The following is a 42,724-nucleotide window of genomic DNA, read 5'->3' on the forward strand; positions in this document are numbered from 1 at the left end:
CTTTGAAGGCACGAATGAGGCCGTAAAGCGCGGGGGTTCCCTGGGCCGTGGTGGTGCCACGATGGTTAAGGTTTCCAAACCTAACCAAGATATGCGTTTTGACGTGCCCGTGATCGGGCCTGACACCATCCGCAATGCGGCTGCTGCCGGGGTGGATCTCATTGCCATCGAGGCCCTAAAGACCCTGGTCCTCGGCAATGACGAGCTTCAGAAGGAATGTGCCGCCAAAAAAGTAAGTGTGATCGCCCTCGCATAACCGATAGGTTGTCTGTGGCGTTTTTTTCTGAAAAGTGAGGTTAAGCCTTGATTTGGCAGAACAATTTCAGAAAAAATGAGCGCTTCCCGTCACGGCGGGTCTTACCGTGTCCAATACCTCCAACCCCATATGCTACTGACCGCACTTAAAGTAAAACTCGCCGCCCTCGTTGCCGTTGCCGGCGTCGACACCGCCGAGCTCCAGAACCCAAGCGCCGACCTCGTCTCCGCGCTGCAAAAGCTGGCGGATGACCAGGCTGCTGCTCAAAAGGCCGTCCAGGACAAAACTACGGGGCCGGACGTGAACAAGTCTTTCAACGACGCTCTCGGCAAGGTGAACGATCTGGCCGCCAAGGGTGACAAGGACGCCCAGTATGTCCTGGCTCATTGGGGAGTGCTGACCAACAGCAACATCAACAGCATCATTGATCTCTATCGCAAGGCCGCCGCCCAGGGGCATATCCTCGCCAAGGTCGAGCTCGCCCAGGTGCTGCTCCAGGCTTTCCCGCAGGATCTCGACCGCGCCAAGGAAGCCGTCCAGCTCATCAAGGACGGCGAAGCCGCTGACAACAAGCTGGCCCGCCGCCTCCTCGCCAACCTTCACCTCTCCGGTGCCGCCAATGTCGGCGTCGAGCAGAGCGTGGACAAGGCCAAGGCCCTCCTGGAAAAAGGCAGCGCTGCCGGTGACGGTGAAGCCACCCTCGGCCTGAGCCAGCTTTACGCCGCAGGCGTTCCCGGCGTGGCCCAGGACAACCAGAAATCCCTCGACTACCTCATCAAGGCTGCCGAGCAGAAGAACGCTGTGGCTCTCAGCACCTATGCGGCCCGCCTCTTTGACGGCGACCCAACCACTGGTGACGCCAAGCCCCTCGTGACCAAGGATCCGGCCAAGGCCATGAAGCTCTTCGAAGACGCTGCCAACAGCGGTTTCGCTGCTGCCAATCGTCTCCTCGGCGCCATCTATGAAAACGGCCTCGGTGGCAACACCCGCGACCTCAAGAAGGCCGTGGAATACTACACCAAGGCTGGTAACGGCAACGACGGTCAGGCCCTCTTCCGCCTCGGCAACTACTTCGAAGCCGGTCTGAAGAACGGCACCGACGAGAAAGCCGAGCCGCTGGTCCAGCAGAACGCCAAGAGCGCGCTCGACCTCTATCGCCTCGCCGCTCAAAACGGTTCCGCTGAAGCCTTCTACAACGTGGGCGTCTACTACGAAACCGGCACTGTCGTCGACAAGGACCCAACCAAGGCTTTCGCCTTCCTCCTGAAGGCTTCCACCTCCGGCGTCGCCCAGGCTCAGTTCCGCCTCGCCAACCTGTATCAGCAGGGCACCGGCACCACTCAGGACCCGATCGCCGCTCTCGCTTGGTTCCAGCGCTCCGCTGCTGCGAACTTCGCACCTGCCCAGATCGCTCTTGGCCAGCTGCTTGAAAGCGGCGCCGGCATCGGCAACCCGAACTTCGAAGCTGCTGCCATGCAGTATGAATCCGCTGCCGAGCAGGGCGTGCCTCTCGCCATGCTTCGTCTGGCCAGCCTTAACGAGCGCGGCCTGACTAACATCAAGGATAACAAAGCCAACCCGAACCTTCCTCGCGCGCTTGCTTACGCTGACCTCGCTGTCGAAGCCTCCAACAACGCTGAGATCGCCGTGCAGTATCGCGACGAGCTCAAGAAGAAGATGAAGGCTGACGAGATCGCCGAAGCCAAGAAAATCTACGACAGCAAGAAGAAGCCAGCCGCTGGTGCCGCAGCCACTCCTGCAGCCCCCGCACCTACCGCTCCCTCCACGAAAAGCGGCAGCAAAAAGTCCGGCTCCAAATAATCGCTGAAATGATGTAAAAACGGCTTGTCAAAACTGCCAACGCCGCTAGTCTCCGGCTCCCCTCAACCAGGGGAGCCGGTTTTTTATTTTCCGGGGCATTAGCTCAGTTGGTAGAGCGCCTGCATGGCATGCAGGAGGTCAGCGGTTCGAACCCGCTATGCTCCACCAAACGACACTCCAACAAGTCGTTTCGGTGGTTCGCTTGAGAGACACTTCTCATCAGCGGTTTTAGTCTTCAAAAGACTTCTCTCTGAAGCATCATGTCGTCACATTCACAGACCTCATCTTCAGTTCACCATGCGATAACGATGCGCATTGATGAGGTGATGAAGCAGCCAAGCGTGAATGCTTGAACCTATGCGGCAAACTCACCAACAGATCTTCCTTCATCAGCCGCGAACATCGAACGACGATGTCTCATCGGAACATCAACTGCGCCTCTGGCGGACGCTCCTCATCAAAGATCGCAGGCAGACGAATCGCACGGTCCAGCAGGTCCAGATAATCACGACACGGAATCTCATGCCCTCCAAACATCGCCAGATGCGGTGTGGTCCACTGAGTGTCATGAAGAATGAAGCCACGCTGCTTCAACCTCTCCTGCAACGAAGCCAATGCCACCTTCGAAGCCTGCGTCTCGCGGCTGAACATGCTTTCGCCAAAAAACGCTCCGCCAATGGCCACGCCATAGACTCCGCCGACTAGTTTTCCTGCACGCCAGACTTCCGCGCTATGCGCGAAACCAATCTCATGCAGCGCCTGGTAACTATCCAGAATGGAGTCATTGATCCAGGTGTCTTCCCGGTCCGCGCAACCGCGCATTACATCACCAAAGGCCGTGTTCCAGCGCACCTCAAAGGGATGCTGCCTCAGATACTGCGCAAACCGCCGCGGCACATGAAACTCCTGCACCGGCAGGATGCCACGATGCGGCGGGCGAAACCATGACAATGATCCATCCTCATGCCCCATCGGGAAGGCACCTTCACAGTAGGCGCTGAGGAGCTGGAGGGGATCAAGCATTGCTGAAAAACAGATTCCCAGACAGAGGATTACAGAGGCATGCCTGCCGCCTTGGCACGACGCTGTGCGCGCCAGCCCTGGAGGAGATACTTGCCCAGAATAAACAGCTTTCGGAAGGAGTGCAGGCGCACACGCTTTTCAAACACCGGATAGCGCTGGGCATGCAGCTTCTCCAGAATCTCAAAGTAGATCTGCCCCATCATCTGAGAGGCCACGAGACTATCCTTGTCTTCCTTCGGCAGCAGCTTCTCCGCCTCACGGTAGTAGCTGATGGCGCGGTTGTATTGAAAGTCCATGAGCTGGATGAAGCGCTGATTGTGCCGCTCCAGCATGATCTCCTGCTCCGTTACTCCGAAGCGCTTCAAATCCTCCAGAGGCAGATAAATACGCCCATAGCTGCGGGCATCCTCGCCCACATCGCGGATGATGTTGGTCAGTTGCAGCGCATAGCCCAGCGCGATGGCATACTCACGCGCCTGCGGCTGCGTGTGCCCGAAAATGTGCACGCTGCAAAGTCCCACCACTGAAGCCACCTTGTAGCAATAACCGCGCAGTTCTTCAAAAGTCTCATAGCGCAGCTTCGTGATGTCCGAGGCCACGCCATCCAGGATCTCAGCGAGCCATGCGCGCGGAAAGCCATACTTGCCGGGCAGCTCGATCACTTCGTCCAAAACGGAATGGCCTGGAGCCTCGGCGCTGAGCACGCATTTCTTCCAGCGGGCCAGTTCCTGCTCCTTCTCCTCCTCGCTCATCGAGGCGGACTCAGCGATGTCATCCGCCACGCGGCAGAAGGCATAAAAGCTGATCATGTCGCGCTTCCGCTCCGGGGGCAGACATGCGAGAGCGAGCGCCAGATTTGACTTCGCCTGCTTGGCGATCTGCGCTGTGGAAGAGGTGCTGCCGGGGGAGGGATCAGACATGCCAGGAGCGCAGGTCAGGAGACAGCCCGTCCTCGTCGGGAGGAAGGGATCAAACCATGATGGAGAAGGGTGAGCACGAGGGCTAGAAACACCCAGTTCCGCACCGTGGCAAGCACCAAACCATGCACCGGCAGAAGCAGCAATGTCCGCCACGTTCCCTCCCCCGTGACCTCCAGCATGGTCACGCTGGCATAACGCACGATGGCCAGGATAAAAACCCCGCTTAAAAGCACGCCGAGAATGCTCGCCCAGGCACGCTTCCAGGCCAGTAGGGCGGCCATTCCCTGCCCAAGCCAGGTGCCTGGCACACGGGCCACCGCCACCGGAAACAACAGGAAGAGCACCATCACTTCCATGAGCACCCAGAACAGCAGCCCCCGCCCTGAAGTGACCGTGCCTTGCAGCAGCAAAATCAGCAGATCCAGCACCGCCAGCCCGGCCACACCGCGCCAGCGCGCAAACGTGTGCTCAATCGCCAGACCGAGATCCTTTTGATCATCCGGCTGCTCAGGCTCCATCCAGGCGATCACCAGCCTCGCCAGCACCACCTGGGTAAAAGCCATGGTCACAGCCTGAAAAATGACCCGCATGGCCACTCGCAGGCCTTCCAGCCATTCAGGCATGACCTTGTGCCCCAGCGTCAGCATCTCCAAAACCAGCCAAGCCCAGGAAATGACCATGCCACCGGCCAGCAGCCACTTCTCAGCAGGCCGCTGCTGCCTCGGCCCGTAGCGATACGGATATCGGATCACCCGCCAGCTCAGCAGTGCCAGCACCACCGGTAAAAACAGGGCCCAAGGCCACGCTGGCAGCAAAGAGTGCTGGAGCGACACATTCTCCATCAACGAGCCCAGGAACAAAGGCCCCGCGATGTCCAGCCACGTTCCCAGATCAAACGCCTGCATGCTCCCCGTGATCCAGGGCGCTCCCATCAACTGTCCCGCGACCAGCAGCATCCCGTGCAGCACGGTCAGCCAAGGCAGCCCCGTCACCAGATCCCAGCTCTCCGAAAACTCCTGCCGCCGTGGATGCCAGCGCAGATGCAGCCACAATGCTCCCGCCGCGACCGCGATCGCCGCTGTAGTATGGAGCCAGAGAGTGGTGGAGTTCACGGTGCCTGATAAACACCAGCCAGCTCGCGCAGCAAGCTTTCCACCTCGGTATAGTAGCGCGGCTCTTCCATCTCCGAGCGCTTGGCCTTCAGCGCCTCCAGCTTGCGTTCCAGCTCATCACGCTTGGACCGCTGGGCATCCGTGAGCATCTGCTCCTCAGGACTGAGCACAAGCGCCACCTGAGCCGCGCGCGCACCATCCTTCTTCCCCTTCACGTCCGCATTCGCGATGATCTCAGCGCGTGTGCCCACCCCGTCGCCATTATCTTCGATCAGCGCATGCTCGGTGGAGATACGCTCTTCTTTCTCATAAAACTCCGTCGCGAGTCGGCTCGCATGGCGGAAGGCCTCCAGCACAGACACCTGCTTGTCCTGGTCCAGATCCGCCGTCAGATCTCCGGCGATGGCAGGCGCGAAGAACTCACCAAAGCGCGTGTAGTAGATCTCATCCGCACTCTTGGTGCCGGTGACGATGACTCTCCCCTTCCCTGCCAAGGGCTGAAGAAATCCTGCGCTGGATGAACCACCATCAATCACCACCAGCTCCCGTTGAATCGGCTGGCACCAGGCCGCGAGCTGCTTGGCCGTCACATCGGGCCCGCGCAGATTAAACTTCACCTCACGATTGTCGAAGGTGCCATGCCCGATCATCACCAGCCACATCTGGCCCGCTGTCTTCGTCGCCGCCTGCTTCAAAGCCGCCTCCAGAGCCTCGGCATCATGATCATCCTTGCCGATCACCGTCACCGGAATCCCAGCCTTGTCACAAGCCTCTTTCCAGGTCGTCACCTGCTTCTCAAACCGCTTCCCATACTCCTCATCACCCGGCGCTCCGGTGACAATGAGCACATCCACATCACGCTTTGGAGCCTCTGCAAAGCTAACAGACGCCATGAGAATGACCAAGGAGCACCTCAACACCCAACTAATGATTGGATTAAACCATTCGTCATTCGGATTTCGGATTTCGTCATTCATCATGCCATCCCTCCTCTCCTTCTCAAGAACCACTCCGTACCCAGCAGCGCCAGCACCACGGCAAACACCCACGGCGCATGCCAGAAAGGTGTGGTGATCGTCTCTTCCACGGGCACGCGAATGTCCTTCAAGATCTCCGGCAACCTCGGCAGATCATCCAGGCTCAACACACGTCCGCCTGACTCCTTGGCCACACGCTCGGCCCATTCATGCCCAGGCTTCAGCGAGGCAAACTCAGCCGCCGTGGGATCATGAACCCATCCCGTGGCCTGCGTGAGAGGCATCGCCTCCTCGCCATTGCCAGCTGGCTTCGTCACAGAGGCCACGGCGCGATACGCTCCCGTCTCACGGGGATAGTATTCAGCTTCAAACAGCCCCGCTTCCTGCAGGCTCGGCTCGGCAAAGAGCTCTGACTTCTTCCCGCCTGGCCCCGTGACCTCAATCTTCACGATGGCATCATCCTGCGCGCGAAAAGCACCATCGCGCACGCGCACTTCCAGCTTCATGCGCTCAGCATCGGGAGCCGCGGCAAACTGAATGCGGTCCGGCACGTCCACGACGAGCCAGCGCATGATCTGCCGCCAGGCCTTCTCCAGATCCTTCCGCGCTTCTTCATCCCGCATACCCCAGCGCCAGAGATCGCCGATCATCACAGAGGCTACACGACCTTCACCGAAGCGTTGTGCGGCGAGGGCTGGATACGAACCCGCCTCTTCACCACCTGCCTTGATCATCGCCAGCACACTGGCACCCGGCTTGATGGAAAAGGTCTGGTTCACCGCAAAGAAGCCCGGCATCTCCGCCAGACGCTTCTCATCCTCTTCACGACCCGCACGCACGCGTGTCCAGGGCTCCAGCCAGCCTTCACGAGTGAGATCAAAGCGGCCATTCTCAATCGCTGGCGCGGACGACACGCGATCCAGATACACCGGCAGCATCCGGCCCACTGGCGTGTGATCATAGCCGCCTAACTGAAAGCTCTCCTGCCCACCCAGCATGAGCAAGGCACCGCCGCGCTCGCTGACAAAACGCTCCATGAGGTTCATCTGCTCCTGCGTGAAGAAACTCGCTTCGATGTCATCTAGAATGATGGCGCGATACTCGCCCAGCAGGTCCTCGGCAGTCTTGGGGAAACCTGCGCTTAGTTCCTTCGCATCCTTCGTGCCCAGACGAGTCAGCACTGGCTGGTCATAGCGCTGAGCCACCCCTTGATCACCAAAGCCACGGAAGAGCGGGTTGCTCGTTTCACCGGTGCGACCACGCCATTCAAACTTCGGTTCGCGCTTCGCGATGCGGATCAAGGACGGAATTTGCACCTCCGTGTCTCCGGCGAGTGCACGGCGCATGAATTTATACTCCCAGTTAGGCCTGCCCGACACATACAGCACGCGATAAGGCCCCGCGCCACGATCCACGGCAATATGCCGCTCATTGTTCGCCAGCGTCGCTTCTTTCGCCGCCGTCTTCCAGGCATCCTTCTCGATCTGCTTCTCCAGTTCAGAATCCATCACCGTCAAGCGGTAGAAAGACAGCCCCGGCTTCACTGCAGGCACCTTCAACCTCACGGTCTGGCCTTCACCATCCTTGGACAGCTTCAGCTTCTCGATCGCGATGGCCTTGCCAGCCTCATCCAGCACCACAGCCGAGACTTGCTTGCCCACAAATCCGTGCCCCGCGATGCGCGCCGTGATGGTCACCGGCGTGTCTTCAAAAGAAGTCTGCGTGACAGAGTGCTCCACGATGCGCAGATCTGGCGCAGGCTCATCCTTGCCCACAATCACTGGAAACACGGGTGCCAGCGTGACACCTTCACTCTGCTTGGCTGGATCGTTGGAGGCATTCGTAGCTAGGTCAGTCCCAGCCCCATCTGTCACCAGCACCACCGCTGCCGTGCGGCTGCCCGCTCCACCAGCACGCAGCGTCTTCAAGGCCCGTCCGAGCTCAGACTTCGTGCCGCTGAAATCGAGCTTGGAGAAATCCGTCACGCTTTGCAGGCGCTCGTCCACGGTCTGCGTCTTCACCCGAAACATGCGACCGAGTTCATCCATCCATGAAGGCGGAGCTTTCCCATCCTTGCCGAGAGCAGCATGCATGGACTCCGCTCTCGTCGTGCCACCCGGAGCTTCAGGCACCTTCAGAGAAGCGCTGTTATCAGCTACGATGACGACTTCATTCTCGCCGGTCTTCGGCTGCTTGCGCGACCACACTGGGTCTGTCACACACATCGCCAGCAGGCTCCACGCCGCGAGCTTGCAAAACATGGCCGCGAGCTTCGTGCCACCGCGCAGAGGCGACTTCCTGTAACTCCACAGCAACACCCCCAAGACCACCGCGATCAAAATCGCCGCGATCCACAAGCGCTCAGGATGCTGAAGAGTGAGGGTCATGCGAAGATGATCCGCACAGTCCTCTGTGCTAATTGATTAATTCCCATTCCCAAGCTCCTGATAATAGCGTTTCACCAGCTCGCGGAAGGCGGGCGGCACGGGGTCACGATCGACAGGCACCATGGGGTTCTTCGCATCGCGCTTGGCCAGTTCCTCGGCCACACGGTCACGCAGTTCCACGAGAGGATTCACAATGCGCATCTGCAGATGATCCACCTGCGGAGCCGCATCATTGCGCTCATGGTCGATCCGCATCTCGCGGGCATTGTCGAGCACCTTCGCAGCTTCATTGCGCAGTTCAGGCTGCTCCAAAAGTTCCTCCACATTGCGCAGGCGATTCGACCAGCGATCATAACCATCGCCGGTGAAAGGACGATCATTCACCGCCTCGGCCCCTTGGTCGAAGAAAAACGCGCCACCATCACCACCGCCTCCGCTGGCGCCACCGGCTGAGTTCTCCCTACCACCACCATTTTGGTTAGGCGAACGATTGGCCGCCGTCTGCTGACCACGCTGCTGAGACTCCGAAGGAGAGCCCTGTGACTGTCCTGAAGACTGCCCCCCCTGACCGGGTGACTGCCCAGCCTGCTGCCCCTGTCCCTGACCTTGCGCCATCTGACCGGGCTGACTTCCGGGCTGTTGTCCCTGACCTTGCTGACCACCTTGCCCTTGCTGTCCTGGTTGCTGACCTTGGCCTTCCTTGGGGCTGCCGCCAGCCTGAGCCTGTTGTTGGCCCTGACCGGGTTGCTCACCGGGCTTCTGTCCCTGCCCTTGCGCGTTCGCTTGCTGCTGGCCGGGCTGGTCGCCGGGTTGCTTGCCTTCATCAGGAGTCTGGCCGGGTTGTTCGCCCTTCTGTTGTCCGGGTTGCTGGACCTGGCCTTGAGCCATCTGTCCAGGCTGCTGCCCGTCTTGACCTTTTTGGCCGGGCTGCTGACCTTCTCCAGGCTGCTTTCCTGCCTGCTGACCATCCTTGGCTTCCTCACCGGGCTTACGACCCGCGACTTCAGACTGTCCAGGCTTCTTGCCTTCTTCGCCCGCTTTCTCGCCAGCCTGCGCCGTTGCCTTATCGCCCTTGGTTTCACCAGCTTGACCCTTCTGACCTTCCTGGCTGGCTTCTTGAATCAGCTTGTCGAGTTCCGTGCGTGCCATGCGCAGGGCTTCAGTCTCGCTGCCGAGCACACTTTCCGCAGCCTTCTCCACGCCTTGCTGGAGTTGATCCACCAGAGTGTTGGCTTTGCGCTCGGCATCTTGAGCTTCAGCACGCTGGCCATAGCGAGACTGCGTGCGAGCCTCATCCAGATGTTCTTCAAGCCCGCCGGTCTTGGCCTCGCGCACGGCTTCATAGAGACGACGATGCAGCAGCGGGTTGTTGCCCTCAGCCTGCTCACTCACGCGCTTCATGTCCTCGAGCAAGTTCGCTACTTTCTCCTGCTGATCCTGGATCTGGCGTGAGACATCACCGCCTTGCAGCATCTTCTCCAAAGAAGCGCTGGTGTCCTTCTGGCCGCCTTCAGGTGTCTTTTGATTCTCGAGAGCTTCGGCAATCTGCTTCTGTTTTTCCACGGCCTCGCGAGCTTGCTGGCGCATCTGCCTCACTTCATCCGTGAAACGCTTCGCGGTCTTCTCTTTGAAGTCCTCCTGCATCTTCTCGAGTTCGCGCTGGGCACGCGTGGCGGCATTGGCAGCATCGGCGATCTTCTGCTCCTTCAGTTTCTCTGCCGCTTCATTCACCTGCTCGCGAGTTTGCTCGAGCTGCTGTTTCGCTTCGGCCATGTTCGCGCTGTTCTCCGGCTTCTCCATGCGCTCCTGGAGATCATCCACGTCACGAAGAAGCTGCTCCTGCTCTTGCTCCAGGCGCTTGAGCTGGTTTTGCAGTTCCTGCCTCTCCTGCTCGGTCTTCGCCTTGTCGAGCTGCTTCTGCAGTTCCTTCATCTTCTCGGCCAGAGCTTCCTGACGGCGGGCAAGCTCCTTCAGGCGGTTCAGCACCTGCAGGTTCTCCTGCTGCTCAGCGGTCTGCTCTTCCGTGGCCTGCTTCTCCTCTTCATAGCGCTGCTCTTCCTGCTTCAGCTCCAGGTTCATGAGCTGGTTCTGCATCTGCTTCTGCTTGCCGCTGCTTTTGCTCTTGGACTTTGACCGCGTGATCATGTGCTCACGACTCTGCGCCTGATGCAGCCACTCAAGCGCGCTCTGCTCAAAGGTCAGTGCTTGGTTCAAAGACGCCCGCTTCTTTTGTTCGGCTGCCTGCTCCAGTGGATCCAAAGCATCCTTCATGCTCTTCCAGGCTTCCGTCAGCGCATTCTTGATCTGCGCATCTTCGACCTTCTCCATGACTTCCTTCGTCTGCTCCAGAGCCATTCCCTGGGATTCATGCACCACACCGGCATCCGCCGCAGCGACCTCCATGGTCTTGCCTGCATTCGTGTCACGCACGATGCGCCAGGTCGCGTTCACGATCTGCTTTTGCAGTTCCACCAGTTTGTCGGCCTCGCCCTTCTTCGGCTCTTTGCTCTCTTCACCGGGCTGAGACTGACCTTCACGGAAGATATCCTCAAAGTGCCGCACCTCGGCGAAGAACATGTCGCTCATCGCACGGCGCACCTCGCCCTGCGGGCCCGTGTCCTCGGCCCAGAAGTGATAGCTCACCAGCTGCCTTGGCTGCGTGCTTTCGTTCTCCAAAGCCAGCAACTCTTTGACCTCCTGCTTCTTCGCAGGTTCGGTGGTGCCGTGCTTGAAGGTCACTTCCTTCGTCTTGCCAGCGATACTGAAGCTCGCGCCACTCTTCATCACCCCGAGGTCATCCCAGACGCGAGCTTCAACGGGCAGCTCTTCAATCTGTGAAACCTGCACATCACGCTTCGGAAACACCACCTCGATCTTCGCCAGCTGGTTCTGCGTCACGGTGACACTGATCCACGGTGGATTCTTGTTCGCGCGGTCCTTGTCATCCACCAGATGCACGCGCCACTTCTGCGTCTTCTCGGCCTTCATTGTGGCCACGAGCAAGGTCGGATCTTGCGGCGATGGCGTGAGCTTCAGCGCTGTCTTGTCCTCACCAAACAGCTCCGCCTCCTTGAGCGCCTTGTTGACCTTCAAAGTGAAGTCGATGAAGCTTCCCTCCATCGCGGTGACCTTCATGGTGTTCTTGATCTCCTTCGATGGCAGCTTCGTGTAAGCTGGCGGAGTGATCTTCACATCCACACGTTCCAGCGCCGGATAAACAAAGGTCGTGATCGTGTGCTGCTTGGATTTGCCTTCGCCAAACTCGACCTGATAGCGCGCATCCTTGTCCACCCTGGCGATCATGCCGCCAAAGACTTTCTCATCCACCGTCAGCTTCATGGGGATGCGGTCACGCTCCTTGCCATCGAGCTCGCTAACCACAAGTGTGGCATCCTCAGGCACGTCCTTGGCAAAGGTTGCCTCGACGATGAGTCGTGACCCGCGTTCGACTTCGGTATCGCCAGGGGTGATGGTGGCTGAGAAATCGAGGGCGGTCGTTTTTGGCTCCTCAATCTTCACTTCGGTCACAGCTCGAAAGTCCTTCTTTTTCCAAAGAGCACGATTGGCCAGAAAGACACTGGTGATGAGCACCACCGTGGCCACGATGAGACTTGTCGATCCCCACACGGCACCACGCCAGCCGATGAGCAGCTTGCGCCAGTCCTGCGTGGCGGCTTGATCCGTGAACTGTGAGATAACACGACGATCCAAGAACGTCGGTTCGGGCTTCTGAAGCAGTTCAGCAGCCGTCACAGCCAGACCATTGAGCTTTGGATCCTTGATCTCCAGACGGCGCGCAAGATCCAGTTCTGAAACTCTCCGGCGATACAGCACCGCGGAGAGAAGCGCGCCGAGAGCCACCAAGGCGGCGACACCTTGAATCAAACGCACCTTCCAAGCCTTGCTGGGCACCCATTCGGGATGATTGCTCAGGACCAGCAAAAGCGCACCGAGGCCAAGAAACAGCAGAATGACCAAGCGCTGACGCTTGAGCTTGCGCATCGCGTCACTGACGACCTGAAACTTTTCGCGGAGGATATCAGCTTCGATCATAAGAGGACTCCTTTCATGCAGAGGTAAACGCCGGTTGCGGCGCGGACTGTCGGATTCTTCCCGCCAGCCAGGTTTCCCAGCCCAGGATGACCAGAAGGGCACCCAGCAGCCAGATCCAGGCGCGCTGGCGGCCTTCCTGCTCGGTGATGGCCAGACGCTCTTTTTCTTCGGCCAGGGTAGATGTCGTGCCCTTCAGCCCGCCGTCTTCGACACGGACACCGAGTTCGCGGAGCTTGGCCACATCCATGGGAGTGATACGTCCCTCCTCCGGAGGCAGGTTCACGGCGCGCAGTTCTTTACCCACCTTGTAGATCCCCGGCATCTCAGCGCGCGGGGCTGCCCCGGGCTTCAGCGTCAGAGTCTGGCCGTCAGGTGTCATGATCGTCGTGGCTCCGTCCAGGGGAAGCACATCTCCCACCAACAATGAAACGGCCTGTTCGTTGCGAAATCCCGCCGCCTCCAGCCAGCCATAAAGCAGAGGCACAAACTTCGTGCTCAGGGCCAGCTGGCTGTCTGCCGGATGCCAGCCGCTGGTCAGCAGGATGAGGTGACCTTTGCCGAGGATGGCCGGATCGCCATTGTCAAAGCGGGCCAGGACCTCCAGCGGGCTTTCCTTCGGCAAGGCAACCTTTCGATGATGCCAGAAGCGCAGCTTGGTGAAGTCCCGCAGACGCTCGTCCGCAAACGGTCGTAGCAGCGGGTGTGCTGTCTGCACATCCGCAAGCATGGAGTAGGACTCTGAACCCTCTTCTTTGCTCGCGCTCAGGCCCCAATCCTTGGCCGCAATGCCCGTGAGAGTTTCGAGATCCTGCGGCGAAGTTGGTTCGGCAATCACACTGACCACCAATCCGTCCTTCTCGGCCAAAGCGCGCACACTTTGGGCCAGTGTGGCATTGAGCCGGGCACCGGAGACAAACACTAACTGCGTGTCTGGTGGCAGTGCCGTGGCATTCGCCGCAATCACGGAGAGTTCGGGCTTCAGACTCGGGGTTGGCTGCAAGGCACGGCTCAGGTAGAAAAGCGGGCTGGCGGCTTCATCACGGGTCTTCTCATCACCGATATAGACGATCTTCACGGTCTTCGGCTGGGCTGGCGCGATGTAGACACGGTTGTCGAAGTCCCAGGCATCGCCCGTGAGGGTGATTGTGGAGCCTTCCGGCTGCGTCAGTGCGGGCACGGTGATGACACGACTCGAACCCGGTGCGATGTATCCCGAGGTCGCAGGCGTGGAATCGAGACTGAAGTCGGAGAGCTTGGAGTCACGAGCATTGGAGATGCGCACGCGAGTGACCGCTTCCGTGGGCTTCTGAGCTTCCTTATCCTTCGTTGTAGGTTCCTCTGGGCTGCTTGCTGCGAGCGAGAGGGTAAAATTGTCCGCGTTCGGCACTTCAACACGCACGACCTCCACCTGGATGTTCTCCGGCCAGACGAGACTGCGCAGCGCCTCCAGCTTTGCACCTTCTTGAAGGTCCGAGACAAGCAGGATGCGCTTCTGAAGACCGCTCAGCCCTTGCGCGCTGCCAAACCAGCCTGCGGCATCCACGAGAGCTTGCCCAAGATCCGTCGACTCCCAGCTTGGCTTCAGCGCGTTTAACTGCGGCTTCAAGGTCGCCATGCGTGTGCTAGCGGCACCACGGTCTTGATCAAAGGACCAGAGCAGCTGTGTCTGCCTATCCAACGTTGCAACCGCAAGACGATCCGTCACCGCGACCTTTTGCAGACGTTCGGAAGCGGCATCGACCGCCTGCGTCCAGAGATCGCCCCGACGCATGGAGGCGCTGCGGTCCAGCAAGATGATGGTGGCTGTCTGCTGGGAGAGTGGTGCTTCATTCTCCACGCGCCACAAGGGCCGTGCGAACATGAGTGCCAGCAGCAAGAGGGCGAGACAGCGCAGCAAGAGCAGCAGCCAATGCTCAAGCTTCCGCTTGCTCACTGGCATGGGCGTCTGCGCATCCAGGAACATGAGCGAACTGAACTCCACCCGGTCCTGCGGCGGCCGGCGACGCAGATGCATCAGGATCGGCCCGATGATCGCAGCCGCTCCGAGCAGGTAGAGTGGGAAGAGCCAGGTCATAAGATGGAATGACGAAATCCGAAATCCGAATGACGAACCTGAGGAAACACGAGACTATTCATACTCGGCCGCCTCCCTTTTTGCGCTGGCGTTGGGAGAGGAAGTCGAAGAGGACTCGCTCGAGAGGTGTGTCGGTGGGGGTCCAGTGGTATTCGATGCCTTGGCGCTCGCAGGCGCGGCGGATAAAGTCGCGATGGACCTTGAGACGGTTCAGGTAGGTCTCACGAGCCATGTTGGGATCAACGAAACGCTCGGTGCCGGTTTCGACATCGCGGAAGTGCGCGGACTTGTCGAAGCTGAAGTCTATCTCAGCACGGTCCATGACATGAAACAGCACCACGTCATGCCCCATGGCACCGAGCAGGCCGAGTTGGCGCTCTAGTTTCTCAACGGGTGCGAGCAGATCAGAGACGAGGCAAATGAGGCCGCGTTTGCGCACCAGATCAGCAAGCTGGCTCACGCTGAGATCCAGCGCGGTGGTGCCAGCAGGTGCAGGCTTCTCGAGTTCGAGCATGAGCCTGCGCAGATGACCGGGACGGTTTCTGGCCGGGATGTGTTCCTGCAAGGTCTGGCCAAAGGTGGTGACGCCCACGGCATCCCCCTGCTGCATCAAAAACAGTGCGAGTGTGGCGGCGAGCGTGGCGGCGTAGTCCGCTTTGTTGAACGGTCCAGAGCCAAAGCTCATGGAGCGGCTGTGATCCACCACGAGCTGGCAACGCAGGTTCGTTTCATCCTCAAACTTCTTGATGAAGGTGCGGTCACTGCGCGCCAGCACCTTCCAGTCGATGTAGCGCGGATCATCGCCCTGAACGTAAGCGCGGTATTCGGAGAACTCGACCGAGAAGCCATGATACGGACTGCGATGCATCCCCTTCCAAAGCCCCTCGACGATGACCTTGGCCCGCAGCTCAAGTGAGCGAATGCGGGCGAGGGCCGTTGAATCAAGGGTGGTGGGCATTTCAGGAGAGGAATGACGAATGAGTAAGCACGAATGACGAAATAATGACGAAGGCCGAAGCTCTAAAGGTTAACTATTCACTGCGACTTCGGTGGATAGCGGCAAATATGAGATGGAGTTCCTTGGCTTCCTGCCAGAGCGGCTTGGCCTTCTCTCGCATTTCTGGAGCAGCACGAACAATCATTCGGCACCAGTGCTTGGTTTCACGGGCTTCCTTTTTGCAGGTGGCGATCTTGTTCCGAAATTCTTTGTTCGAGACAGCATCATCGGCCTCCACATAGTTGGCACCGACACTGGTTCCCGAACGAACGATCTGACTGATGAGCGGTTTGGTTACCTCGTTTTTGGGTATCTCCTTGGCGAAGTCGATGACCTGTTCTCCAAAGACAGCCGTCCGCTCTTCCAAATCGAAGGGCTTGTCACTATTGGCGCTCATTGGAGTCAGCTTAGTCATTCGACATTCTTTCGTCATTCGACATTCTTTCGTCATTCGGGCTTACTCATTCGTCATTATCTCCGTGCTAACTTTTTAGATTCTCGATCAACTTCCCAATCACTTTCTCCACCGTGATGCCTTCGGCTTCGGCGCGGTAGTTGACGAGGATACGGTGGCGGAGGACGGGGAGGGCGAGGGCGCGGATGTCGTCCTTGGTGACGTGGGAGCGGTTTTGGATGAGAGCCCGGGTCTTGGCGCCAAGGACAAGGTTCTGGCTGGCACGGGTGCCTGCGCCCCAACTGACCCATTCATTGACGAAATCGAGGGATCCCTCGCGTTTCGGACGTGAGGAAGCGGCGAGCTTCACAGCGTAACGCGCGACGTCTTCGGCAATGGGGACTTTCTTCACGATCTTCTGGAAGGCTTCGAGTTCCTGGCCAGTGAAGAGGTGCCTCACAGCTTCCTTTTTGCCACTCGTGGTGCGGGTGACCACGGCGACCTCTTCGTCCTCGCTGAGATAATCGATGACGATGTTCAGCATGAAGCGATCAAGCTGGGCTTCCGGCAGAGGGTAGGTTCCTTCCATCTCGATCGGGTTCTGCGTGGCGAGCACAAAAAAGGGCTCGGGGAGATGCATGGTATTACCGGCGACGGTCACCTGATGCTCCTGCATGGCTTCGAGCAGGGATGCCTGGGTCTTCGGCGGTGTACGGTTGATTTCATCCGCCAGGATCATGTGGGCGAAGACGGGGCCTTTGTTGAAGACCATCTTTCGGCCTTGATCGGTGTCCTCCAGGATCTCCGTGCCGGTGATGTCCGAGGGCATGAGGTCCGGCGTGAACTGGATGCGGTTGAAGCTGAGATCGAAGACATCCGCCACGGTTTTGACGAGCAGGGTCTTCGCGAGACCTGGAGCGCCCGTGATGAGGCAGTGGCCGCCTGCGAGCAGCGCGATGAGCATCTGGTCCACTACTTCATGCTGGCCGACGATGACCTTGCCGACCTCGGCAAAGATGCGTTCACGAGCACCAGCGAGCCTTTCGACGGCCTCCTGGTCTGACATGATCTCGGCGGAGGACGTGGAGGCTTGGGAGTCGGTCATAGGCGCGTATGCCTATCAAAACAGCGCGAGATGTGCCAAGCTATCATCACTTGGCATTCACGCTGAAGGAAGGCTGCGCTTTAAACTCCGATCCTCGGATCAGGTCTCAAAGTAAGTGTAGCCGCGGAGGCCGGCCTCGTAGGCGCCCATGATCTCTTTGCGCTCGGAGGGGGTGATGCGCTTGGAGACAACGGCGCTTTCGGCGAGGACGCGGAAGCGGTCGGCAAGTTCTTTGGGGTTGTACTCGCAGTAGCTGAGCACTTCAGCCACGCTGTCGCCTTCCTGTTCACGGCGGTACTTGAGCTTGCCGTTCTCGATGGAAACGGAAACCACATTGGTATCGCCGAGGAGGTTATGAAGGTCGCCAAGAGTCTCCTGATACGCGCCGACAAGGAAGATGCCGAGCATGTAGTCCTCACCGCTGCCGATCTCAGGATCGTGGAGCGGCAGGGAATCGCAGATGGCGTTGCTATGGGCAAAGCGGGCGATCTTGCCATCGCTGTCACAGGTAATGTCGGAGAGCACGGCATTGCGCGTGGGCTTCTCCTTCAGGCGATGGATGGGCATGACCGGGAAAATCTGGTCGATGGCCCAAAGGTCAGGCAGGCTCTGGAAGACGGAGAAATTGCCGTAGTAGTAGTCCGTGAGCACGGAAGAGAGGCGCTCCATCTGCGAACCATCATGCCCCACGGACTCGAGCTTCGTGGAGATCCAGTTCATGATGTCCCAATACACTTCTTCGCCCTTGGAGCGGTCGCGGAGGCAGACCTTGCCGTAGTTGAACTCAGTGCGCAGTTTGTCGCGGTAGTAGACGGCGTCATTGTAGATCTCCTGAACACGCTCACGGGAGAGCTTGCCATCTTTGCGCCGCTCTTCTTGCAGTTCGGCGAGATTGAGCAGCAGCGGCGGGGCATCCTTACCAAGTTCCACTTTGCCCTGAGCAGGCTCAAAGCGGTTGACGTCGAGAATGTTGATCACCAGCACGCTGTAGTAGGCCACGACCGCACGACCGGACTCGGTGATGATGTCCGGATGCGGTACGCCTGCCTCAGCTGTCACTTCGGAGATGGCTTCGATGACGTCCGCGCAGTACTCCTTGGTTCCATAGTTACTGGAGGCCGAGGTGGCACCTTTGAAGCCATCATAGCTGATGGCCAGACCACCGCCAAGGTCGAGGATGCCCATGCGGGCACCTTCCTGCACAAGGCCGCAATACACGCGAGTGGCCTCTGTCACTGCCTGACGGATGGCACGGATATTCGGGATCTGGCTGCCTTGATGATAGTGGAGCATGCGCAGACAATCGAGCATGCCTTGGTCACGCAGGTGGTCGACCACGCGCATGAGCTGGGAAATGTTCAGACCGAAGACGCTGGCATCACCACCGGAACCGCTCCAGTAACCAGCGCTCTCCGTGCTCAGACGGAAGCGCACACCGAGCGTGGGGCGCACACCCATTTTCTTGGAACGATCCAGGATGAGCTCAAGCTCGCTGGGCATCTCGAGCACAAGGATGACCTGGATGCCCATCTTCTGGGCATTCAGCGCGAGGTCGATGAACTCCTCATCCTTGTAGCCATTGCAGACGATGTAGGCCTCCGGGTCATGCATGTAGGCCAGCGCGGCGATGAGCTCAGGCTTGGAACCAGCTTCGAGACCGTAGTGATACTTGCGACCATAGCGGGTGATCTCGTCGATCACTTCCTGCTGCTGGTTCACCTTGATGGGATACACACCACGATAGGCGCCCTGATACTTGCCTTCGCGGATGGCATTGTGAAAACCTTCGTTCAGTTCATCGATGCGCCAGCGCAGCAGATCACCGAAACGGATGAGCAGTGGAAGCTGGGTGCCACGATCACGCGCGCCTTTGACGATTTGGGCGAGCGAGACCGGCTTGGTCTTCTTGCCATCCTTGAGGTTCACCACGACCTCGCCCTTGGCAGAGATGTCAAAATAGGTGTGACCCCATTCGCGGATGCCGTAGAGTTCGGCACTGTCTTCGATGGACCAGGAGGTAGATTTAGAGCGGCGTTCCATGTAGGTAGCTGAGGGGCGCGATTATGGGGGCATTCGCCCGGATGAAAAGTGAAGATTACGCCCATGGCGAAGTCATTGGGGTCATGACCTACTTCCTGAAACTCCCCAAATAAAAACCCCAGACCGCTTTCGCGATCTGGGGTGATGTGATTCTGGGGCTTTGACTCCTCAACAAATCAGGGCTTCCAGCCTTCGCGGTAGGCGGGGCGGGAGACGTACTTGTTCGGGGCTTCAGCGTTGGAGACCTTCATGCCTTGCTTGTCCCACTGCACGCTCTGCTGGGCGCGGACAGCGAGGTTGCCGAGGAGCACGAATTCGGTCAGCGGGCAGCTGTAGTCGAAGTTTGAGCTTGGCAGGCCGCCGTTGACGACGTGGTGAGCCCACTCGCCCTGCGGATTGTTCGGCATCACGGAGCGGGTTTCGGTCTTCTTGATCTTGCCAGCCTTCGTGTCGATACGCACCTGGGTGTAGCGCTCTTCATTGTAGATGACCGGGCTGCCGCAATAAGCCTCGCCTTCGAAGACGGTGCCTTCGGTGCCGATGAACATCATGCCGCTGGAGGCCTTCTCGAAAGCCTTCTTGGCGAGCTCGCTCGTCATGTGCGGGGAGATCTCTGGCTTGTTCGGCTTGCCGTCCTTGGAGCCGTCGTTCCAAGAAACCTTCAGCGCGCCGTGCTTGCCGGCAGGCATGTGGTACACCAGGTCGCTCCAGACCGGGGCGCAGGTGTCGGAGATCGGGCTGGAGGTGGCGTCGATCTTCTCAGGGATGATCTGGCCGAGGATGGAGAAGGTGGCGTCCATGATGTGGCAGCCCATGTCGCCCAGGGCGCCAGAGCCGAACTGCCACCAACCACGCCAGTTGAAGGGGTGCACGCTGTTGCCGCGCTTGCCGTTCACACCGGCGGGGATTTCAAACTCAAAGTAAGGCTCGCTGGCCTCGCTGGAGAGCCAGAGGTCCCAGTCCAGCTCGGCTGGGCACTCAGCGGCCTTCTTCACCAGGGGGCCCTGGGGCCAGATCGGACGGTTGGTCCAGAGGCGGATCTCCTTCAGTGTGCCGATGGCACCCTGCTCGATCCACTCCTTGGCCAGGCGCTGGCCTTCCATGGTGCGGCCCTGGTTACCCATCTGGGTGGTCAGTTTCGCTTCCTTGGCAGCGCGATGAAGGTCACGCACTTCGGCGATGTAGTTACAGAGGGGCTTCTGCACGCACACGTGCTTGCCGTGCTTGATGGCATGCATCGCTGCCACGTAGTGGGTATGGTCTGGAGTGGAGACGATGACGCCGTCGATCTCGTTGGCCATCTCGTCGAACATCTTGCGGAAGTCCTGATAGAGCTTCGGAGCGTTTGGAGCTTCCTTGCCAGAGTCCAAGTGGTGCTTCTCACGCTTCTTGGCAGCTTCGTCGAGGCGCTTCTTGTCCACGTCCACGAGGGCGACGATGGTGTGGTCAAGGGTCACGCCCTGAGTGTCAGACTGGCCCTTGCCGTTGGCACCGATGACAGCGAGGCGGAGCTTCTTGCCTGCCGCATTCTGCCCCTTCAAAAGGAGATTCGGACCGGCGAAAGTTCCGGCGGCGAGGCCTGCCGTACGGCCCAGGAAATGACGGCGAGAGATGATGTTAAGACCCATGGGGGTGCGTTGGTTCGTTGGTTGTGGTTTTTTTGTGGGGGTCGAGTCAAACGCGGCGCCTGCCTCGAAATTACGGCGGGATGCTAGGTGGTGAATGAAAACTGGCAAGAGTAGAGAACACGAGCCACCTTCATTCTCCGAAGGCTCAGCGGATGGGGGAGAAGTCCACAGGGCGCATGTAGATGCTCTTCACGCCGTCAGGCTGGACGGTCAGAGAACCGTCTTTTTCGGACTCAGCCTTGGCGGCGACCCACTCTGGATCCGCGCGGAAGGCGGTGAAGGAGGCCTTGCCCGCTTCCTGGCTGGCGTGGGAGAGAATGTAAATCAGCTTCGTGCCGGCACCTTTGTCAGCATCCACCGGCGTCCAGTAGGCGACGTGGCTTATGCCATGCTTGGTGAAGAGACCGATGGTGTGATTCTTGAAGCGGGAGTGCAGAGCGTCCAGCTTGCCCGCCGGGGTCGTGTACACGCGGAGTTCAAAAGTGCGCTCCTTGTCTCCCGCGCTGATTTTGACAGGCGGGGAGTATTCAGTGGTGTCCATGAAGACGGAGTCAGGAGCCTTGGCCAGGATCTTCCCACCCTCCTCGCTGGCCTTGCGGGCCGCCTGCCACTCAGGATCGGCACCAAAAGCTTTCCAGTTCTCCTTCGCCGCCTCACGGCTGGCATGGGAAACCACATAAATGAGGGTGTTGTCTGCCCCGTCTGCCTTCTCCAGCGGCACCCAGTAGCCGATGTTCGTGATGCCGTGCTTCTCAAACAGCTTGCAGGTATGATCGCGGAAACGCTTCAGCAGGGCATCCAGTTTGCCCTCATTGGTCACATAGGTGCGCAGTTCATAGATTTTACCATCTCCAGCCTGGGCTGAGGCTGGCAGCAGGCTCAGGGCAAAGGTGGAAAGGGCGGCAAGGCAAAGGGTGCGGCGTTTGTTCATGAAAAGTGGAGGCTGGTGGCTTGGCGGGCAGATCTTCACGTCCGGCCCCTGATAGGTATTTCAGGGAATCTCGCCTGATAAAGAGGTTCATGACAAGTCCGCCAAGGTGTGTATTTTCAACGTCTCCCCAAACTCATGTCCGAACGTCCCCCTCCCTCAGCCGCCAGCATGACGTGGCGATTGAGTGAAGCCGCACCGCTGGTGCCGGCAGCTGATGTGATCCTGCGCCAGCGGCTCGCGGCGCTGAGCTCCATCGGCTTCGTGCTGGGCTTCTACTGCATGCATAACCAATGGGTGCAGGTGGGCTGGGTAGGCCTGATGACCCTGGCTTGGTTCTGGGAAGGCGGCTTCCAGGACTTCATCGACAGCCTGCGCCTGGACCGCTGGCTCGTCGGCGTGGCCGCCCTGTTTTTGGTGATGCTGGCCCGCTCCTCGATGCTCGACTCTCCAGGGATCACGGTGAAGGCTTTCTGGCAGGGCTGGTTCGGCACGGGATTACTCATGCTGGTGCTGATGACGCTTTGGAGCGTGGCGCGCCAGCCGCGTGCCCCGATCTGGTTAGGCGTGCCGCTGGTAGGAGTGGCAGCTCTCGCCGCCGCAGGAAGCATGCTGGTGTTTTATGTCCTGGATCCGAAAGCCTTGTTTGGCCAGCGGCTGCAAAATTGGTTCATCTATGGCGGCTGGAATACCGTCTGCACCGGCATGACCTTTGGTTTCGCAGCCGTCTGGGCCTCCTGGAACTGGCATCATTCCAGCGAACGCCGGGAGCGCCTGCTCTACCTCCTGGCCGCCGTGGCGCTCATGTTTGCCACCTGCTTGACCATGAGCCGCGGAGCTTTGCTGGCTCTCGGAGTCGCCCATGGTGCATGGCTGCTGGCGCGAGGCTGGCGCAGGGTTCTCAAGCCACTGTTCCTCATGCTCGGCTGCGTGTTTGTCTTCCAGGCCAGCGCCCCGGTCATCGCCCACATCGGTGCGAGCGAGCTTTCGGATCGCATGGGAGTTTCTGCATCCGAACTCACTCCTGAAATGGTGGCAGACGGCCTGGTGGCAGCCAACCCCGCGGCACGCATGCTTGAGCGGTCGGACAACGGACGGATCATCATTTACAGTGCCGGCATCCAGAGCCTCACGACCTGGCAGGACTGGCTGCTTGGGAAAGGGCTGTGGGCTGACAATGACTGCTGGTCCTGCTCTCTTCCCTGGTATCCGGAGCACCTGCACAGCATCTTCATGAATGCGCTGGTGCGCGGCGGAGTGCCTGGCCTTGCAGGTCTGCTGGTCTTGATCGGGTGGGGACTCCAGCGGGCATGGCGTCTGGCCCGTGAAGGTGAAGGTCTCTGGCTTGTGCTGGCCGCTTTTGGCATCACCGGACTGCTCTTTGATGGGGACAGCGCCTTCTCCATGCTGACCCTTCCTCGGTTCGAGGCGCTCATCCTGTGGGTTCCGCTGGTCATCGCTTCTGCCAGACATGTTGCGGCCAATGACTTTGCCAAGACCCGGTTCGAGCGTTAGCTTTCCACTGTGTCAGGCCACCAGTCCACGTCCCTCCGACAACTCATTCACTCCCTGTTTTGGCAGGGCAGGACTTGGCTGCGGGAAATGCTGGCCAGCAACACGCTGGATCCCCTGCCCTTCCGTCGCTGGCTGAAAGGCTACGGACCGCGCCGGCTGAAGGCAGACGCCCGGGCCGCCGCCTCCGTGACTTTGCTCGACCTTCCGCAAGGCATGGCCTATGCGGCCATCGCGGGGCTGCCGCTACAGTTTGGCACCATGTGCAGCGCCATCGCGGCCATCACAGGCTCTCTCTTCAGCAGTTCACGCTACACTGTCCTGGGCCCCACGAACTCGACGGCCTTCATGATCTTCTCCTACTTCGCGGCGAATCCAGACATGGACCGTATCGCGATGATGCCCCTGCTGGTCTTCATGGTGGGCACTCTGCTGCTCTTTGGAGCCTTTCTGCGGGTGGCGGAGCTGGTCCAGTACATCAGCCGCACAGTGGTGGTGGCCTATGTCACTGGCGCGTCCCTGCTCATCATCACAAACCAGCTCGCCAACCTCCTGGGCATCGTGATGACGACAACTCTGGAAGATGGCAGCACTCTTCATAGGCGCACCTTGCCGGGAATCCTGATTCATCTGACCACACATCTCCGGGAGGCGCATTGGCAGAGCCTGGCCATCGCCGCAGGCACGGCGCTGATCTACGTGATCGTCCGCCGGCTCCGGCCTGCCTGGCCTGCGCTGGCACTCAGCCTCATCCTGGCCTCGGCGATCGCCGCGGGATTGAGCGGGTTTGGAATCGCCATCGACACGTACGCGAATGCCCGCTTCGGCATTCTCGATCTCCTGCCGCCCTTTCCAGATTTCGTCTCGCCGCGCTTCTTCTCGGACTTTAGTCACATGTTTGGTTTGGCCATCGCCGTGGCCTTCCTCGCCACGCTGGAAAGCTCCTCGATGGCCAAGACGCTCGCCAGTGTCAGCGGCCAGCGGGTGGATGGAAACCAGGACATGTTCAGCCTCGGCATGGCCAATCTGAGCTGCGCGTATCTCAGCGGCATGCCTTGCTCAGGCTCGCTCACGCGCAGCGCGCTCAATTTCCAAAGCGGTGCGCGCACTCCTGTCGCGGCCATGCTCAACGGCATCTTCTGCCTGATCGGCGCGCTGACCCTGGGCCACCTTGTCGGCTACATCCCGCGTGCCTCCCTGGCCGTGCTCATCATCTGCGTGGCCATCTCGCTGATCAATCAACGCAACATCCGCATCTGTCTCAGCGCCACGGGATCCGATGCGCTGGTGTTTTTGGTAACCCTCGCGGCCACGCTGCTGGTGCCGCTGCATGTGGCCATCTTCACGGGTGTGGGCGTTTCGGTGATGCTTTATCTGCGGAAGGCCAGCCAGCCAGTGCTGGTGGAGTATGAGTTCAACCAGGAAGGCAATCTGGCCGAGGCAGCCCAGCATGGAAAGCGGCAGAACCCGGCCGTCTCCATCATCCATGCGGAGGGCGAGCTCTTCTTCGGCTCGGCGGACCTCTTCCGCACCCAGATCCAGCGCACCTGCGCGGATCCGAACCTGCGCATCATCATCCTGCGCCTCAAGAATGCCCGCCATCTGGATGCCACCTGCGTCATTGCCATCGAGGAACTGGTGCGTCTTCTCCGGAAGGACGGAAGGGAACTCCTCATCAGTGGCGTGATGAAGGACGTGTACCGCGTGCTGCGTGACTCAGGCCTCATCGACACCATCGGCAAGGACAACATCTTCCCGGCCAGCCCGAGCAACCCAAACCTCGCCACGCGCAATGCGCTGAAGCGTGCCCAGCAGATCCTCGGCACCACGGAGGCGGACGTGAAGATCTTCTTTGATCCCACCAAGAAGCCCGCATGATCTCCAGGTCTTCATCTCCCATGGGAGTTCTTCACCTTCTGGTTTTTCTCGGACTCGCGGCGGGTGCAGTTTGGGGGCAGGCGCTGCCCCCCGCGCCTGCAGACGGCATTTATGACGACACGCGCGCCCTGAGTGAGGACTCACATCAGCAGCTGGCCAGGGAGGTCGCCACCTTCCGCACGAGCAATGGCATCGATGCCTGGTTTGCCGCCACTACCTACATCCGTGAAGGCCAGAACATGCGCAGCGAGGCACGCCTGATGCGCCAGGCCTGGAGCGGCGACCGCCCCGCTGTGCTGCTTCTCTATGATCGCTCCAAAAAGCAGGAGATGGTCACCTTCGCCCCCATCCTCTGGAGCGTGCTGCCCACCGCGGAGCTGTTTCGTGTACGCGAGGCCGTCCATGACAAGATGGCGGACGACACCAAACCGCCCGAGCAGAACCTGCGCGAGTCGATGCTCGATCTCATGCACAAGATCAACGCCCTCCAGATCAAGGAGAAGCGGACTAACGAACTATTTACTCAAGGCTACCAGCGCATGCTGTGCTGGTTTGGCATCGCGCTCGGCGCGGGAGCCGTGGCAGCGGGCATCGCCGGTGTCTTCGCGCGCCGCCGGGATCTCAGCGCCGCACGCGTCTGCTTCATGCCAGCCATCCAGGTGCCGCCACGTCTCGGCGCCGCACATGGAGGCGGCACGTGCGTGGCGTGGTCTGACAAAAGCTAAGATTTCTGAGGGCCAACGTGCCCGCTCAATACAAGCCTGGGCCAACGGCCCAAGAGTGGTCGGCGCATTCTTTTCCTGGGGCTCATCACCCCAGGCTGGTATAGGTCGCGCCTTTGGCGCTACGGAGAAGGTCCTCGACGAGTGGCTCAACCCAGCTTCGCGAGCACCTTCTCGACGGTGTTTTCCACCGTGAGACCGTGCTTCTTGCGCAGACCGCCGACGCTGCCGTGCTCGACGAACTCGTCAGGCCAGCCAATGCGGACCACGGGGGTCTTGACGCCAGCATCGTTAAGATGCTCGATGACACCACAACCAAAGCCGTTCATCAAAACGTGGTCTTCCAGCGTGCAGACGACCTTCACTTTTTTGGCGATGGAGTCGATCAGCGCACCATCCAGAGGTTTGATCCAGCGCGGGTTGATCAGGGCCACAGAAAGGCCCTTCTCTTCCAGCACCTTCTTCGCCTGCTGGGCGATCGGGACCATCTCACCGAGACCGATCAGCGCCACATCACTGCCATCAGCGATGAGTTCACCCTTGCCGATCTCGAGCAACTGCGGCTTCTGCTTCGGCGTGACGCCAGGTCCGTTGCCACGTGGATAGCGGATGGCGATCGGGCCTTTGTCATAGTTCGCCATGGTCCAGAGCATGTCCACAAACTCGTCCTCGTCCTTCGGCTGCATGTGCACCAGCCCGGGGATGCCGCGCAGATAGGAAATGTCAAAGAGACCGTGATGCGTAGGGCCGTCATCTCCGCTGAGACCGCCGCGGTCCATGCAGAGACGCACCGGCAGGTTCTGGATGGCCATGTCATGAATGATCATGTCAATGGCACGCTGCATGAAGGTCGAATAAATGGTTAGGAAAGGACGCAGCCCCTGAACCGCGAGACCGCAGGCGAAAAGCGCCGCGTGCTCCTCGGCAATGCCGACGTCAAAGTAGCGCTCGGGAATCTCCTTCTTGAAAACGATGAGGCCGGTGCCGCCAGGCATGGCGCCGGTGATGGCGACGATGCTCTTGTCCTCCTTCGCGAAGTCCGTGACGCTGCGGCCATAGATCTGCGAGTAGGTGGGCTTGTCAGAGGCGGCTACTTCACCGGTCTCGACATTGTATTTGCCCAGGCCGTGGAACTTCAGCGGATCTTCAAGCGCAGGCTTGTAGCCGCGGCCCTTCTCCGTGAGCACGTGGAGGATGACGGGCTCGTTCTGGTTCTTCAGGAAATCAAAGGTCTGGATCAGCAGCGGCAGGTTGTGACCATCGATCGGGCCGTAATAACGGATGCCGAACTCATCAAACATGGTGCTGCGATTATGCGCACCTTCGCTCTGTGGAAGCAGCAGGCCTTTGGCGGTCTTCTCCACACGCTCGGCGAGCTTGCGCACACCACCGCCGAGCATGAACTCGACGAACTTGGCAGCCTTCTCATGCAGGTTGGCAAAGCCTGGGTTCGTGGCGATGGCGTTGAAGTAACCCGCGATGGCGCCCACGTTCTTGTCGATGCTCCACTCATTGTCATTGAGCACGATGATGAGGCGCTTCGTGTGCGCGGCCACATTGTTCAGGGCCTCAAACACAGGTCCGCAGGTGAAGGCGGCATCACCAGCCACGCAGATGACGTGGTCGTCCGAACCTTTGAGATCGCGTCCCGTCGCCATGCCAAGAGCTGCACCCACGGAGGTGCCCGCATGTCCGGCACCATAGCAGTCGTGCTCGCTCTCGCTGCGGAGGAGGAAACCATTCAGACCATGGAACTGGCGGATGGTATGGATCTTGTCCCAACGACCGGTGATCATCTTGTGGACATACCCCTGGTGCGCCACGTCGAAGACAAACTTGTCCTTCGGTGTGTCGAACACGCGATGCATCGCCAGGGTGAGCTCCACCACACCGAGATTCGGCCCCAGGTGGCCGCCAGTTTCAGCGAGTGTGGCGATGAGTGTCTGACGGATCTGTTCAGCAAGCTCAGGCAGCTTCTCCAGCGGCAGGGCTTTGAGATCGGCAGGACAGGAGATGGGGGGCTGGGAGGTATCCACGTTGGTCGGAGTCAAAAGAGTCGGATTTCATCGTCCTCACCACCAGTCTCAGGCTTCGGTGCAGGAGCAGGGGCGGAGCGGCGGCGGGCAGCAGGAGCGCTGGCGCGGGGCTTGTCTTCGGCAAGGTCTTCCTTGCCCGGGTCAAAGGAGGCTGTCTCGGCTTTGCCGTCGGCCTTGATATTGATGATCTCGATGCGCTGGCGGGCCTGCTCGATGCGCTGGCGGCACACCTGGAGGAGCTTCATGCCTTCCTCGTAGGAGCCGACCATCTCATCCAGAGGCATGCGATCGGACTCCATGCTGCCCACGATCTCTTCCAGGCGCTCCATGGCCTGTTCAAAAGAGATGTCGGAAGGGTTGGCTGCGCTCATGGGTGGTGGGCGAGAAATCGGGCGCGCATTATCAGGAGTGCGGCGGGGGTGGCAAGCGCTAAAACCACGCTAAACCTGACCGCGCAAACAGCAAAGAGCGTCGTATCAAAGAAATCATCGTGCCCGGCTCCCACTTTGAGTCTATCCCAGAACCCATGACAGAGGACTATCTTCAGCGATTCGGAGGCATCGGGCGGCTTTACGGCAGCGCGGCCCTGCCCCGCCTCCACGCCTCCAGAGTGGCCGTGATCGGTGTGGGCGGAGTCGGCTCCTGGGTGGTGGAGGCTCTGGCGCGCAGCGGAGTCGGCTCACTGACCCTGATCGATATGGACGATGTCTGCATCACGAACGTCAACCGCCAGCTCCCTGCCCTGGATGGCATGATCGGCAAGCCCAAGGTCGAGGTCCTGGCCGACCGCGTGCGCCAGATCGCCCCGGAATGCCGCTGCACCGCCGTGACGGAGTTTTTTCTCGAATCCAATGCCGACAGGCTCCTTTCCGCAGGCTTTGACGGCATCGTGGATGCCGTGGACGTCACAGACATCAAGGCGCTGATCATCGCCAAAGCCCGGGCTCTGGGCATCCCCATGATCATTTCCGGCAGCGCCGGAGGACGCAGGGACCCCACGCAGGTCAAGGTGGCCGATCTCGGCTATGCGGGCGGTGACCCGCTGGTCCAGCAGGTGCGCCGCCGGCTTCGGGACGAGCATGGCTTCCCGAAAAGCCCGGCTGGCAAGTCCGTCCACTGGGGCATCCCCTGTGTCTTCTCCACGGAAAAGGCGGTGTATCCCCAGCCTGATGGCACCTGCGCGGCCACCCGGACGGACGCCACGGAGACCGGACTGCGGCTGGACTGCTCCGCAGGTTTCGGGGCGGCGACCTTTGTCACCGGCACCTTCGGTTTCGCCCTGGCGGCGGAAATGCTCCGCCTCCTGACTGGCGGCTCAGAGGCTCCGATGGCCTCTGCTGTGTCTTGACGTCCCCCTGCCCTGCCCACATCTTCCGGGCACTCCCCCTAGGTCATCCTACTTTGTCCACGCCCATGTCTTCTCGCTTTTGGCGAAGCCTCCCCCTCTTCCTCTCCGCAGCCGTGCTCGCCCAGGCGCAGGAGGCTCCGAAAGCACAGCCAGTGAGTGGCGCTGAAAGCGCCCCTGAACTGGATGGCAGCAAAAAGAAAAAGGATCTGGCTGCCACGCTCAGCACACAAAAGGAAGCACGCACCATGCGCCTCAGCATCCCGGCACCGCGAGGAGTCATCGTGGATCGCAACGGCATCGCGATGGCCCAGAACCGTGTGGTCTTTTTCCTGGCGCTGAACTTCCCCTTCATGAGTGATGCCACTCCGGCGAAGATCCTGGCCTTCGCGAAGGATAAGATGGATGCCGCGAACCAAATCCTCGGCAAAAAGTGGAGCCTGCCGGATGACAAGCTGCTGAGCCACTATGAGAACCGCCGCTGGCTGCCGCTGGTCTTCTCCATCGAAGACGGCATCAATGTGGAGCTCTCCAATGAGGATCAGCAGAAGCTGAAGCCGCTGCTGGAGACTGGTGCGCTGCTGCTGCAGCCTGCCTACATCCGCTTTTATCCGAAGGAAGACACCGCCTGCCACATGCTGGGCTGGACCGGCAAGACGCGCCGCCTACCTGAAGGACCGATCATGGATGGTGACCCGCTCTTTGAAGAGATGGAAGGCCGCCAGGGCCTGGAGCTGAGCTTTGATGCCGCGCTCAAAGGCACACCGGGTGAGATCAATCTGCTCTTCGATGCGGATGGACATCTTCTGGCTGATGAAGTGCTGCGCCGCCCGACTCCCGGACGCACCGTGGTGACCACACTGGACTACAATCTCCAGCGCCATGCGGAGAACGCGCTGAAGAAGCATGCGCGCAATGGCGGGGCGATGGTCATCATGGACATCCGCAATGGCCACATCCTGGCCATGGCTTCCAATCCAGGCTTCAATCCGAACGAGTTCGTCTTCGGCATTCGTGAAGCACGCTGGGCCGAGCTAAACCAGGATCTGCGAGCTCCGCTTTTGGGTCGCGCTTTCAGCAGCGAGTATCCGCCAGCCTCCACCTTCAAGCTCGTCACAGCGCTTGGGGCGATGGAAAGCGGCAAGGTCACCCCGCAAACCAGCTACTACTGCGGCACTTCACTGCTCGTCGGTGACCGCTACTTCCACAACCACACGAAGAACGATGAGGGTGAGATGAATGTCATCACCGCCATCAAGCGCTCCTGCAACACGTGGTTCTACCAGGCTGCTCTTGATACTGGCGCGGACCCGATCACCAATATGGCGCTGCGCCTCGGCTTTTCCGAACGTGTCGGCCTGCCGATCAAAGGTGAAGGCAAAGGCTATGTGCCCACCAATGCGGACCACCGGATCCTTGGCGGTGAGATCGCGAACATCTCCATCGGCCAGGGCATGGTGCTCGCGACACCGCTGCAGGTCTGCCAGTGCATGGCGGCCATTGGCGATGGCGTGGTGATGCGCCAGCCTCTGCTGGTGAAGCAGGTTCAGACCATCGGTGAAGTCATCGTCGACGCTTATGAGCCGAAAATCCGCCGTCAGGTGAACCTGAACCCCATCGCCCGCGAAGCGGTGGTGAAGGGCATGGTGGCCGTGGTTTCCGGTGATGGTGGCACGGGCCGTGCCGCTGGCATCAAGCAGGCACAGATCGCCGGCAAGACTGGCACCGCGCAGTGGAAGCCCGCGAAAGAGCAGAACCTCGCCTGGTTCACTGGCTTCCTCCCGGCCAGCCAGCCCGTGCTCGCCTATTCAGTGGTCTATGAAGGTCGTCCGGGTGAGCGGGTCAGCGGTGGCGGCATCGCTGCGCCGATCGTGAATGAAGTCTTCACCAAGTATTATGAAGGCGCGCCTGCGGATGATCCGCTGCTCGCCGCCATGAAGGACATCCCGCAGGCGGTGGCACTGGATGGTGAGGATGAACTGGATGGTGGCGCTTCGAGGCCCTCGACGGAAACCCGCAAGGCCCAGGCTCGCCCAGAGCCGCCGCCACCTGAGAAGAAAACCCTCGGTAATTTCTTCCGGAAGCTTTTCCGTCGCAACTGAGGAGCCCGCGCTCAGCGTTCTACTCTCGGCTGAAGCTTTTTTCCTCTCTCCCGAACTGCCGCAAACACTGCGGATGCTCTCTTTCTCCCATGACCGTTCAAATCGCCACCCTGTGTGACTCGGCCTCTGACTACAATGGCAAGCTGTGCATGCTCGGCGCCTTTGACATGCTCTGCGCGCGGCACTTTCCCGTGACTCACCCCGCCTGCGCGCTCGTCATCCGCATGATGTTCACGCCCGAGGACAATGGCCGTCACAGCTTCACCGTGCGCTGCCTGGACAGCAACGGCAACGAGGTGCTGAAACCACTGCCGCTGGATCCTGCCGTCGACGTTGTTTTTCCAAGCCCCTTCGTGCCGTTTGTGACGAGGAACATCATCCTCAATCTCCAGAACATCCGCTTTGAGCGCCCGGGCTTGATCAGCTGGCAGCTCGAGAAGGATGGAAAGATCGTGACGACCATTCCGCTGCGCGTGACGTTGTTTGATGAGAGCCGTTCTGCCACAGGTCCTGCGGGATAGTTTGCAAGAACGCTTCCGATGAAGCACATTTAAGTTATGCCAGAAGAGAAATCCGCCCCACAAGCCACGTCCACCAGCCGTCCGGAAGGCACGGCCATCCGGCAGCTGTCCGTCTTCCTGCAAAACCGGGTGGGATCCCTGATGGCGCTGACCAAGCTGCTGCATGACAACAGCATCGAGGTGCTCGGCCTCTCCATGCAGGACACCACGGAGATGACGCTCGTCCGCCTGATCCTCAGTGATCCTGAAAGCGCTGGCATGCTCTTCATCGAGCGCGGCATCCCCTACGCGGAGTGCCGTATCGTCGTGGTGGAGCTCAGCGAATCCCGCCATCGTCTCTCAGACTGCCTTTCCAGCCTGCTCGCGGCCGAGCTCAACATCGAGTTCTGCTACTCGCTGCTGGTGCGCCCGAACCAGCTTCCGCTGCTCGCCATCCATTGCGATGACATCGAGATCGCGGCCGACGTGCTGGGCCGTGCCGGATTCCGTGTGATGTGCCAGGGTGATCTCTCGCGCTAAAAAACCCTCACCGTGCTTTCGGCCGGGAGCGATACTTTTCCGCGAGGCGCGTATGACGTGACTCGAGCGACTGCTCGACTCCACTGATCCACAGATACTTCACCTCGCTGCGGATATCCAGAATGTCTCCGGTCGCGACGAAAAGGGAGGCATCCTTGCCCACCTCGATGGAGCCCACCCGGTCCCCTGCCCCATGCAACTGCGCTGGAACCAGGGTGATGGCCGCCAAGGTAGCGTCTGCCGGCAAACCAAAGGCCATCGCTTGTGCTGCGATGTAAGGCAGATTGCGCTGCCCTGAAGCACTGGCGCGATCCAGGCCTTCACTGATGGCCACCTTCACTCCCGCTTTGTGCAGAAGCCCCGGAGCGGCAAACTGCACGTCGTAGGAATCCGTGGCACGGGAAGGCAGGCTGAAGACCTCACTGTAGATCACCGCTACTTTTTGTTCGGCGAGCTCTGCCGCAAACTGCCAGGCATCACGACCGCCGACGATCACCACGCGCACTTTCGGGCGCGACTCGGCCCACTTCAAAGCGGAGCGAATCTCACGCGCTTCCTGCGCATGAATCATGAGAGGCATGTCCCCATTCAAGACTGGCTGCATGGCCTCCCAGGCGGGCACCTTCGGGCTCTTTGGATCACGCTTTGACCAGGCTTCCGCATCTGCAAAGAACTGCTCCACGCTGCGCACCTTTTCACGGCGCTCGCGCGCTTGATCCTCCAGACTCTTCGCGGTTGGCGGAGCATCGGGGGGCGGAATGGTCAGGGTCTGATCCGGCCAGGAGAGATGCATGCCACTGCGCCGCTTCACCAGCATGTCCTCAATCGTCCAACCATGCAGAGCCAGCAGTGATGATGTGCCCGTGATGAACTTGCCCTGCGGCACAGGCGCAAAATGCGTGATGCCATTCGCCCGCGCCACGGGGATCATTTCAGAATCTGGATTCACGGCCAGCCACGACTCCACCTCCGGCGTGAACTCGCCAGTCTCACGATCATCGACGCTGGCTCGCACACCGGCGATCTCCACCAGTCCGAGATCCGTGCTGGCACTGACCAGACCTGGAAAAAGATGCAGGCCTTTGAGATCCATGACGCGGTCAGCCTTTTCATCCAGCTTTGCTGCGACTGCGGCAATCTTGCCATCGCGGATGAGCACGTCTCCGGGCTCAAGGATGCCTTGGGTGACCGTGTGCACGACCGCACCTTTCAGCAGCAGAGAGTCCGCAGATGCCGAGGTGATGAAGGCGATGAGGAGGAAGCAGATTAGTTTTTCCATGACATTTCACGGTCCATGCAGCAGTCCACACACATGTGTCCCTGGCGCTGCTCCAGGGTGCGGAAGAAGAATTTTCCCTTGGCCTTGTCGTCGTCTGACGACGCCTTCGCATCGGAGGCGAGTGTCTTCGCCTTTTCGACGAGGGCGAGGTGCTCGGTCTTGCGGGACTCGGCGCGACGATGCGCGGCATCACGCTCGAAGTACTGTTTCCCATCAATCCAGGTCTGCAGGCACATGCTGGACGTGGAAAGCGGATGCCCACTCCAGATCACAAAGTCCGCATCTTTGCCCGCCTCCAGTGAACCCACCTGTTTATCAATGCGCAGTTGCTTCGCCGGATTGATCGTGACGAACTTTAGTGCTTCTTCCTCGCTGGTGCCGCCATACTTCACGGCCTTGGCAGCTTCCAGATTCAAACGACGCGCATGATCGGAAGAATCTGAATTGAAGGACACCAACACGCCGCGCTCACGCATGATGCTGCCTGCATGTGGAATGGCATCGATGACTTCAAACTTATAGGCCCACCAATCGGAGAAAGCCGAAGCTCCTGCACCATGCTTGGCGATCTCATCCGCCACTTTGTAGCCTTCGAGAATATGCTGGAGCGTGCCGACACGAACTTTAAAACCTTCCATCACGCGCAGAAATGCCAGGATCTCGTCCTGACGATAGCTGTGGCAATGGATGAGCCTCTCGCCGCGAATGATCTCAGCGATGGCTTCTAGCTCGAGATCACGGCGAACTGGCGGCCCACCATTCCTGGCTTTCTCAAGCGCTGCCATGTAGTGCTGCGCTGCCGTGAAGCGGTTCGTGTGAAAGGCTGGCACACCCATGCGTGACTGAGGGAAGCGACTCTTGAAGGCATCCCCCCAGTTCGCCTGCTTCACGTTCTCGCCGAGAGCGAATTTGATGCCTTCGATGGCACCGGCAAACTTCAAGCCCTCGGGTGATTCGCCCTCACGCAGCTTGATCACACAATTCTGGCCGCCAATAGGATTCGCGCTGCCATGCAATTGGTTCGCGGTGGTCAGACCTCCGGCAAGCTGCTGATGAATGGTTTCAGCTTCGGAGTTGATCACATCCGCCACGCGTACCATGGCGGTTGATGGCAGAGTTCCCTCATTCACGCCGCCCATGATCATGCTGTGGCTGTGACAGTCGATCAGCCCCGGAGTGACGTGAATGCCTGGAAGATCAATGACATGCGCATCCGCTGGAGCCTCCTGGTTGGGACCCACCACCTTCACTTTTCCCTCTGTGATAAGCAGGCTCGCGCTCTCGATCTTCCCTTGAGGCCCGCAGGTCCAGATCGTGGCGCTCTTGATGAAGACTGATTTCGGAGTCAGCAATGGTCCGCGATCTTTCTGCGCTTCAGAGGCCGTGAGTTGATGGCGCAGCTTGAGCTTGGGTTTGTCCTTCTCATCCTTTTTCTCCTTGTCGTCCTCCTCATCCTTCTTGGCGGGCTTCTTGTCATCACGCATCGGCGCCAGGAACTGACGACCGTCGATCCACACTTGGTTCACTCGGGACTCTTCATCGAAGGCTCGTCCCTTTTCAAAGATCGTCAGATGCGCCAGCTTGCCTTTCTCGATGGTGCCGAGTTGCTCAGCAACTCCGCAGATTTTCGCAGGTGATGTCGTCAGCGCCGCAATGGCATCGTTCTCGCTCAAGCCGCGGGCGATGGCTAATCGTATGTTAGGCCGGAATGAGGCCCTCTTGCCGAGGCCATGCGTGGTCAAGGCAATCTCACGACCTTCACGGCGTAACAGTGATGCATTCCCTGGCGCGTGATCCCAGACGCGAAGCTGATCCAAGGGCGTGGCGGCCCAGTCCTCATCTTCAGGAAGCTTCGGCACTTCTGGATAGTCCACGGGCACGATGAAAGGCGCTTCGGCTTCTCTCACCAGATCGGGCCGGCGCCACTCCTGACCGGTGGCCAGGATGACCGGCTGCAGACCGAACTCCCTCGCAATGCGTATGGAGCGATCGACCATGAGCGCGCTCGCAGGTTCGAAGAGCACCGGCATGGCTTTCTTGGTCACGGGCAGCAGCACATCCAGCGAGGTCTTGAAAGGCGGACGCTGACGATCGTTGGGATGCTGCGCAAAATGCGCATGGTCCGTCGCCTGGAACTGAGTATCGAGCAAGGTCTGACGAATCACGGAAACCACACCCATGAGGGAACCTGGATAGGCTTCAGGCTTGGAATCATCGCCAGACTTCGGTGTGTCGATGGCGATGTGCTGGAAGGTCTCTGGCTTGATGATGGCCACATCTGGATCACTGGAGTTCAAGGCCACAAAGGTGCTGATGCCACGAATGACACCGGCGCTGGGCACGATGTTCGCGGCGGTAAAACCTTCCGTGCGCAGGGCATCCAGCGCTTTCTTCTCAGGGGCATACTCGCGTGCCATGCGGTGCTCAGGTGTGACCACGGATTTGGTGCCGGGCTCACCAGCCGCGGAGGTAGTGCCGAGAAAGCCGCTGCCCGCACCAGCAGTGAGATCCAGCGCATCAATGGGAGGGCCTTCATCGCCTTCGACCTTGCGCGCGGTGGACTTGGCGAAGGAGACATGCGCATCGATGAAGCCTGCATAGATGGTCATGCCAGCCATGTCATGCACACGCGCGTCCGCAGGCGCCTGCACATCGGCTCCCACGGCCTCAATGCGGCCATCCCGAAGCACGATGGTGGCTTTCTCCAGTTCCTTGCCTGGACTGGTGACGACACGCGCGCCCACCAGCGCATGCACGGAAGACTCCAGGGGGCGATGCCCCGGCGGGCGCAGGATGTCCTGAGCCAGCACTGAGGTTCCAAGAGTGACCAGCACCAAAAAGAGTCTCATTCCGCCAGCCTGAAGGATGAGCGCAGGCTTGGCAAGATGGTATCTCAGCGCCTGCCCGCGTGCTCCGCGATCTCCTTTTCCGTCATGAGGCGATCGTAGATGGCCACCTCGGCCATGCGCCCTGAGAAGGGGCGGCGGAGTTTGTCCAGGGCCTGCTCAGGGCGATACTCCAGGCAACCAAGCTGGAGAATGCAATCACCTCCCTTTGGTTTGGCATCCGTGATCGCTGGACCGATGGCGCGGCCATCGAGATAGATCTGCATCCGTCCCTCATTCTGCTGCGCTACGACGTGGTGCCACTGATAGGGCAAGGCCGCGGCTTTGGGAGAGAAGAGGTTCATACCATCGCGATGACCGGGCGGCCAGCGCAGCAAGTATCTCAGAATGCCCGCGCCTGCGGCCTCACCGGGGCGCTTTCCGTTCACCTCAACCAGCGCGATGTGCGGACGCATGTCATCTGTGGTGGTCAAAGCGGCGAGCGACATCTGCTGCATCGTGTCAGCCATGAACCAGAACTCCACGGCATGAGCTGCGGAAGGCATCTGCCAGGGTTTCTCCAAATGCAGCACTCCTGGCTGGGCCTGGCCGAGAAAGCGCGCGCTGCTACGGCCGTACGAATCGGCATCAATGCTGGCTCCACCGACCATCAATAAAGAGGGAGCGCTCGCGATCTCGTTCGGGATCATCGAGGTCTCATGCCGGTTCATGCGCCAGTAATGCACGGGCTTGGCGGCAAGGATGCGCTGGGAGTAGTCCGATGGCAGCTTCAGCTCAGGAGCCTGAGGTTGGATCGTGTCGAGAAAGTCTGATCGATCGATTGTGCGAATTTCACCGGTGGTGGATTGGAAGCCCGCCTTCTCATTTACATTCAATAGAGCCGTGCGCATGCCCTCCTGGCCGGGAATCTGCACGGAGAGCTCCGCCTGACCTTCAAACACAGCCACGTCCGTCTGCCCCTGACGCGAAACCGAGATGCCCAGCTCTGTGCCAAGATCTGTCACGGCACCGCGCGGAGTTTCCACACAGAATCCCTCCGCCCCTTTCGGCACTTGTGTGCGCAGCTTCCCCTCACGGCAGATCACGCGGCTCAGACTGAGCAGCTGGAGATCTGCTGGACCTTCGATGTCCACGATCACACCATGCGTGAAGAGCAGGCGCGCCTGGCCCCGATCGACCTTCACGGGCCCCGCACCGACAGCGCGACTGGCGTTCTCTGCCGAGCCAGAGACCAGCACCGCCAACGTCTCACCCGAGGTAATGGGGGTATCTCCACGCCGAACTAAAAGCATTGTCGAAAGCATGACCACAGCCACCGCTGCTGCCGTGGCAGCCCAGCGCCACCAGGCATTCACGAAACGAAGCGGCTCACGGCGTACGGTCTTCATTAGGGAGTCCTCAAACCCGCCGTCCATGACTTTGAACTGGCTCTCCATGAGCCCGATCTCCTCATGCAAGGCCAGCCAGCGCGGATCAGGGGCTTGAGCCACTTTGGTGAGTGAAAGAGTCCACACCTCTTCCGCAAGCTCGCGCCGGAAGTCTGCATCCGTTTTGAGCCTCTCAAGCAACGCATCGCTGCGGCCTGCGGGCAGTTCGCCGCCCTGCCAGGCGATGAGGGCATCTTGGAGATCAGTGTTCATCAGCGAGTTCGCGGGTGATGCATTCGCGCAGCATGCCGAGCGCGCGGTATTGCAGTTGATAAACGGCACCAGTCGTTGTCTTCAATTCCTCGGCCAGTGCCGGTGCCTTGCTGCCGTCTAGCAATGAACGCACGACATGACGGATGCGGTCTGGGAGCTTGGTGATGCAGGAGAGCATGGCTTGAAGCTGCTCGGACTTCGTTTCAGCGGCAGCGCCTTCCAGCTCACCTTGAAGCAGGTTCGAAGCTTCACGGCGAAAGGTCTCCAAATTCACCACACGGCGGTTCGTCTGCTCGAAGAATCGTAACAGTTTGTTGCGGGCGATGCCACGCAGCCAGGCACCAAAGTCCTCGCCACGGCGAAAGGTATTCAGATTGCGATAAGCAGCGATAAAGGTCTCCTGGGCGAGATCATCCGCATCATCCAGATGAAAAAGCTGGCTGCCCAGGTAGGTCCGCAGCCCTGGCCCGTAGGCCCGCACGATCACCAGAAACGCGTCCGACTGCCCGCGCAGGACGTGATCGAGGGTGGCATGGAGCTGGTCGGATTCGAGCATTCGCACTCCAGTTTCGCCCTCACGGGCAGTTCTCACAGAAAAAATCACAGAATCTTGGTGAGATTTCAGAACCCGGCCGAAACTGATTCACTTTCAGTCAGGAAAACTCAGGTCCACCAACCGCCCCACTTCATGAAGCTCACCTCACTGGTTCTCGGCATCCTCATGGCCGCCATCGCGCTCACAGGCCAATCCGCTGACCTCACCGAGGCGGTGAAGTTACCCGCCGGTGGACGCGATCTGCTGGCGCCGGATGCTGGACAACCACTTCTGCCGAAGGAGCCTGGTCAGGCGACATCTGAGAAGATGACCGTCAGCGATGCACCATGGACTTCCTTCTGGCGTTTTGAAATCCTCAAGCGCCCTGCCAACACCTGGAGCGTGCAATTGACCGCGAAGATCGGAGAGGCCATCGCCAAGGGAGACAAGTGCCTGCTGCTGCTCTATGTGCGGGCGACCGAGGGCAAGGCCTCAGGCTCCGCGAATGTGGAGGTGGCTCGTCCACCGGAGTATCCGAAGTTAGGCAGCACGCAGTTTCGTGTCGGCACGAAGTGGGAGCCGGTGCTCCTGCCCTTCACCGCTAGTCAGGAGGGGCCACAGGGCTTGAGTGCCATCGCCATTCATCTGGGCGGTGAGGTGCAAAAGGTGGAGATCGGTGGACTACGGCTGCTGAACTACGGGCAGGACTTCCCTGCGGAGAAACTGCCCCAACCTCGCTTCACCTATGAAGGACGTGAGCCAGATGCGCCGTGGCGCAAGGCGGCCCAGGCGCGTATCGAAAAGCATCGCAAAGGCGACTTTGAAATCGCTGTGGTAGATGCGGAAGGAAAGCCGGTGACGGATGCGGAGGTGCGCGTCATGCTCAAACGGCATGCCTTTGGTTTTGGTTCGGCGGTCACGGCGAAGATGCTCAATGACACCTCGCCAGATGGAGATCGCTACCGCGCCATCGTGGAGGAGTGTTTCAGCCGCGTGGTGTTTGAGAACGATCTGAAGCCCGGCCCCTGGGAGGCGTCCAAAGATCCGAACACGACGGGTGCGTATCGAAAAGTGTGGCTCGACAAGTCCCTGCAATGGCTGACCGAGCGCAAGATCCAGACACGTGGCCACTACCTGTGCTGGGCACCCTTTGAACCATGGTCCGAGAAGCTGAAGGACAACCCGCAGGCCATCCGCGAGAAGGTGCTGACCTACATGCGCGAGATCACCCCTGCCATAGGTGATCAGGTGTGCGAGTGGGATGCGCTGAATCATCCCGCAGGCTGGGAGGCTGGCAACTGCATCGACACTATCCTGGGAGGTGAGTTCTATGCGGAGGTCTTCCGCGAGGCTCGGAAGCTGACCAAGTTGCCGCTGTGGATCAATGAAGACCAAGTCTTCCGTCCAGGCCGCCAGCAGGAAGAGTATTTCCAGATCATCGAGAAGCTCATCGCCTCAGGCATCAAGCCAGATGGCATCGGCAATCAGGCGCATTTTCATAGCAGCTTCCTGCCATCGCCTCAGGAGATGCTGGCGAACTCGGATCGCTTCGCCGCGTTGGTGCCAGCCCTACAGATCACCGAGTTTGATGTAAACACGAACGGCGATGAAAAGCTGGCTGCAGACTATACACGCGACCTGCTCATCACCACCTTCAGCCATCCGGCGTATACTGGCTTTGTGATGTGGGGCTTCTGGGAAGGTGCTCACTGGAAGCCTGAGACAGCCCTTTGGCGGAAGGACTGGAGTGAGAAGCCTGCCGCGAAGGTCTGGCGTGATCTGGTGTTAGGCCAGTGGCACACGGAAGAGCGTTTGCAGACCGATGCGAAGGGAGTGGCGAAGCTGCGCGGATTCTATGGGCAGTATGAGGTGCAGGTGAAGGGGCAGAAGCTTTCGGCGGATCTGAGCAAGGCGGGGCAAGGTCCGGTGAAAATCGTGGTCAAAGGGCCCTAACGGGTCATCTGAGCCTGCTGCCCCTCTTTCGTCCCTTCCGGGACTTTGGCTCACAAGATGGTGGTGCGCCTTCATTCTCACGGCTGAAGCCGTGAGCTATTTCCTTTCGCCTCTCCGAGGCTTCGGACGGCTCATCCCAAGATAGTTTAGATTTTTTGTGAGATTTGAGCTCGAGTCCGAAATGAGGGGAAAGCATGTTTCTTCGTTCGCTTGTCCTCAGCCTCCTTTCCCTGCCCGCTTTGGTTGCGGCGGTGGAGCCCGTGTCGTTTAACCGGGATATCCGACCGATCATGTCGGACACGTGTTTTCACTGTCATGGGTTTGATCCGAAGTCTCGGGAAGCAGGGCTGAGACTGGATGTGCGGGAGGATGCGATCAAGGAGACGTCAGAAGGAACCATCGGCATTGTTCCGGGAGATCCGGACAAGAGCGCGATCATCCAGCGGTTGTTCGATGATGAAGATCCGATGCCGCCAAAGAAGTCTCACAAGACGCTGACAGCGGAGCAGAAGGAGCTGTTCCGACGCTGGGTGGCGGAGGGAGCGGTGTATGAGAAGCATTGGGCGTTTGTGCCGCCCAAAACTCCTGATTCCGGATTCCTCAATCCTGATTCAAATCCGATCGATCAGTTTATTCAGCAGCGGCTGGCAAAGGAGGGATTAAAGCCATCTCCACGCGCAGATGCAGCCACGTTGATCCGGCGAGTATCACTGGATCTTACGGGGTTGCCACCATCATCGGAAGATCTGGCGATGGCATCTGGAGAGCTGACAAGCCAACAGTATGACAAGATCGTGAGCGGCCTGTTGGGCAGCAAACACTACGGTGAACGCTGGGGGCGGTGGTGGCTGGACCAGGCGAGGTATGCGGATTCGAATGGTTACTCCATCGATGCGCCGAGGCAGATGTGGAAGTATCGGGACTGGGTGATCGAGGCGCTGAACAAGGACATGCCGTTTGACAGGTTCACGATCGAGCAACTAGCGGGCGACTTGCTGCCAAAGGCCACGGAGAGCCAGAAGATCGCCACGGGGTTTCACCGCAACACGCAGATCAATGAAGAGGGTGGCATCGACAAGGAGCAGTTCCGCATCGAGAGCGTGTTTGATCGTGTGGCGACGACGGGGACGGTGTGGCTCGGCCTGACGATCGGTTGTGCGCAGTGCCATGATCACAAGTTTGATCCCATCGAGCACAAGGAATACTACCAGTTCTTTGCCTTCCTGAACAGCCAGGAGGAACCGGTGATGAAGGTCACAGACCCCAAGGTGGATGTGGTGGGACTGAAGGCGCAGTTCAAAGAACTGAACTCCCGGCTGCAAACCCTGGTGACGGCGCGCCATGGCGAGCTGGATGAGTGGGAGAAGGGGATGAAGGCTGACTACCGTCGCAAGCTTTCGTCCAACATCCGGAAGATTCTGGCCAAATCGGCTAACAAACGATCACTTGCCGATGATCTCGATCTCTTCGCCCTCATTGCGGAGCCGGGTGATGAACTGCTGGTCTTGATTGATCGCCGGAAGGAACTGGACAACAAGCTGAACAAAGGCCCCACGACGCTGGTGATGCAGGAGCTGGCCAAGCCCAGGAAGACGAACATCTTTATCAAAGGTGATTTCACCCGACCAGATGCGGAGGTGACGCCGGGTACACCCAAAGTGCTGCACGCGCTACCGGTCGCGAAGGGGCGCCAGCCGAACCGTCTGGATCTGGCGAAGTGGATCATGAGCCCGGAGAATCCACTGACAGCACGCGTGATCGTGAATCGCGTGTGGCAGCAGTACTTCGGGCGCGGGATTGTGGAGACGGATAATGACTTTGGATCGCAAGGCACACCGCCGAGCCATCCGGAACTGCTCGACTGGCTGGCGATGGAGTTTGTGAAGCAGAAGTGGAGCCTGAAGGCGCTGCATCGGATCATCGTGACCTCGCAGACCTACCAGCAGAGCAGCGCGAACCGGCCTGATCTACGGGAGAAAGATCCGCAGAACTATCTGTTGGGCCGGCAGACAAGGCTGCGGCTGGATGCGGAGATCGTGCGGGATGTGTGCCTTTCCAGCAGCGGGCTGCTTTCCGAGAAGATCGGCGGGCCGTCGGTGTTCCCGCCGATTCCAGACGGTG

Annotated in this window: 30 protein-coding genes and 1 tRNA gene (1 of these 31 running past the window's edge); 12 read left to right on the forward strand and 19 right to left on the reverse strand. The window is 59.7% G+C overall.

All coding sequences use genetic code 11. The features are described from left to right. From BGE01nite_RS11280 to BGE01nite_RS11290, 3 genes are all read left to right on the forward strand, one after another. Positions 1-256 carry the final stretch of an LpxI family protein gene (locus tag BGE01nite_RS11280; protein ID WP_146850560.1) on the forward strand. Its footprint begins 560 nt before the window's first position, so 256 of the gene's 816 nt are visible here — the last part of the coding sequence; its start codon lies off the left edge, out of view; it ends in the stop codon at positions 254-256. Between the two features lie 129 nt (positions 257-385). After that, entirely contained in the window at positions 386-2,077 is a 1,692-nt protein-coding gene (locus BGE01nite_RS11285; RefSeq protein ID WP_170266730.1) for a tetratricopeptide repeat protein, read from the forward strand. A gap of 92 nt (positions 2,078-2,169) precedes the next feature. Beyond that, positions 2,170-2,245 (forward strand) — tRNA-Ala (locus BGE01nite_RS11290). Between the two features lie 249 nt (positions 2,246-2,494). On the opposite strand, the gene aat is transcribed toward BGE01nite_RS11290, so the two are convergent. The 13 genes from aat to BGE01nite_RS11355 all read right to left on the reverse strand — a co-directional run bounded on the left by aat (position 2,495) and on the right by BGE01nite_RS11355 (position 21,718). Next, positions 2,495-3,100 (reverse strand): leucyl/phenylalanyl-tRNA--protein transferase, encoded by a 606-nt coding sequence (gene aat / locus BGE01nite_RS11295; RefSeq protein WP_146850562.1) that lies wholly within the window; start codon positions 3,098-3,100, stop codon positions 2,495-2,497. Positions 3,101-3,129: 29 nt separating this feature from the next. Then, the gene (locus BGE01nite_RS11300) at positions 3,130-4,020 is read right to left on the reverse strand and encodes a phytoene/squalene synthase family protein (protein ID WP_146850563.1); all 891 of its coding nucleotides are present in this window, start codon (positions 4,018-4,020) and stop codon (positions 3,130-3,132) included. A 14-nt stretch (positions 4,021-4,034) separates the two neighbouring features. Continuing rightward, positions 4,035-5,132 carry a hypothetical protein gene (locus BGE01nite_RS11305; RefSeq protein WP_146850564.1) on the reverse strand — a complete coding sequence of 366 codons (1,098 nt, stop codon included), beginning with the start codon at positions 5,130-5,132 and terminating at the stop codon, positions 4,035-4,037. Next, complete coding sequence (locus BGE01nite_RS11310; protein WP_146850565.1) at positions 5,129-6,025, reverse strand: hypothetical protein; 897 nt, start codon at positions 6,023-6,025, stop codon at positions 5,129-5,131. Before BGE01nite_RS11310 ends, BGE01nite_RS11305 begins: the two co-directional genes overlap by 4 nt. A gap of 83 nt (positions 6,026-6,108) precedes the next feature. After that, positions 6,109-8,496, reverse strand: a complete 2,388-nt coding sequence (locus BGE01nite_RS11315; protein WP_146850566.1) for a glutamine amidotransferase — start codon at positions 8,494-8,496, stop codon at positions 6,109-6,111. 36 nt (positions 8,497-8,532) lie between these two features. Further along, entirely contained in the window at positions 8,533-12,549 is a 4,017-nt protein-coding gene (locus tag BGE01nite_RS11320) for a hypothetical protein (RefSeq protein ID WP_146850567.1), read from the reverse strand. Positions 12,550-12,562: 13 nt separating this feature from the next. Continuing rightward, the gene (locus BGE01nite_RS11325; RefSeq protein ID WP_146850568.1) at positions 12,563-14,623 is read right to left on the reverse strand and encodes a BatA domain-containing protein; all 2,061 of its coding nucleotides are present in this window, start codon (positions 14,621-14,623) and stop codon (positions 12,563-12,565) included. A gap of 58 nt (positions 14,624-14,681) precedes the next feature. After that, positions 14,682-15,581 carry a DUF58 domain-containing protein gene (locus tag BGE01nite_RS11330; protein ID WP_146850569.1) on the reverse strand — a complete coding sequence of 300 codons (900 nt, stop codon included), beginning with the start codon at positions 15,579-15,581 and terminating at the stop codon, positions 14,682-14,684. Between the two features lie 73 nt (positions 15,582-15,654). Next, complete coding sequence (locus BGE01nite_RS11335) at positions 15,655-16,035, reverse strand: four helix bundle protein (RefSeq protein WP_218032959.1); 381 nt, start codon at positions 16,033-16,035, stop codon at positions 15,655-15,657. A gap of 67 nt (positions 16,036-16,102) precedes the next feature. Continuing rightward, a complete protein-coding gene (locus tag BGE01nite_RS11340) occupies positions 16,103-17,119 on the reverse strand; it encodes an AAA family ATPase (protein ID WP_174770046.1) in 1,017 nt (338 codons plus the stop codon). 99 nt (positions 17,120-17,218) lie between these two features. Then, entirely contained in the window at positions 17,219-19,159 is a 1,941-nt protein-coding gene (gene speA / locus BGE01nite_RS11345) for a biosynthetic arginine decarboxylase (protein ID WP_146850570.1), read from the reverse strand. Between the two features lie 176 nt (positions 19,160-19,335). Beyond that, the gene (locus BGE01nite_RS11350; protein ID WP_146850571.1) at positions 19,336-20,787 is read right to left on the reverse strand and encodes a Gfo/Idh/MocA family protein; all 1,452 of its coding nucleotides are present in this window, start codon (positions 20,785-20,787) and stop codon (positions 19,336-19,338) included. Between the two features lie 145 nt (positions 20,788-20,932). Next, complete coding sequence (locus BGE01nite_RS11355) at positions 20,933-21,718, reverse strand: NIPSNAP family protein (RefSeq protein ID WP_146850572.1); 786 nt, start codon at positions 21,716-21,718, stop codon at positions 20,933-20,935. A 135-nt stretch (positions 21,719-21,853) separates the two neighbouring features. On the opposite strand from BGE01nite_RS11355, the gene BGE01nite_RS11360 reads away from it, so the two are divergent. From BGE01nite_RS11360 to BGE01nite_RS11370, 3 genes are all read left to right on the forward strand, one after another. Next, positions 21,854-23,230 carry an O-antigen ligase family protein gene (locus BGE01nite_RS11360; protein ID WP_146850573.1) on the forward strand — a complete coding sequence of 459 codons (1,377 nt, stop codon included), beginning with the start codon at positions 21,854-21,856 and terminating at the stop codon, positions 23,228-23,230. 87 nt (positions 23,231-23,317) lie between these two features. Continuing rightward, a complete protein-coding gene (locus BGE01nite_RS11365) occupies positions 23,318-25,105 on the forward strand; it encodes a SulP family inorganic anion transporter (protein ID WP_146850574.1) in 1,788 nt (595 codons plus the stop codon). Positions 25,106-25,125: 20 nt separating this feature from the next. Further along, a complete protein-coding gene (locus BGE01nite_RS11370; RefSeq protein ID WP_146850575.1) occupies positions 25,126-25,830 on the forward strand; it encodes a hypothetical protein in 705 nt (234 codons plus the stop codon). A 146-nt stretch (positions 25,831-25,976) separates the two neighbouring features. On the opposite strand, the gene dxs is transcribed toward BGE01nite_RS11370, so the two are convergent. Together dxs and xseB are read right to left on the reverse strand one after the other, a co-directional pair. Further along, the gene (gene dxs, locus BGE01nite_RS11375; protein WP_246145706.1) at positions 25,977-27,878 is read right to left on the reverse strand and encodes a 1-deoxy-D-xylulose-5-phosphate synthase; all 1,902 of its coding nucleotides are present in this window, start codon (positions 27,876-27,878) and stop codon (positions 25,977-25,979) included. Further along, positions 27,875-28,234: an exodeoxyribonuclease VII small subunit gene (xseB, locus tag BGE01nite_RS11380; RefSeq protein WP_146850576.1), complete on the reverse strand. Its 360-nt coding sequence runs from the start codon at positions 28,232-28,234 to the stop codon at positions 27,875-27,877. The genes dxs and xseB overlap by 4 nt, the downstream gene beginning before the upstream one ends. A gap of 155 nt (positions 28,235-28,389) precedes the next feature. Here xseB and BGE01nite_RS11385 point away from each other — a divergent pair, with 155 nt between their 5' ends. The 4 genes from BGE01nite_RS11385 (at position 28,390) to BGE01nite_RS11400 (ending at position 32,350) form a co-directional block, all read left to right on the forward strand. After that, complete coding sequence (locus tag BGE01nite_RS11385) at positions 28,390-29,211, forward strand: tRNA threonylcarbamoyladenosine dehydratase (RefSeq protein ID WP_146850577.1); 822 nt, start codon at positions 28,390-28,392, stop codon at positions 29,209-29,211. A 65-nt stretch (positions 29,212-29,276) separates the two neighbouring features. Continuing rightward, the gene (locus BGE01nite_RS11390) at positions 29,277-31,310 is read left to right on the forward strand and encodes a penicillin-binding transpeptidase domain-containing protein (RefSeq protein ID WP_146850578.1); all 2,034 of its coding nucleotides are present in this window, start codon (positions 29,277-29,279) and stop codon (positions 31,308-31,310) included. An 89-nt stretch (positions 31,311-31,399) separates the two neighbouring features. Further along, positions 31,400-31,831 (forward strand): DUF6941 family protein, encoded by a 432-nt coding sequence (locus BGE01nite_RS11395; protein ID WP_146850579.1) that lies wholly within the window; start codon positions 31,400-31,402, stop codon positions 31,829-31,831. A 36-nt stretch (positions 31,832-31,867) separates the two neighbouring features. Further along, positions 31,868-32,350, forward strand: coding sequence for a hypothetical protein (locus BGE01nite_RS11400; RefSeq protein ID WP_146850580.1), 483 nt, complete (start codon positions 31,868-31,870; stop codon positions 32,348-32,350). 7 nt (positions 32,351-32,357) lie between these two features. Here the strand turns inward: BGE01nite_RS11400 and BGE01nite_RS11405 are convergent, their stop codons facing one another. The 4 genes from BGE01nite_RS11405 to BGE01nite_RS11420 are packed head-to-tail and all read right to left on the reverse strand — an operon-like array spanning position 32,358 to position 38,671. Continuing rightward, complete coding sequence (locus tag BGE01nite_RS11405; RefSeq protein WP_146850581.1) at positions 32,358-33,629, reverse strand: amidohydrolase family protein; 1,272 nt, start codon at positions 33,627-33,629, stop codon at positions 32,358-32,360. Beyond that, entirely contained in the window at positions 33,617-36,478 is a 2,862-nt protein-coding gene (locus BGE01nite_RS11410) for an amidohydrolase family protein (protein ID WP_146850582.1), read from the reverse strand. The genes BGE01nite_RS11405 and BGE01nite_RS11410 overlap by 13 nt, the downstream gene beginning before the upstream one ends. Before the next feature lie 44 nt (positions 36,479-36,522). Then, the gene (locus BGE01nite_RS11415; protein ID WP_146850583.1) at positions 36,523-38,115 is read right to left on the reverse strand and encodes a LamG-like jellyroll fold domain-containing protein; all 1,593 of its coding nucleotides are present in this window, start codon (positions 38,113-38,115) and stop codon (positions 36,523-36,525) included. Beyond that, the gene (locus BGE01nite_RS11420) at positions 38,105-38,671 is read right to left on the reverse strand and encodes a sigma-70 family RNA polymerase sigma factor (protein ID WP_146850584.1); all 567 of its coding nucleotides are present in this window, start codon (positions 38,669-38,671) and stop codon (positions 38,105-38,107) included. Before BGE01nite_RS11420 ends, BGE01nite_RS11415 begins: the two co-directional genes overlap by 11 nt. Positions 38,672-38,803: 132 nt before the next feature. Here BGE01nite_RS11420 and BGE01nite_RS11425 point away from each other — a divergent pair, with 132 nt between their 5' ends. Both BGE01nite_RS11425 and BGE01nite_RS29570 read left to right on the forward strand, forming a co-directional pair. After that, positions 38,804-40,603, forward strand: coding sequence for an endo-1,4-beta-xylanase (locus BGE01nite_RS11425; protein ID WP_170266731.1), 1,800 nt, complete (start codon positions 38,804-38,806; stop codon positions 40,601-40,603). A 194-nt stretch (positions 40,604-40,797) separates the two neighbouring features. Continuing rightward, the coding region (locus BGE01nite_RS29570; RefSeq protein ID WP_146850586.1) for a PSD1 and planctomycete cytochrome C domain-containing protein at positions 40,798-42,724 on the forward strand (1,927 nt) is incomplete at its 3' end.

The organism is Prosthecobacter gellanilyticus (assembly GCF_007992435.1).
GTDB classification, from domain to species: Bacteria; Verrucomicrobiota; Verrucomicrobiia; order Verrucomicrobiales; family Verrucomicrobiaceae; genus Prosthecobacter; species Prosthecobacter gellanilyticus.

Bases quoted from the DNA above. Each gene is read 5' to 3' on its own strand.
- BGE01nite_RS11370 (WP_146850575.1), top strand. From the start codon at position 25,126: ATGGGAGTTCTTCACCTTCTGGTTTTTCTCGGACTCGCGGCGGGTGCA.
- BGE01nite_RS11360 (WP_146850573.1), top strand. From the start codon at position 21,854: ATGTCCGAACGTCCCCCTCCCTCAGCCGCCAGCATGACGTGGCGATTG.
- speA (WP_146850570.1), bottom strand. From the start codon at position 19,159: ATGGAACGCCGCTCTAAATCTACCTCCTGGTCCATCGAAGACAGTGCC.
- xseB (WP_146850576.1), bottom strand. From the start codon at position 28,234: ATGAGCGCAGCCAACCCTTCCGACATCTCTTTTGAACAGGCCATGGAG.
- BGE01nite_RS11395 (WP_146850579.1), top strand. From the start codon at position 31,400: ATGACCGTTCAAATCGCCACCCTGTGTGACTCGGCCTCTGACTACAAT.
- BGE01nite_RS11405 (WP_146850581.1), bottom strand. From the start codon at position 33,629: ATGGAAAAACTAATCTGCTTCCTCCTCATCGCCTTCATCACCTCGGCA.
- aat (WP_146850562.1), bottom strand. From the start codon at position 3,100: ATGCTTGATCCCCTCCAGCTCCTCAGCGCCTACTGTGAAGGTGCCTTC.
- BGE01nite_RS11420 (WP_146850584.1), bottom strand. From the start codon at position 38,671: ATGCTCGAATCCGACCAGCTCCATGCCACCCTCGATCACGTCCTGCGC.
- BGE01nite_RS11325 (WP_146850568.1), bottom strand. From the start codon at position 14,623: ATGACCTGGCTCTTCCCACTCTACCTGCTCGGAGCGGCTGCGATCATC.
- BGE01nite_RS11400 (WP_146850580.1), top strand. From the start codon at position 31,868: ATGCCAGAAGAGAAATCCGCCCCACAAGCCACGTCCACCAGCCGTCCG.
- BGE01nite_RS11340 (WP_174770046.1), bottom strand. From the start codon at position 17,119: ATGACCGACTCCCAAGCCTCCACGTCCTCCGCCGAGATCATGTCAGAC.
- BGE01nite_RS11335 (WP_218032959.1), bottom strand. From the start codon at position 16,035: ATGACTAAGCTGACTCCAATGAGCGCCAATAGTGACAAGCCCTTCGAT.
- BGE01nite_RS11350 (WP_146850571.1), bottom strand. From the start codon at position 20,787: ATGGGTCTTAACATCATCTCTCGCCGTCATTTCCTGGGCCGTACGGCA.
- BGE01nite_RS11285 (WP_170266730.1), top strand. From the start codon at position 386: ATGCTACTGACCGCACTTAAAGTAAAACTCGCCGCCCTCGTTGCCGTT.
- BGE01nite_RS11355 (WP_146850572.1), bottom strand. From the start codon at position 21,718: ATGAACAAACGCCGCACCCTTTGCCTTGCCGCCCTTTCCACCTTTGCC.
- BGE01nite_RS11390 (WP_146850578.1), top strand. From the start codon at position 29,277: ATGTCTTCTCGCTTTTGGCGAAGCCTCCCCCTCTTCCTCTCCGCAGCC.
- BGE01nite_RS11330 (WP_146850569.1), bottom strand. From the start codon at position 15,581: ATGCCCACCACCCTTGATTCAACGGCCCTCGCCCGCATTCGCTCACTT.
- BGE01nite_RS11320 (WP_146850567.1), bottom strand. From the start codon at position 12,549: ATGATCGAAGCTGATATCCTCCGCGAAAAGTTTCAGGTCGTCAGTGAC.
- BGE01nite_RS11365 (WP_146850574.1), top strand. From the start codon at position 23,318: ATGCTGGCCAGCAACACGCTGGATCCCCTGCCCTTCCGTCGCTGGCTG.
- BGE01nite_RS11300 (WP_146850563.1), bottom strand. From the start codon at position 4,020: ATGTCTGATCCCTCCCCCGGCAGCACCTCTTCCACAGCGCAGATCGCC.
- BGE01nite_RS11415 (WP_146850583.1), bottom strand. From the start codon at position 38,115: ATGAACACTGATCTCCAAGATGCCCTCATCGCCTGGCAGGGCGGCGAA.
- BGE01nite_RS11425 (WP_170266731.1), top strand. From the start codon at position 38,804: ATGAAGCTCACCTCACTGGTTCTCGGCATCCTCATGGCCGCCATCGCG.
- BGE01nite_RS11410 (WP_146850582.1), bottom strand. From the start codon at position 36,478: ATGAGACTCTTTTTGGTGCTGGTCACTCTTGGAACCTCAGTGCTGGCT.
- BGE01nite_RS11310 (WP_146850565.1), bottom strand. From the start codon at position 6,025: ATGGCGTCTGTTAGCTTTGCAGAGGCTCCAAAGCGTGATGTGGATGTG.
- BGE01nite_RS11315 (WP_146850566.1), bottom strand. From the start codon at position 8,496: ATGACCCTCACTCTTCAGCATCCTGAGCGCTTGTGGATCGCGGCGATT.
- BGE01nite_RS11385 (WP_146850577.1), top strand. From the start codon at position 28,390: ATGACAGAGGACTATCTTCAGCGATTCGGAGGCATCGGGCGGCTTTAC.